Origin of the sequence: Pseudomonas sp. zfem003, from assembly GCF_032621675.1 — a bacterium.
In the GTDB taxonomy this organism is placed as follows: Bacteria; Pseudomonadota; Gammaproteobacteria; order Pseudomonadales; family Pseudomonadaceae; genus Metapseudomonas; species Metapseudomonas otitidis.
This window is the reverse complement of sequence record NZ_JAVYJG010000008.1, coordinates 1-57,405: the sequence shown is the minus strand read 5'-3', so window position 1 is coordinate 57,405 and position 57,405 is coordinate 1. Positions and strand designations below refer to the sequence as shown.

The following is a 57,405-nucleotide window of genomic DNA, read 5'->3' as shown; positions in this document are numbered from 1 at the left end:
CTGCTCAACCTGGCCAACAACGTGCCCCGCCAGGACGTACTGACCCTCGGCCCGGTGGCCACCCTGGTGGCCGGCGAAGGCTTCCACCCCTCGCTGACGCCGCTGATCCTCGAAGCCGCCCGCGAGGTGATGCAGAACGGCAGCCTGCTGGACCCGTCCGGCACCTATCCGAAGGAGCAGCCGATGACCCTCGCCGCCCTGGACGAGGCCAGCTACTACTACCGCAACGGCTTGCCGATCCTGCAGCGCTACCTGCCCTTCCGCATCGCCTCCCTGGCGGACCGCTACATCATCCTGCTGATCCCGCTGCTGGTGGTGATGTTCCCGCTGTTCAAGGCCGTGGGCCCGGTGTACCGCTGGCGCGTCCGCGCGCGCATCTACCGCTGGTACAAGCACCTGCGGGAGATCGATCGCAAGCTGCAGCACGGCACCGCCTTCCCGGCCCTGGACGAGGAAATACGCGGGCTGGAAGCCCTGGAGGCACAGCTGGACCGGGTCGACGTACCGCTCTCCTACACCCACGAGCTGTACGACCTGCACATGCACCTGCGCTACGTCATCGAACGCCTCAAGGCCCTGCGCGCCCAGCGCCAGGCCGACGCACAGGGCATGCGGGACTGAACGCAAGCGGGCCGGGTCACCCCGGCCCGCAACGCCCGATTCAACGACCTACGCCAACTGCAACCAGCGCCACAGTGCCGCCCAGCTCGGGGTCAGCGGGCCGAAGGCCAGGCGCCGCGCCAGGCCATGGCGCAGGCGCCGGTAGTACGGGTGATTGCCGGCACTGCGGGCGAAGGTGCGCGCCTCACCGAACAGGGCCTGGGCGGCCCGCGCATCGCCTTGCTCCCAGGCCTTGGCGGCGCCTTCGGCCAGTTGCTTCATGCACAGGTAGAAGCCTCGCAGCTGCACGCCGTCGAGCCGGGCCAGCCACTCCGCCACCGCTTCACGGTCGCCGGCCAGGGCGGCGTCGCCCACCAGCCAGGCCATGGCGTCGTGGTTGTTAGGGTCGCGCTGCAGGGACAGGCGCGACACCTCCGCCGCCTCGGCATCGCGCTTGAGGGCGCGCAGCGCCAGGGACAGGTTGTCCAGCGCCCAGGCGGGCAGGTCGTCGCGCTCGCGCCAGTCGCCCATCCAGTGGAGCATCGCCGAGTAGCGTTCCTGGCTGCTCAGCGCGTAGCTGGCCATGCCCCAGGTCACGGGGTTCTCGCGGATGGCCGGGGCGCACGCTTCCAGGGTGCGCGTGAGCAGCCCGCTGGCGTTCTTGCGCTCAGCCAGCAGGTCGAGCATGCCGTGGCGGGCGGCGTGACTTTCATCCTGGGGCAGCACGCGCTGGAAGGCCTTCCACAGGGTGCCTGGCAGCCAGCGGGCATCCTCCATGGCGAACCAGTGACGGTATGCGATGCGGTGCAGCTCACCGCTCGGGGCGAACTGTTCGATCACGTCGCGCCAGAGGCGGTCGTCCGCCGGAGCGCCGAGCACCTCGACGACCCCGTCCCAGGCGTCCAGCCCCGCGGCGGTGGTGCAGACCCGCTCCAGGGCCTGGCGCTTCAGTTCGCGGTCGTTGACCATCCCGGCCGCCCGCACGCCGCGCACCAGCGCGGAGGGGCTGGCCTCGCCGGCCAGCAGGCGGCGCACCACGTCGGCCGACTCGGCGTGCCGGCCGTTTTCGGCCAGCAGGTCGAAGGCATGCAGCCCAGCGAAGCTGTAGTCGCGGTCCAGCTCGAAGGCCTTGAGGAAGGCCGGCAGTGCATCGGCCTTGCGTTCGGCCATCAGCAGGGCATGGCCACGGAAGCCATGGGAGACGGCCTTGCGCGGTTCCAGGCGGACCATCTGGTCGGCGGCGGCCAGGTAGGCCTCGGCGTTGCCGCCGTTGTCGTGCAGGTCGGCCAGCTCGCGCCAGCCGTCGTAGGCATCCGGGTGCACCCGCAGCAGCGCGTCGAGTTCGGCCTGGGCGCCCTCGCGGTCGTCGTTGCGCAGGCGCACGCGGGGGCCGTAGAGCGCCAGTTCCACCGGTGGCGCGCCGCCCCAGCAGGGCGCCTGGAGCAAGGCATCCAGCTCGTCCTGGCGGCCGCCTTCCAGCAGCAGGCGGGCCAGCTGGTCGTTGGCGCCCCGGTGCCGGGGGGTGAGCTGCAGGGCGCGGCGCAGGGCCTGTTCGCGGGCTTCGTCAGCGCTTTCCTGCTCGGCCAGGGCCAGCCAGGCGTCGCTGTCGCCGGCGCGCCGCTCCACCAGGCTGCGGGCCAGGGCCAGGGGCCGCTCGGGCTGGTCCAGCGCGGCGCTGTAGCGGCGCAGCTGGTTCCAGGCCCAGCCGTTGCCGGGCTCGTCGAGCAGGACGCGCTCGGCCTCGTCGGCACCGGCGGCCATCTCGCCGCGCTCGCCCAGCACGTAGCCGAGCCAGGCGCGCAGGTCGGTGTTGTCGGGGGTGCGCTGGAGCACGCCGCGCAGCATGGCTTCAGCCTCGTCGAGGCCGGTGCCCTCCTCCACCAGGGTTTCCACGTAGAGGCGCACGCTCTGGGTCCACAGCGGGTTGATCCGCAGGCTGTCGCGCAGGGTCTCGCGGCACTCGGCGTAGCGGCCCTGGTCACGCAGCAGCAGGGCGCGCTCCAGGCCCAGGCGCGGCATCTGGCTGAAGCGTTCCTGGGCACGGGCCAGCAGGGCGTCGGCCTCGTCGGTGCGTTCGAGGAAGGCCAGTTGGCGGGCGGTGACCACCCACAGCTGCCAGGTGTCCGGCTGGCGCTCCAGGGCGGCCTGGAGCTGCTCCAGCAGCGCGGCGTCGTCCAGCAGGGCGCGGGCCTGGTAGGCGTAGGTGAGCCAGCCGTCGCCGAAGTTCACCTGCTGCACCAGTTGGGTGTGGATGTAGGCCAGGGCTTCGTCCAGTTCCTCGCGGCTGGCGCAGCTGTCCAGCAGCATGCTCAGGGCGTAGTCGTTGTCGATGCTGCGGGCCAGCGCCAGGCGGAAGGCCTCGCGGGCAGCCTCGCGGCGGCCGGCCTGCAGGTGCACGAAGCCGAGGGTGGACTGGGCGCTGGTGGCGCCGTGCTCCACCTGGATGGCCCGCTCGCAGGTCTCCAGGGCTTCGTCGTCGCGCCCGAGGCGGGCCAGGGTCACGGCCAGTTCGCGGATCGCCCAGGCGTGCTCGGGGTGGCTGGCCAGCAGGCGCAGCAGGGCGGTCTCGGTGTCTTCCAGGGAGCGCCGCTTGGCCCGCTCCACGGCCAGGTCGGCAATGCCCCGGTGATGGGGGAAGCGCGCCACCAGGGCTTCGACGTAGGCGTCCACGGCCTCTTCGCCGGCGCTCTGCAGCAGCAGGTCCACCTGCAGGCGGTGCACGCGCATGTTCAGCGGGTCCAGTTCGGCGGCTTCGCGGCACCAGGCCTGGGCCTGTTCGAGGTCACCGCCGGCGCGCTGGCTGTGCAGCACGGCGGCGCGCAGCCAGTTGCCGCGCCGGCTGACCGGTTCGGCGCGTTCGAGCAGGGCCTGGTTCAGCTCCAGTTCGCCGATGCGCCCGTAGAAGTCGGCCAGGCTGAGCAGCAGCGCGGGGTCGCGCGGGCGCTGTTCGACGGCCTGCTCCAGGACCTCGCGGCACTCGCGGGAGAAGTCCAGCTCCTCCAGGCATTCGGCGAGGGTCAGGCTCGGGCCGGCGTCCAGGCTGCCCAGGCGTGCCTGCCGGCGACGCAGGAAGGCCAGGCCCTCCTCCTGGCGGCCAAGGAAGCGCAGGGCGCGGAAGTACTGGACGCTGAAGCCTTCGTTGGTGTCGTGCAGGCAGGCGGCGATGCGGTAGTAGTCGCAGGCCGCCTCGCGCTCGCCGGCGCTCCACAGCTGGCTGGCCAGCTCGTTCCAGGCCAGGGCGTTGGTCGGTGCCTGGCGCAGGACGCGGGCCAGCAGGCGGCGGGCCTCGGGGGCGTCGCGGCCGTCTTCGCCGAGGACGCTGGTGTAGCGCACCAGCAGCACGGGGTCGCACCAGCGTTCCTGGCAGTGCTGGGCGAGCCAGTCGAGGTGGACTTCGCGGCTTTCCAGCTGGGACAGCGAGGTGGCCTTGGAGAGGATCAGGTTGGCGTCTTCGGGGAAGCGCTGCAGCAGCGCTTCGGTGGCTTCCAGCACCTGGCTCTCGCGGCCGTCGTACCAACCGAGGGCGCGCAGGCCCTGGTAGGCCAGGCGGTGCTCGGGCGCGGCTTGGCGCAGGGCCTGGAGGGCGGCCTCGGCCTCTTCGCGGTCGTGCACTTCCAGGGCGCTGACCAGGCGGTAGTAGTGATCCCACACGTCGCTTTCGGGCAGTTCCAGCCCGTCCAGCTGGTGGGCTTCCTCGGGGGGCAGCAGGAGCATGCCGCGCGGGCCGGAGGGGCGCTGGCTCTCCAGCAGGCCGACGGCGAGGGATTCGCCGAAGTGGGCCTGGCCGGGGTCGCGGATCAGCAGGGTGCCACGGGGTTCGTCGTAGCCCACCACGGCCTGCAGGTGGCCGCTGCCGGTGTACTGCAGGGTCAGGGTGAAGGGGATGCCGCGGTCGATCAGGGCGCGGCTGGTGGCCCAGTCCACGGTGAACTCGCGGGCCAGCCAGCCGTTGCGCTCGCCCCAGGCGCGCTCGGCCTGGTGGGAGGTGCCGTCGTAGCAGATCTCTTCGGCCACTTCGAGGTGGCCGACGGGGCGGCCCCAGTAACCGGACAGCGCGGTGAGGGTGGCCGGTACGCAGGTCATGTGGTGCTGGCGGACGAAGCGCACCGGCAGCAGGCAGCGCCGGCCCTGGGGCTCGGCGAGGTGCTCGGCGACCTTGCGGTAGAACGGCGACTCCGACTCCAGGGCCAGGCGATGCCCGGCGGCCAGGTCGCCGCGCAGGCAGGCGATGTCGCACCGGCGGGCGGCGTACCAGCCGCGCATGCCCTTCTCCATCAGCGGCGCCAGCTGTTCGCCATGGGCCAGCCAGTGCTCGGCCTCGTCGAGGGCTTCGCGTTCGATCAGCAGGTCGGTGAGCTGGGCACACAGGCTGGCGCTCTCGCTGCGCGCGCAATCGGCCCGCAGGCGCGCCAGGGCGGCGTCCTCGCGGCCGAGTTGCAGTTCCAGCTGCGCGGCCTGGTGCTGGGCGCCGCGGTAGTCGGGGCGCTCGGCGAGCACGGCTTCGCAGAGGGCCAGGGCTTCTTCGTAGCGGTCCTCCTGCTCCAGGCTGTAGGAGCGCTCCACCGGCAACCACGGGTCGCCGGGCAGCAGGCGCTCAGCTTCGGCGTGGCATTCGGCGCTGCGGTCGAAATCACGCAGCAGCGCGTGCAGGTAACCGAGGAAGGACAGCCATTCAGCGCGCAGCTCGGGCGCCTCGGGCAACCAGCCGTCGAACCCCTGGACGAAGCGCCAGGCGCGGTACTGCCCGCGACGCGAGAGCAGGAAGCGCGCATAGCGCAGGCGTGCCTCGGGGGATTCGGGGTGGCGGCGGTAGGTACGCCAGGCCAGGGCGTCGGCCAGGCGCGGCGCGCCCATGTGGCCGACCAGGCGGCAGGCCAGCGCCAGGGCGGCGGGGTCGCGCCATTGGCGGTAGTCACCCAGGCGGCCGGCCAGGGCATGGGCCTGGAGGAACAGGCCACGGTCGGCCAGCGCCTCGATGGCGTGCAGCAGCTCGGCGCGCTGGTGGGCGGGTAGATCGAGGGCGATGTCGGTCATCGGAACCATCCCTGGTCAGGCGGGGCCGCCACGCTGACGTGGCGCCACGCTCAAGGTGAGAGCGGATTCATCCGCGAAACAGGCTGAAAAGAATAATGCCCGGCACCGGGCAGAACCAGCGCCTGCGGCCGCGTTCTACTGCACGACGACTCATCGGTTCACAGGGGTGTGAACCGGGTAGCAGTCGTCGGGTTCCTTCAGGAGCGAAGAAACGAGATGGCGACAAAAGCGGGTGTCTTCACCAAACGTGTGTTGGGCGTGCTTTTGACCGTGGTGGCGCTGGGGGCGGTGACGGCCCATGCCATGGACGAGGATGTGGATAACGACGGATACCGCGATGCCACCTACGGTGGTACGGACGAGGATCTGGACAATGATGGCCGCCGCGATGCCCGCTTCGGCGGCACGGACGAGGACCTGGACAACGATGGGCGCCGTGATGCCGAGTTCGGTGGCACGGACGAGGACAGCGATAACGACGGGCGGCGCGATGCCCAGTACGGCGGCACCGATGAGGACATCGACAACGACGGCAAGCGTGACGTTCGTTTCGGTGGCACGGATGAAGACCGCGATAACGACGGCTACCGCGAGGAATAGCGCGTCCGGCCCCCGGAAGACGCCCGCACATGCGGGCGTTTTCGCTTCTCCGCCCTCCCGCGAAACGACCACCCGCCGCGCCGTTGCGCCGGGAGCCTGTTAGACTTCCGCCCCTCAGCCGACCCCAGCGGTCGCCCCGTCCACCGTTCCCGGATACGTCCATGCCGATTCGCCATTGCATCGTCCACCTCATCGACAAGAAGCCCGACGGCAGCGCCTCCACCCTGCACGCGCGCGACAGCGAGCTGGCCGAGTCCAAGGCCATCGAGAACCTGCTGGCCGACCTCAACGACAGCTACAACGCCAAGCAGGGCAAGGCCTGGGGCTTCTTCCACGAGGAGTCCGGCGCCTACCCCTTCAGCGGCTGGCTGAAGGCCTACCTGGAGGGCGGCGAGTTCGCGCCCTTCACCCGCCAGGCGGCGGAGCACCTGCAGAAGCTGATGGACGAGTCCAACCTCTCCACCGGCGGCCACGTGCTGTTCGCCCACTACCAGCAGGGCATGACCGACTACCTGGCCATCGCCCTGCTGCACCACAGCGAAGGGGTGACGGTGACCGAATCCCTGGAGCTGGCCCCCGCCCGCCACCTGGACCTGGGCCAGTTGCACCTGGCGGCGCGCATCAACCTCTCGGAATGGCGCAACAACGCCCAGTCCAAGCAGTACATCTCCTTCATCAAGGGCAAGAACGGCAAGAAGGTCTCGGACTACTTCCGCGACTTCATCGGCTGCCAGGAAGGCGTCGACGCCCCGGGCGAGACCCGCACCCTGCTCAAGGCCTTCAGCGACTTCGTCGAGCAGGAGGACCTGGCCGAGGAACAGGCCCGCGAGAAGACCAAGACCCTGGTGGACTACGCCACCACCCAGGCCAAGCTGGGCGAGGCCATCACCCTGGAAGAGCTGTCCGGGCTGATCGACGAGGACCGCCCGCGTGCGTTCTTCGAGCACATCCGCAACAAGGACTACGGTCTGTCTCCGGAGATCCCGCCGGACAAGCGCACCCTCAGCCAGTTCCAGCGCTTCACCGGCCGTGCCGAGGGCCTGTCCATCAGCTTCGAGGCCCACCTGCTGGGTTCGAAGATCGAGTACGACGAGGGCCGCGACATGCTGATCATCCGGCAGGTGCCGACCCAGCTGAAGGATCAGCTCAAGCGCCGCAAGGACAACTGATCGCAGCGCCACCCTGGTGAGGCATGCAGAACGGAAACCCGGCACACGCCGGGTTTTCTCTGGGTACTCGGCAGCCCCCCCAGCCTTCCCGTGATTGCGGAACAGGCACCGGCCCCGATAAGATGCGACGCATTCTCATTTGAGCCCGGATCGCTCCCTTGCCCGCCTCCTCCTCCAGCAAACTGGGCTTCTTCTTCAGCGACCACCATCGCTGGTTGCTGCAGCACGTGCAGCGGCAGTTGCGTAACCGCGCGGATGCCGAGGACACGGCAGCCGAAACCTTCTGCCAGTTGCTCGCTGCGCGGGTCGACCCGGACAGCATCGAACAGCCCCGTGCCTACCTTTCCACCATCGCTCGCCGACTGATCTTCGATCGCCACCGCCGCAAACGCCTGGAGCAGGCCTACCTGGAGCGGCTGATGCTGCTGCCGGAGGAACTGGTGCCCTCCCCGGAAGAAAGCCACCTGCTGCTGGAAGCCCTGCACGCCATCGACCACAGCCTTGCCGGCCTGCCGCTGACGGTAAAGAAGGCCTTTCTCATGAGCCAGCTCGACGGTCTCGGCTACGCGGAGATAGCTCGGCGCCTGGGCGTCTCCGAGCGCACCGTCGGCCGCTACATGACCCAGGCCCTGCGCCAGTGCTACCTGAGCGGGGCCCAGCCGTGAGCCGCGACGCATTGGCTCCGGCCGCCGAAGAGGCCATCGCCTGGATGGTACGCCTGCGCAACGGGCACGCCGACGCACACCAGCAGGCGCTGTTCCAGCAGTGGCTGGAGCAAGCGCCCGCCCATGCGCACGCCTGGGCGCAATTGCAACGCGGCCTGGGCGGCCACTACGACATCGTGAGCCGAGCCCCCCAAGCCCTGCGCGAGAGCCTGCTGCAACACGAACCAGGCCGCCGCGACCTGCTGCGCAGCCTGGTCGGCATCGGCCTGCTCGGTGGCGGGCTCTGGCTCGGCGGCCGCAGCCAGCCAGGCCAGGCGTTGATGGCAGGCCTGCGCACCGGCACCGGCGAACGACGCCATTTCACCCTCGCTGATGGCAGCCAGCTGGACCTGAACGCCGGCAGCGCCGCCGATTTCGCCCCCTCCGCCGAGCATCGCCTGCTGCACCTGTACCAAGGCGCCCTGGTGGTCCAGGTGGCAGCGGACCCGTCGCGCCCCTTCGTTGTGCGCAGCGCTCAAGGTGAGATCCGTGCGCTCGGCACGCGCTTCCTGGTCGAGCAACTGGCGGGGGCCACCCGCGTGGTGGTGCTGGAGCATGCCGTGCGCGCCTCGCTGCCCAACCGCACCACGCTGGACATGACTGAAGGCCAGGCCGCCCTGCTGCACGACCAGCGCATCGAGCCACTGCCTCGCGGCCAGGCCTTCCGGGCTGACTGGGTCGAGGGCCGCCTCAGTGTGCTCGACGAACCCCTGGCGGCGGTGGTCGATGCTTTGCGCCCTTACCGTGCCGGGCTGATCCGTGTCAGCCCGGCAGTACGCGACCTGCGTGTGCAGGGCGTGTTCCCCCTGGACGACAGCGAACGCACCCTTGCCGCACTGGCGGAAACCCTGCCAATCCGCATCGAGCGCTACGGCCCCTGGCTGACGCTGATCGACACCCGCTAAAAGTGCGAGTGAAAAACTTTCGCATTCATGTCCGGTTTTTCGTACTCGTTGCACCTCTCTCCTGACACGCCCACCCTTTCAGGAGAACCCCCGTGCTCAAACCCTGGCCCCTTGCTCTCGCCATAGCCCTGGCTGCCGCGCCCTCGGCCTTTGTCCGAGCCGACGGTTCCGTCCAGCACGCCGTGCAGCGCTTCGACCTGCCGGCTGCCGGCCTGGCGGAGACGCTCAACGCCATCGCCCGTCAGAGCGACCAGGTGATAGCCCTCGACCCGGCGCTGGTAGCCGGCAAATACGCGCCGGCCATACAGGGCGAGATGAGTGCCCTGCAGGCCATGCAGCGTGCCCTGCGAGGCAGTGGCCTGCAGGTGATCGTCACCCGCAGCGGCACCTTCAGCGTGGCACCGGCCGTGGATGCCGGTGGTGCACTCGAATTGAGCGCGACCGACATCAACAGCAGCGGACTGGGCGAAACCACCGAAGGCAGCGGCTCCTACACCACCGGCGCGGTGACCCTCGGCAAGACCGCGCGCTCCCTGCGCGAAACCCCACAATCGGTGACCGTGGTCACGCGCCAGTTGATGGACGACAAGAACCTCGTGTCCCTCGACCAGGTGATGGCCCAGACACCGGGCATCACCCGCGCCAACCGTGGCTACGGCAACCACCACTTCAGTTCCCGGGGCTTCGATCTCACCGACGAGAGCTACATGGTCGACGGCGTGCCCGGACAAGCCTTCGCCTACACCGGCTGGATGCCGCCGGACATGGCGATCTTCGATCGCGTCGAAGTACTGCGTGGCGCCTCCGGGCTTCTGGTGGGAGCCGGCAACCCAGGCGGCGCGGTGAACCTGGTGCGCAAGCGCCCGACCCTGGACCCGCGTTTCACCATCACCACCCGCGCCGGGTCCTGGGACACCTACCGCCTCGACCTGGACGCCAGCGGCCGACTGAACGACGAGGGCACCCTGCGGGGCCGCATGGTCGCTTCCTATGAGGATCGCGGGTCGTTCATTGATGTCACCACGTCCAAGCGCCCGCTGCTCTACGGCATCCTCGAAGCCGACCTGAACAACGCCACCACGGTCGCTTTCGGGCTGCGCCGGCAGACCTCGCGCATCGACGGCTACAGCGTGCTGGGCCTGCCGATGAACCCCGATGGCAGCAACCCGCACCTCAAGCGCTCGACCTTCCTCGGACAGGACTGGGCCAAGCTGCAGAGCCGCATCGACGAAGTGTTCGCCGACCTCGACCATCGCTTCAACGACACCTGGACCGGCAAACTGGCGCTGTCCCACTCCGAAAGCAGCTATAACCGCAGCGCCATCGAATGGAGCGCAGGCGATACGCTGACCTACGGCAGCCCCGGCGGCCCGATGGTCAGCGGCATCGGCTACCACAAGTTCGATGCCACCTCGAATGCCGTCGACGGCCACCTGGACGGGGAGTTCGAAGCCTTCGGCCTGTCCCACCAAGTGACCCTGGGTGCCAATTGGTCCAGGCGCAAGATGAACGACAAGGACGCCACCGTCGCGTTGCCCAGCCCCATCCCCCTCGACGTGTTCAATCCCGACCACGGCAACGTGCCCCGCCTCGCCCGCCAGGCCTGGGACGCCAAGGACGACACCCTCGAAACCCGCTACGGCACCTACCTCAACGCCCGCCTGCACATGACCGAAGCCCTCAGCCTGGTCCTCGGCGGCCGTCTGAGCTGGTACAAGACCGACGCCTGGAACGGTGACCTGCTCTCCACCAACCAGCAGAAGCACGAGTTCACGCCCTTCGTCGGCGCCCTCTACGACCTCGATGAAACCTGGACCCTGTATGCCAGTTACGCCGACATCTTCATGCCCCAGGCCAGCTATCGCACCGTGGGCGGTCGCATGCTGGACCCCTCCATCGGCTCCAACTACGAGACCGGGATAAAGGGCGAGCTGTTCGACAAACGCCTGAATCTGTCCTTCGCGCTGTTCTACATCGAGCAGGAGGACATGGCCGCCCGCGACTACGCCAACGACGGCAAGTGCACGCAGGATGTCGCGGGACGCTGCTGGGTGAACAGCGATGGCATCAGCCGCAGCAAGGGCTTCGAGGCGGAAGCCAGCGGAGAGGTACTGCCAGGGCTGCAGGTAGCGGCCGGCTACACCTTCAACACCACCCGCTCGGAGGATGGCGGGCCCATCTCCGCGCAGACCCCCAAGCACCTGCTGCGTCTCAATACCCTCTACACCTTGCCGGGCGAGTGGAACCGCTTCAGCGTCGGCGGCGGTGTGTCCGCGCAATCCGGCTACGAAGATGCCTACAACGGCACCGACAACAGCGGCCGGGCGATCTTCGACGCGCGGGCGGCCTATAAGGTCGACTCGAACTGGACCGTCGCCCTGGACGTCGAGAACCTGTTCGACCGCACCTACTTCGCCTCTACCGGCTACTGGACGCGAGGCACCACGTACGGCACGCCGCGCAGTTACATGCTCACCCTGCGCGGCGATTTCTGAAGGTAGCGACGCCCGGTGTTGTCAGCGCGCCTCGATGCGGAAACCGACCCGCGGGAAGTGCACGTGGACCACGCCGGCGCGGTCGTCCTCGCGGCGCAGGATGAGGCTTTCCAGGCCGACGAACAGCAGCTCGCCTTCCACCGGGTCGACGCCGTAGTCGGTGGCGGCGATGCTGACCGCCTGGCCGGCCACCAGGCCATTGGCATCGCTGAAGGGCTCGGCCGGCAGCGGGGCCGGTTCGGCGGCGCGGGCGATCTCGATGGCCTCGGCAGCGCTCAGCTCGCTGGAGGCGCCATGGCCGAAGCCGAGCACGCGGCCCAGCCAGGCGGCGACCGCCGGGTAGTCATCCACCAACGGGGCGGTGACCGGGGTGCCCTTGAGGAACCACAGGCAGTGGGCCAGGGAGAAGTCGGCCATGCTCGGCTCGCCGAAGAGGAAGTCGCCGCCGGCGGCCAGTTGCGCCTGGACCCGGGCCATGAAGGTGGGCCAGTTGTGCCGGGCCACCTCCAGCGGCAGGCGGCTGCTGGTGCCGCCGCTGAACAGCGCGGCGCGGTCGGCCATGAAGGCCTTGATCGCTTCCGGCGGCAGGCCGGCGAAGCGCACGGCGGCCGATTCGGGCTGGAACACAAGGGTCACGGCGTGCTGGAAGATCACCGCGTCCACCCAGTGGCAGAAGCTGGCGATGTTGAAGGCGTGGGCATCGGGCAGCAGCGCCGGGACGGCCTTTTCCTGCTCCAGGCGACGGGCGATCAGGGCGGTGTCGCAGTAGATGTCGGCGCCCACCTGCAGCACCGGCGTCTTGCGGTAGCCGCCGGTCAGGGCCATCAGGTCGGGCTTGGGCATCACCCGGGGAATGTGCACCGAGCGCCAGGACAACTGCTTGAAGCCCAGCATCAGGCGGGCCTTCTCGGCGAAGGGCGAGGCGGGATAGTGGTGCAGGATCAGCTCGTGCATGGCGCGCTCCATCGGGTGGCGTGGGAGCCGCAGCTTAACCGGCCAGCGCGCTACGGCCTATCGCCCAGCGGGCATGACAGGCCATCAGCCTCGCTGATGCAGGTCGCCACCAGCGCCTCCTTGGCGCGCTTGCTCAGGGCCTTGATGGCGCGCTCGCGGCGCAGGGCATCGCCCTTGCTGGCGCAGACCTCGACGTAGACCAGCGCCTGGGCCGGGCTGGAATGGAAGAAGCGCGCGCCCTTGCCGCTCTGGTGCTGCTCGAAGCGGCGCAGCGGGTGGTCGCTGATGCCGCAGTACAACGCACCGTTCAACGCACGCACCAGGTAGACGAACCAGGGCCGGGGTGGCGCTGCACTCATGCCCAGGCCACGGCTCGCAATCGCTGGCAGTAGTCCACCAGCACGGGGTATTCCCGCGCCAGGCGGTTGAGCGGGGTCTGCAGGGAGCAGAACACCAGGTTAGCCAGCACGCCGTAGGCGGAGGCGTCGGCGCTGCAGGGGTGGTCGCCGCCGAAGAACGGGGCGTCGCCGAGCAGGTCGGTGAGGGCCTGCAGGTCTTCCCGGGCGAAGGTGAGCAGGTCTTCCCGCTCGTGGCGGGCGAAGCCCTGGGCACTCAGGTCGGCCCTGACGCGACGCTGGATCAGCGGGGTGATCAGCGTCAGCAGTGCCGGGCCGAGGTGGCCGAAGAAGGCCTGGCGGGTCTGCTGCCAGCCCTCCGGCTCCAGCCAGCGGAAGTACACCAGCAGCCAGTAGAGGTGGTCGTCGCACAGGCGGGTGACGGCCACCGCGCGGCCACGGGCCTCGGCGTCGAGGTGCTGGTCGAGTTCCAGGTGCAGGCGCTCGGTGAGCACCCGCTGGATGATGGCGCTGTCGGCGATCAGCTCGCCGTCGAAGTCGATGTAGGGGAGCTTGCCCTTGGGGGCCTTGCGCGGGTCGCGGAGCGCACGCACCTGGTACTGCACGCCGGCCAGGCGCATGAAGGTCTCCAGCTTGAGGCAGAAGGGGCTGACGTTGGGCACGTCGAACCCGGCAGGGAACTGGTAGAGCCTGATCATGAAGAAGTTACCGGTGAACAATCCGCCGGCGAGCTTAGCAGGTTGCCCGGGTAGCATCGCGCCACCCCGGCTCCGGCTGCTCAGTGGTTGGCGCGCCAGGCGGCCAGCCCGTGAGCGGCCTGGCGGCGGATCGCCGCCTGCACCGGCGGCAGCCAGCCCAGCAGCAGGCCCTTGGCGCCGAGGGCCTGGCGGGCCCAGCGCCACAGGTCGAAGCTGTCGCGGTGCTCGACGATCAGGCCGTTCTCGAAGCGGAAGCGCGCCTCGATGCGGTTGACCACGGTGCGCCCGGTCTGGCTGAACAGGTAGGTGGCGACCCAGCGCGCGCGGCCCTCGCGGTCATCGGCCTCAACACCGTCGAAGGTCAGGGAGAAGGCCTGGGCGCGCTGGGTCAGCATGCGCCACATGTCCGCCGCCTCGCTGCCGCGCAGGTCGGTGAACACCGGGTCGGCGAAGCGCACGTCAGCGGCGTAGCAGGCGGCCATGGTCTCGGCGTCCAGGGCCTGGAAGGCGCGGTAGAAGCGTTCGATGAGGGCGGCGTTGGGGTGGCTCATGGGGCGACTCGCGGCAAGTGGGGTGAGGAGAGTATCGACGCCTTTCCGCTGGGCGGCGATTGGCTGTATCGCCATCTTTGTGTCAATAATCGCCACTCTTCCCCACTGTGCCGAGCCTTGTGATGATCCGAATCGCCCTGCTGGTCTGCCCACAGACGGTCTGCTCCAGCCTGGCCATGGCCGACGACGCGTTCCGCCTGGCCAATGCCCTGGCGGGCGAGGCGCTGTTCGAGGTGCTGCGGGTCAGCCGGGATGGCCAGCCGGTGGACCTGGGCATGGCCAGCATCCGCGTGGATGGCGACCTGGGCCTGGCCGAAGGTGCGCGCCTGGTGATGCTGCCGGCCACCGGCAGCGCGGTGGAACGCACCATCGCCGCCAACCCGGAGCTGCTGCGCTGGCTGGCGCAGCGACCCGCCCGGCAGCAGGTGGCCAGCCTGTGCAGCGGCGCTTTCCTGCTGGGCGCCGCCGGGCTGCTGGAAGGCCGGCGCGCCACCACCCACTGGGCCCTGGCCGGCGCCTTTCGCCAACGCTTCCCCGGGGTGCGACTGGAGGCGGATGCGCTGTACACCGAGGACGGCGAGCGCTTCTGCTCCGGCGGCGCCCAGGCCGGGCTGGACCTGTGCCTGCACCTGATCGCCCGGCACGCCGGCGAGTGGCTGGCCCAGCGGGTGGCCAGCGCGCTGGTGGTGGAGCGCGAGCGCGGCGGCCAGAACCGCTTCGCCCCGCTGGTCCCCGAGGCCGGCCTGGACGACCCGCAACTGGGCGCCTTGCTGGCCTGGCTGCAGGCCCACTACGCCGAGCCCATCGACCTGCCGGGCCTGGCGGCGCGGGCCCACTGCTCGACCCGCACCCTGCTGCGGCGCTTCCGCACGGTGACCGGGCTGACCCCGAACGAGTACGTGCAGCGCCTGCGCATCGGCGCCGCCCAGCTCGCCCTGCGCCACCCGGGCCGCTCCCTGGAGCAGGTGGCGGCGCAGGTGGGCTACGGCGACCGGGCGACCTTCGCCAAGCTGTTCAAGCAGGTGTGCGGGGAAACGCCAGGGGCCTTCCGCAGGCGCCTGCGGGAACAGGCGTGATCCGCGTCATGCACCGTGCGGAGTGGCCGGCATTCCCGGACTGAAGCCCGGGCTACTCGTGCCCAGCCGGACCGTAGGCCATTCCCTGTCAATCCGCCTTGGCGACGCGAGGTCGATAGGGCTTCTGACTGCTCATCACGGTAAGGGCGATCCTGCCAGGGCGTAGGGTGGATCACGCTTCACCGGTCCACCCTGTGGTGGTCACGGCGAACGACATTGGTGGATGGAAAAAGCGCCATCCACCCTACGCCCCGACTGGCGACACGCCGGTATGTGGTAGCGGATTCATTCGCGAATCGGTGCACGGATATCGCGGCTGAAGCCGCTCCCACAGGGTGGCCGCCTGTAGCCCGGACTTCAGTCCGGGGCCGGCGGTGGTGCCTGGGATGGGCGTTCGCGAGCAGAGCTCGCTCCTACGGAGTCGGTGCCAGCCGGAGGGATTCCCGGGCTACGGAGCGCTCTGGCTCGGTGGGAGCGAGCTCTGCTCGCGAAGCCTTTCAGCCCAGGAATGGAATAACCGGCGCTCCCGGACTGAAGTCCGGGCTACGGCGGAAACGAAAAAGGGGCCCGAAGGCCCCTTTCCGTGTCGTGCTGACGATCAGTGCAGGATCTGCCCGAGGAACAGCTTGGTGCGCTCGTTCTGCGGGTTGTCGAAGAAGGCGTTGGGTTCGTTCTGTTCGACGATCTCGCCCTTGTCCATGAAGATCACCCGATCCGCCACGGTGCGGGCGAAGCCCATCTCGTGGGTCACGCAGAGCATGGTCATGCCGTCCTGGGCGAGGCCGACCATGGTGTCGAGCACTTCCTTCACCATCTCGGGGTCGAGGGCGGAGGTGGGTTCGTCGAACAGCATGATCTTCGGCTTCATGCACAGGGCGCGGGCGATGGCCACGCGCTGCTGCTGGCCGCCGGAGAGCTGGCCGGGGAACTTGTGGGCCTGCTCGGGAATGCGCACGCGCTCCAGGTAGTGCATGGCGATCTCTTCGGCCTGGCGCTTGGGCATCTTGCGCACCCACATCGGTGCCAGGGTGCAGTTCTGCAGCACGGTGAGGTGCGGGAACAGGTTGAAGTGCTGGAACACCATGCCCACTTCGCGGCGGATGGTCTCGATCTGCTTGAGGTCGTTGGTCAGCTCGGTGCCGTCGACGACGATGCGGCCCTGCTGGTGCTCTTCCAGGCGGTTGATGCAGCGGATGGTGGTGGACTTGCCGGAGCCGGACGGGCCGCACAGCACGATGCGCTCGCCCGGCTTGACGTTCAGGTTGATGTCCTTGAGCACGTGGAACTGGCCGTACCACTTGTTCACGCCCTGCAGCTGGATGATCGGCGCAGCGGCGTCATTGCGGATTGCTTCACTCATTCAGATTCTCCTAACGCTTGTGCCCGGTATGCAGCTTGCGCTCCAGCCTCATGGAGTAGCGCGACATGCTGAAACAGAAGATCCAGTAGACCAGGGCGGCGAATACGTAGCCTTCGGTGGACATGCCCAGCCATTTGGGGTCGGTGGTCGCCTGCTTGATGCTGTTGAGCAGGTCGAACAGGCCGATGATGATCACCAGGCTGGTGTCCTTGAACAGGGCGATGAAGGTGTTGACGATGCCGGGGATGACCAGCTTCAGCGCCTGCGGCAGGATCACCAGCGCGGTGCTGCGCCAGTAGCCCAGGCCGAGGGCGGCGGCGGCTTCGTACTGGCCCTTGGGGATGGCCTGCAGGCCGCCGCGGACCACTTCGGCCACGTAGGCCGCCTCGAAGAAGATCACCATCACCAGGGCGCGCAGCAGCTTGTCGAGGTTCATGCCTTCGGGCAGGAACAGCGGCAGCATCACCGAGGACATGAACAGCACGGTGATCAGCGGCACGCCGCGCCAGAACTCGATGAAGGTCACGCAGATGACCTTGATCGCCGGCAGCTTGGAGCGCCGCCCCAGGGCCAGCAGGATGCCCAGCGGCAGGGCGCCGGCGATGCCGACGTAGCCGATCACCAGGGTCAGCATCAGGCCGCCCCAGCGGCTGGTGGACACTTCCTGCAGACCCAGCCCGCCGTGCAGCAGCCAGAAGGCCAGCAGCGGGTAGACCACCAGGAAACCGATCCCGTACAGGGCCTTGTGGGGCATCTTCTTCAGGAACAGCGGCGCAGCGCCGATGATCGCCAGCCACACGGTGACGTCCACCCGCCAGCGCAGTTCGCTGGGGTAGAAGCCGTACATGAACTGGCCGAAGCGTTGCTGGATGAAGACCCAGCAGGCGCCCTCGCCGGTGCAGTCGGTGCGGGTGGTGCCGCTCCAGGTGGCGTGGATCACCGCCCAGTTCAGCAGCGGCGGGAGGATCAGCCACAACAGGTACAGCGACAGCAGGGTGAGCACGACGTGCAGCGGGCTGGCGAACAGGTTGTGGCGCAGCCAGGCGACCGGCCCCACGACGTTGCTCGGCGGCGGCAGATCGGGCTTGAAGGTATGGGTGTTCATGGCTGTGCCCTCACCGCTCGATCAGCGCGATGCGCTTGTTGTACGCGTTCATCAGCAGCGAAATGCTGATGCTGATGGCCAGGTAGACGCTCATGGTGATGCCCATCACCTCGATGGCCTGGCCGGTCTGGTTGAGCGTGGTGCCGGCGAACAGCGAGACCATGTCGGGGTAGCCGATGCCGGCCGCCAGGGACGAGTTCTTCGCCAGGTTCAGGTACTGGCTGGTGAGCGGCGGGATGATCACCCGCAGGGCCTGGGGCACGATGACCAGGCGCAGGGTCAGGCCGGGGCGCAGGCCCAGGGAGTGGGCGGCCTCGGTCTGGCCGTGGCTGACGGCCTGGATGCCGGCGCGCACGGTCTCGCCGATGAAGGCGGCGGTGTAGATGGACAGCGCCATCATCAATGCCACCAGCTCGGGGATCACCACCCAGCCGCCACGGAAGTTGAAGCCGCTGAGCTGCGGCACCTCCCAGTGGAAGGGGCTGCCGATCAGCAGAGCACTGAGGCCGGGCACCAGCACCAGCAGGGCGATGGCGCTGAGCAGGACGGGGAAGCGCTGGCCGGTCTCGTCCTGGCGCTTGCGGGCCCAGCGCCGCAGGGCATAGATGGCCACCAGGCACAGCAGCACGGCGATGGCGAAGGGCCAGAAGCCATCGGCCACGGTGGGCGAGGGCATGTACACGCCCCGGTTGTTGATGAAGAAGGTGTCGGCCAGGCTGAGGCTCTGCTTCGGCCCGGGCATGGGCAGCATCACCGCGAAGTACCAGAAGAAGATCTGCAGCAGCGGCGGGATGTTGCGGAAGGTCTCGATGTACACGGTGGCCAGCTTGCGCACCAGCCAGTTGGGCGACAGCCGGGCTACGCCCAGGATGAAGCCGAGGATGGTGGCGAGGATGATGCCGATCACCGTCACCAGCAGCGTGTTGAGCAGGCCGATGAAGAAGACGCGCCCGTAGGTGTCGCTTTCCTGGTAGTCGATCAGGTGCTGGGAGATGCCGAAGCCGGCGCTCTGGTCGAGAAAGCCGAAGCCGGAAAGGATCCCGCGCTTCTCGAGGTTGACCTGGGTGTTATGGAAGAGGAACCAGCCGAAGGCCACGACGGCGACCACGGCGATGATCTGGAATAGCCACGCGCGCACCTTGGGATCGGTCAGTGCCGACCCTCGGGCACGCGGGGCTTGGGAAGTGTTGTGCATGACAGCCCTCGACGATTGGAACGGAACGCTGCCGCCCGCCTCCGCAGGCGGCAGCGTGGTCGGTCAGCGCACCGGCGGTGCGTATTGCAGACCGCCCTTGTTCCACAGGGCGTTGAGGCCGCGCTCGATCTTCAGGTCGCTGCCGGCACCGACGTTGCGGTCGAAGATCTCGCCGTAGTTGCCGACCTGCTTGACGATCTGGACGGCCCAGTCCTTCGGCAGCTTGAGGTCCTTGCCGAAATCACCCTCGGCGCCCAGCAGACGGGCAACGTCGGGGTTCTTGGTGGACTTGGCGGTGGCTTCGACGTTCTTCGAGTCGATGCCCAGTTCCTCGGCGTTCAGCTGGGCGAACAGGGTCCAGCGCACGATGTCGAACCACTCTTCGTCACCCTGGCGCACGGCCGGGCCGAGGGGTTCCTTGGAGATGACTTCCGGCAGCACCACGTACTCGTTCGGCGCGGCCAGCTTGATGCGCTGGGCGTAGAGCTGGGACTGGTCGGAGGTCAGCACGTCGCAACGGCCGGATTCGAGGGACTTGGCGCTCTCGTCGGAGGTGTCGTAGGTGATGGGGGTGTACTTCAGGTTGTTGGCGCGGAAGTAGTCGGACAGGTTCAGCTCGGTGGTGGTACCGGCCTGGATGCACACGGTGGCGCCGTCCAGTTCCTTGGCGCTGGAAACGCCCAGCTTCTTGTTCACCAGGAAGCCCTGGCCGTCGTAGTAGGTCACGCCGGTGAAGTTCAGGCCCATCGCCGCGTCGCGGGAGCTGGTCCAGGTGGTGTTGCGGGAGAGGATGTCCACTTCGCCGGATTGCAGCGCGGTGAAGCGCTCCTTGGCGGTCAGGGGGCTGTACTTGACCTTGCTGGCGTCGCCGAAGACTGCAGCGGCAACGGCACGGCAGACGTCCACGTCGATGCCTTTGTATTCGCCCTTGGAATCGGCGTAGGAGAAGCCCGGGAGGCCGTCACTGATGCCGCACTGCACGTAGCCTTTCTTCTTCACTGCGTCCAGGGTGGCGCCGGCCTGCACGAAACCACTGGCGCCGAGCACAGCAGCTGCGGTCAGCACAGCCAGGGTGGATTTCACCATCTTCATCAAAACCTCCAGTTGCTTTTATTTGTGTTGGAGTCTCGGTCCTACCGCCGTACCCTCGTGAGGCAGGTTCAACCGCCTGGGCGGCCAACCGGGGAATCGGACCTAAGGAAAGCGGGGATGCATCGCTCCACTCGTCCCGCGCTTTCCCCGCCCATTGGTCAAATGGGCTGGAGACGGATTTTCGTCCACAGGCTTCGCGGAACCCCGCAGCCAGCGGACGTTTGCAAGGGCACGGCGAACCGTGCCCCAACCCGTTGGGCCGCCGCCCGGAGTGTTACCTCACGGCCGGTGCCAGCAGTCTGCTACGGCCTTAGCAAGGCTCGTACCAGTACCTTTTCCGAAGGACTCTTCCGATAGGTCAATAGGAAAAGTTTTGATGGTGCGACATGTTCTTCACAGATAGACCACAACCCTGCAATGCGCCAGCACCACACTGGTGCGCACGCCCCAAACCGGAGCCCCACATGCGTGAATCCCTGATCCTGGAACCTACACACTCCGTCGATTCGTGCGTCATCTGGTTGCACGGCCTGGGGGCGGACCGTTACGACTTCCAGCCGGTGGCCGAGGCCCTGCAGCAGCAGCTCACCGGCACCCGTTTCATCCTGCCCCAGGCGCCCACCCGCGCCGTGACCATCAACGGTGGCTGGGCGATGCCCTCCTGGTACGACATCCTCGCCATGACCCCGGCCCGGGCCATCGACCAGGACCAGCTGGAAGCCTCGGCGCAGACGGTGATCGACCTGATCGAAGGCCAGCGCGATGCCGGCATCGACCCCGCGCGGATCATCCTCGCCGGCTTCTCCCAGGGCGGCGCGGTGGTGCTGCACACCGCCTTCCTGCGCTGGAACGGCCCCCTGGGCGGAGTGATGGCGCTGTCCACCTACGCGCCCACCTTCCCCGATGCGCTGGAGCTGGCGGATACAAAACTACAACTGCCGACCCTCTGCCTGCATGGCACCTTCGACGACGTGGTGCCGCCGGCCATGGGCCGCGCCGCCCATGACAAGCTCGCCGCTGCCGGCGTGCCGGTGACCTGGCGCGACTACCCCATGGGCCACGAAGTGCTGCCCGAGGAAGTGCGCGACATCGGCGCCTGGCTGGCCGAGCGCCTCGTCCGCTGACCCGAACAATCCACAAGAAGCCGGCCATGACCCAGACGCCCATCACGCCCATCGTCACCCTGCGCGACATCGAAGCGATCGAGCGCACCCCGCTCGAAGAGCGCGGCATGCCCGCCAGCACCTACGAGCTGATCCGCCAGAGCGCCGAGCGCAGCCCCGAAGCCACCGCGATGAGCTTCCTGCTCCAGGGGAGCGCCGAGGAAACGCCCTGGCAGCTCACCTATGCCGAGCTGCTGGCCCAGGTCACCCGCACCGCCAACGCCTTCCACCGCCTGGGCGTGCGCCCGGGCAAGGCGGTGTCGTTCCTGCTGCCGAACCTGCCCCACACCCACTTCACCCTGTGGGGCGGCGAGGCGGCGGGCATCGTCAATGCCATCAACCCGCTGCTGGAGCCCGAGCACATCGCCGAGCTGGTCCGCGCTGCCGACTCCGAGGTGCTGGTGACCCTGGCGCCCTTCCCCGGCACCGACCTGTGGGACAAGGTGGCCGGCCTGCGCGACCACCTCGGCTCGCTCAAGGCCATCGTCACCGTGGACCTGGCCAACTACCTGCCGGAACCCCAGCGCAGCGCCCTCAAGGCCCAGCGCGGCCCGCTGCCGGAGGGCGTGCTGGACTTCGACACGCTGATCGCCGACTGCCCGGCCGACCACCTGGAGAGCGGCCGGGTGATCGCCCCGGACGACATCGCCTCCTACTTCCACACCGGCGGCACCACCGGCACGCCGAAACTGGCGCCGCACACCCACCGCAACGAGGTGGCGATGGCGATGATCCTCGCCTACACCATCCACCTCGGCCCGCAGGACGTGACGCTCTGCGGCCTGCCGCTGTTCCACGTCAACGGCGTGATGGTCACCGGCCTGGCGCCCTTCTTCGTCGGCGCCCAGGTGCTGCTGGCCACGCCCCAGGGCTACCGCAACACCACGCTGATCCAGAACTTCTGGAAGGTCATCGAGCGCTACCGGGTGAGCTTCTTCAGCGGCGTGCCCACCATCTACGCCGGCCTGCTGCAGGTGCCCAGCGAGGGGCATGACCTCTCCAGCCTGCGCTACGCCCTGTGCGGCGCCGCGCCGATGCCGGTGGAGCTGATCCGCCAGTTCGAGGCCAAGACCGGCCTCAAGCTCATCGAGGGCTACGGCCTCACCGAAGGCACCTGCGGCAGCTGCGGCAACCCCAATGCCGGCGAGCGCCGCCCCGGCTCCATCGGCCTGCGCATGCCCTACTGCGAGGTGAGCATCAAGGTGCTGGACGAGGACGGTCGCTACCTGCGCGATGCCGCTGCCAACGAGATCGGCAACGTCTGCCTGCGCGGCGTGACGGTGTTCAAGGGCTACCTGCAGGCCGGCAAGAACGCCGGCATCTGGGTCGATGGGGACTGGTTCAACACCGGCGACCTGGGGCGCATGGATGCCGACGGCTATATATGGCTGACCGGCCGCAGCAAGGACCTGATCATCCGCGGCGGTCACAACATCGACCCGCAGATGATCGAGGAGGCCCTCCACGGCCACCCCGCCGTGGCCATGGCCGCCGCCGTCGGCAAGCCTGACGAGAAGGCCGGCGAACTGCCGGTGGCCTACGTGCAGCTCAAGCCCGGCCAGCAGGCCAGCGAGGACGAACTGCTGGCCCACGCCGCCGCCCACGTGCCGGAGCGCGCCGCCGTGCCCAAGGACGTGTGGATCATCGACGCCCTGCCGGTCACCGCCGTGGGCAAGACCTTCAAGCCGGCCCTGCGCCACGACGCCATCCGTCGCGTGTTCGAAGAGCGCCTGGCCGAGGTCGCCCCCGGCGTACGGGTCGAGGTGCGCAGCGATGACCGCCACGGCCAGCTGGCCCACATCCATGTACCGGGCCTGGACGATGCCCGACGCAGCGCTCTGGAGCAGGGCCTGGCCGGCTTCGCCGTGCGCTACGCGCTGTACCTCGCGGACTGAGATCCACCGCCCCCGGACTACCCGGACGGGGGCCTGCCCACCCTGCAACCGGCCGATGGAATGGCCGGTTTGTGACGCCTTTCGGATTTTCGCCGGCCACCGGTCGGCCCGACTTCCGGCGTGCGTTGAAAGCGCCTCTGCGCAGCAATAATGTCGGGTCATGCAATTCCCGCGATGACACGGACCGTTCTGCAATGTCCCCTTCCGTTGGCCTCCGTGATGGAGGTGATCCATGAAGAACGCCCATTGGCAGGCCGATGTGCAGCAGTTGAAGGATCAACGGCTGTTCCAGAACGTCGCCGCCCACAGCCTCCGGCAGGTCCTGCGCGAATTCACCGCCTACGACCTGGAACAGGGCGAGGTGCTGCTCTCCCCCTTCGACCGCAACCAGTACCTCTACCTGGTGGTGCGCGGTGCCCTGCAGGTCTACCTCGGTTCGCTGGACAACCAACCCATGTCCACCCTGGGCGTGGGTGACTGCGCCGGGGAAATCAGCTTCATCGACCACGAGCACCCGTCTGCCTATGTGGTCGCCGCCGAGCCCAGCACCGTGCTGCGCCTGCACCGGGAGGCGCTGCTGAAGCTGTTCCAGCAGTCCCCGCAGATGATGCAGAACCTGCTGGAGCTGCTCTGCGAGCGGGTGCGCGGCGGCAACCGGGTCATCCTCGACACCGAGCAGAACGCCAACGTCGACACCCTCACCGGCCTCTACAACCGTCGCTGGCTGGAACACGTGTACGCCCGCGAGAGCACCCGCTGCGCCTTCAACGGCCAGCCGCTGTGCCTGCTGATGCTGGATGTGGACCACTTCAAGGCCTACAACGACCGCCACGGGCACCTGGCCGGCGACTACGCGCTGTGCCTGGTGGCCCATACGCTGCGCAACCAACTGCGGCCGAAGGACAGCATGTCACGCTTTGGCGGCGAGGAGTTCGTCATCCTCCTGCCGGACATCGCCCTGGACGAGGCCCGCCGCATCGGCGAGCGCCTGCGCGCCAGCCTGGAGCAGATTTCCTCCTTCTATTCACCGGTCGGCGTGCTGCCGGGGGTGACCGTCTCCATCGGGCTCACCGAGATGGACCCGCGCGACGACCTCAAGTCGTTGATCGCCCGGGCCGACCAGGCCCTCTATGACGCCAAGATGCGGGGACGAAACTGCCTTAGCGGCTGAGCCCCGCTGCATCGGCCCCGACGGCTTGCTAGAGTGCGCCTCCACAACAACAGAAGCGGGATGCTCCCATGCGCAAAGTCCTCATCGCGCTGGCCGTCGTGGCCGTGCTCGGTCTGGCGGTGTTCTTCACCCTGCCCAACCTGCTGGACCGGCGGATGAACACCGTGGCCCAGCCCGGCCCCTACCAGGCCGGCGCCAGTGCCACCGACCTGCACAAGACCCTGTTCGTCGCCGACCTGCACGACGACGCCCTGCTCTGGCAGCGCGACCTGCTGGAGCGCCACGACTACGGCCACAGCGACCTGCCGCGCCTGCTGGAAGGCCACGTCGGCCTGCAGGTGTTCTCCACCGTCACCAAGACGCCGCGCGGCATCAACTACGAGAAGAACGACAGCGACAGCGACAACATCACCCTGCTGGCCATGGCCCAGCGCTGGCCGGCGCGCACCTGGCACAGCCTGCTGGAACGCGCCCTGTACCAGGGCGAGAAGCTGGAGGACGCCGCCCGTCGCAGCGACGGCAAGCTGGTGCTGGTACGCACCCGGGGCGACCTGGAAGGCTTCCTCGCCGCCTGGCAGAAGGACCCGCAGCGGGTCGCCGCGATCCTCGCCACCGAAGGCCTGCACCCGCTGGAGGGCAAGCTGGAGAACGTCGACCGCCTGTATGACGCCGGTTTCCGTATCACCGGCCTGACCCACTTCTTCGACAACGAGATCGGCGGCTCCGCCCACGGCATGGAAAAGGGCGGCCTGACCCGCTTCGGCCGTCGGGTCATCGCCCGCCTCGAAGAGAAGCACATGGTGGTGGACCTGGCCCACGCCTCCCGCGCCCTGATCGATGACGTGCTGAAGATCGCCGAGCGCCCGGTGCTGGTCTCCCACACCGGTGTCGAGGGCACCTGCAAGGGGCCGCGCAACCTCACCGACGACCACATCAAACGGATCGCCGCCACCGGCGGGGTGATCGGCATCGGCTACTGGGACGCCGCCGTCTGCGACACCTCGGTGGACGCCATCGTCAAGGCCATCCGCTACACCGCCGACCGGGCGGGCGTCCAGCACGTCGCCCTGGGCTCGGACTTCGACGGCACCGTGCACACCCCGTTCGACACCAGCGGCCTGGCCCTGCTGACCGAAGGCCTGCAAAAGGCCGGCTTCAGCCAGGACGATATCGCCGCCATCATGGGCGGCAACGTGCGCCGCCTGCTGCTGGCCAACCTGCCCACCGAGTGAGGCTGCAGGCCCCGGAAAGTCCGGGGCCTTCGCCGCGATGGCTTCTTGCTTTACACTGGCGCCCGTTCACTCCTTAACCAATCGACGAGATGACCGTGCTCAAAGCACTCAAAAAGATATTCGGCAAGGGCGAAGCGCCCTTCGCCGGTAGCGCACCCAGCGCACCGGCCACCCCCACCCGCGAAGGTGAAAACAGCCCCGTACCGGCGCAACAGGCGCCACGCGCCGAGAAGCCGGCCCGCGACAACGCCCCCCGTGGCGAGCGCAAGCCGCGCACCGAGAAGACCGCCGACGCCCCCCGCGCCGACAAGCCCAAGACCGACAAGCCCCGCAGCGAGAAGCCCCGCCGCGAGCGCGCACCCAAGCCGGTGGACACCTGGAAGCTGGAAGATTTCGTAGTCGAGCCGATGGAAGGCAAGACCCGCTTCCACGACTTCAAGCTCGCCCCGAGCCTGATGCACGCCATCCACGACCTCGGCTTCCCCTACTGCACCCCGATCCAGGCCGGCGTACTGGGCTTCACCCTCAAGGGCCAGGACGCCATCGGCCGCGCCCAGACCGGCACCGGCAAGACCGCCGCCTTCCTGATCTCGATCATCACCCAGCTGCTGCAGACCCCGCCGCCGAAAGAGCGCTACATGGGCGAGCCCCGTGCGCTGATCATCGCGCCGACCCGCGAGCTGGTGGTGCAGATCGCCAAGGACGCCCTGGCGCTGACCAAGTACACCGGCCTGAACGTGATGAGCTTCGTCGGCGGCATGGACTTCGACAAGCAGCTCAAGCAGCTGGAAAGCCGCTTCTGCGACATCCTCGTGGCCACCCCCGGCCGCCTGCTGGACTTCAACCAGCGCGGCGAAGTCCACCTGGACATGGTCGAAGTCATGGTGCTGGACGAAGCCGACCGCATGCTCGACATGGGCTTCATCCCCCAGGTCCGCCAGATCATCCGCCAGACCCCGCCCAAGGGCGAGCGCCAGACCCTGCTGTTCTCCGCCACCTTCACGGAAGACGTGATGAACCTGGCCAAGCAGTGGACCGTCGACCCCGCCATCGTCGAGATCGAGCCGGAGAACGTCGCCAGCGACACCGTCGAGCAGCACGTCTACGCCGTGGCCAGCAGCGACAAGTACAAGCTGCTCTACAACCTGGTGGCCCAGAACAACTGGGAACGGGTGATGGTCTTCGCCAACCGCAAGGACGAAGTGCGCCGCATCGAGGAACGCCTCACCAAGGACGGCATCAGCGCCGCCCAGATGTCCGGTGACGTGCCCCAGCACAAGCGCATCAAGACCCTGGAAGGCTTCCGCGAAGGCAAGATCCGCGTCCTCGTCGCCACCGACGTGGCCGGTCGCGGCATCCACGTCGACGGCATCAGCCACGTGATCAACTTCACCCTGCCGGAAGACCCGGACGACTACGTGCACCGCATCGGTCGTACCGGCCGCGCCGGCACCAGCGGCACCTCCATCAGCTTCGCCGGCGAGGACGATGCCTTCGCCCTGCCGCCGATCGAAGAGCTGCTGGGCCGCAAGATCAACTGCGAAATGCCGCCGGCCGAACTGCTCAAGTCGGTTCCGCGCAACAAGCACTGATCCGCCGCCAGGCGACAGAAAAAGGCGAAGCCCCCGGGCTTCGCCTTTTTCATTTCAGCCCCCTGCAGCCCGATGTAAAAACCTCACCATTTCCTCGCCCTCCATCGTCCGGCACTTGCTGATCGATACAATAAATTCCACTATAGACAAATTGTTTACAGCGGAGTCCCACCATGTCCAGCGCCCTGCCCCGGGTCATCCCCGCCCACGAAGCCGAACGCCTGCTGCCACGGATCGACGTCCAGGCCGCCCTGCGCGGCATGTTCCTCGACCTCGCCGCCGGGGAGGCCGTGCAGCCCCCCCAGCAACTGGTGCCGTTTCCCGGCGGTGGCGACTTCATCAACTACCTCGGCGTACTGGCCCGCGAGCAGGTCTACGGGGTCAAGACCTCGCCCTACCTGCCCAAACCGCAAGGGGCGGTGGTCACCGCCTGGACCCTGCTGATGTCCATGCAGGACGGCCAGCCGCTGCTGCTCTGCGACGCCGCCACCCTCACCACCGAGCGCACCGCCGCCACCACGGCGCTGGCGGTAGATGCCCTGGCCCCGGCCGATGCCACCGAGCTGGCCGTCATCGGCAGCGGCGCCGTGGCCCGTGCCCACATCCGCCATTGCCTGGCGCTGCGGCCCTGGCAGCGCATCCGCGTGCACTCCCCGCGCCTGCAGGCCGAGGGCGAGCGTGCCGACGCCCTGCGCGCGCTGGACCCGCGCGTGACCCTCTGCACCCAGCAGGACGACGCCGTGGCCGGTGCCGGAGTGATCCTGCTCTGCACCTCCTCCGCCGGGCCGGTGCTGGACCCGCGCAGCCTCGGCCATGCGCCGCTGGTCACCTCCATCAGCACCAATGCCCCGCGCGCCCACGAGGTGCCGCCCGAGGCCCTGGCCGCGATGGACGTGTACTGCGACTACCGCGCCACCACCCCCGCCAGCGCCGGGGAGATGCAACTGGCGGCCGAACACCACGGCTGGTCCGTCGACGCCCTGCGTGGCGACCTGCCCGAGCTGCTGGCCGGTCGTGCGCCCCGCCCGGGCTACCAGCGTCCGGTATTCTTCCGCTCCATCGGCCTGGGCCTCGAAGACGTCGCCCTGGCCCACGCCCTGCACCGGCTCAGCAACGAGGAAACGGCATGACCCAGGCGGACTTCATCATCATCGGCGGCGGCATCGCCGGCGCCTCCACCGGCTATTGGCTGTCGCGCCACGGCCGGGTCGTGCTGCTGGAGCGCGAAGAGCACGCCGGCTACCACGCCACCGGGCGCTCCGCCGCGCTCTACACCGTGGCCTACGGCACACCCCAGGTGCGCGCCCTCACAGCGGCCAGCCGGGCCTTCTTCGATGCACCGCCGGAGGGTTTCTGCGAACACCCGATCCTCACCCCACGGGGCGAGATGGTGGTGGACTTCACCGGCGACCGTGACGAACTGCAGCGCCAGTTCGACAGCGCCCGGGAACAGGTGCCCGACGTGCGCCTGCTCGACGCCGACGAAGCCTGCAGCCTGGTGCCGGTGCTGCGCCGGGAGAAGGTCCACGGCGCCATGCTCGACCCCAGCGCCGCCGACATCGACACCGATGGCCTGCACCAGGGCTACCTGCGCGGCATCCGCCGCAACGGCGGCGAGGTACTGACCGGGGCCGAAGTCGCCACCCTCGAACGCCACGGCGACACCTGGCAGGTGGACAGCCGTGCCGGCCGCTTCAGCGCCCCCGTGGTGGTGAACGCCGCCGGCGCCTGGTGCGACCGCGTCGCCGAGCTGGCCGGGGCCCGCCCCCTGGGCCTGCAGCCCAAGCGCCGGGCGGCGTTCATCTTCGCCCCGCCGGAAGGCATGGACTGCCACGCCTGGCCGGCGCTGGTGAGCCTCGACGAATCCTTCTACTTCAAGCCCGATGCCGGGATGCTGCTGGGCTCCCCGGCCAACGCCGACCCGGTGGAACCCCAGGACGTGCAGCCCGAAGAGCTGGACATCGCACTGGGCATCTACCAGATCGAGGAGCACACCCTGCTGAACATCCGCCGCCCCGCCCGCACCTGGGCCGGCCTGCGCTCGTTCTTCGCCGACGGCGACCTGGTCTCCGGCTACGACCCCCGCCTGCCGGGCTTCTACTGGGTGGCCGGCCAGGGTGGCTACGGCATCCAGACCTCCGCTGCCATGGGCGAGGCCAGCGCCGCGCTGATCCGCCGCCAGCCGCTGCCCGAGCACCTCGCCCGCTTCGGTCTCACCGAGGCGATGCTGGCCCCCGCCCGCCTGGGATGACGGCCCCGGCGCTTTGCGCCACACTCCCCCGCGCCGGCCACCGGGCCGGCGTCGTTTCCCGTCCCTGGAGCCCCGCATGACGCCAAGCCCTGCCCCCGATCTGGACAACTACCGGGCCATCGCCGACGCCATCGCCACGCTGTTCTTCCCCCACGCCGAAGTGGTCGTGCACGACCTGCGCACGCAGGCGATCGACTACATCGCCCACAACCTGTCCAAGCGCTCGGTGGGCGACGATTCGGCCCTGGAAGACATGCTCGAAGAGGGGGTCGAGGAGCGGAACATCGGCCCCTACGAGAAGCTCAACTGGGACGGCCAGAAGATCCGCTCGGTGAGCACCGTGCTGCGCGATGCCGAGGGCAAGCCGGTGGCGGTGCTGTGCATCAACCTGAACATCTCCCTGTTCGAGTCGGCCAAGGCGGCGCTGGACCTGTTCCTCGCCCCCGGCAAGCTGATCCCGCAGCCGGACGCGCTGTTCCGCGACGACTGGCAGGAGCGCATCAATACCTTCCTCCACAGCTGGATGCGCCAGCGCCAGCTCGGCCTCAACCTGCTGACCCGCGAGCACAAGCGCGAGCTGGTCCTGGCCCTGCATGCCGAGGGCGCCTTCAAGGGCAAGAGCGCCGCCAACTACGTGGCCAACGTGCTCAACATGGGCCGCGCCACGGTCTACAAGCACCTGCGCGAACTCAAGGAAGAACCCGAAACGGATAGGTAGGGGCCATTCGTTGCGCCAGCCCCGTAGCCCGGGCTTCAGCCCGGGACATACACACGAACCCCGGACTGAAGTCCGGGCTACAGGAAACCATCCGGGGCCCTGTAGGGGCGACTTCAGTCGCCCGGCTCTTCGCAAGCAGAACTCGCTCCTGCAGCGTTCGTAGCCCGGGCTTCAGCCCGGGACATACACACGAACCCCGGACTGAAGTCCGAGCTACAGGAAACCATCCGGCGCCCTGTAGGGGCGACTTCAGTCGCCCGGTTCTTCGCGAGCAGAGCTCACTCCTACGGCGTTCGTAGCCCCGGGCTTCAGCCCGGGACATACACGCGAACCCCGGACTGAAGTCCGGGCTACAGTAACCATCCGGCGCCCTGTAGGGGCGACTTCAGTCGCCCGGCTCTTCGTGAGCAGAACTCGCTCCTGCATCGCTCGCTTCCGATCAATCCCCGTAGATATCGAAATCGAAGTACTTCGCCTGAATCGTCTGGTAGGTGCCGTTGGCGCGCAGGGCCTTGATGGCGGCGTCCAGCTTGTCACGCAGTGCGGTGTCGCCCTTGCGCACGGCGATGCCGGCGCCTTCGCCGAAGTAGCGAGGGTCGTTCAGCACCGGGCCGACGAAGGCGTAGCCCTTGCCGTTGTCGGTCTTGAGGAACCCCTCGTTGAGCGGGAACACATCGGCCAGCACCGCATCCAGGCGTCCGGAGAGCAGGTCCAGGTAGATCTCGTTCTGGGTGCTGTAGCGCACCACCTTCACGCCCTTGGGCTCCAGCACCTCAGTGGCGAAGCGGTCGGTGGTGGTGGAGCGCTGGGTGCCGACGGTCTTGCCCACCAGGCTGGCGAAGCCGTCGTCGACGCTGCTGCCGGCCTTCATCGCCAGCCGTGCGGGGCTGTAGTAGTACTTGCCGGTGAAATCCACCGACTTGCGGCGTTCCTCGGTGATGGTCATGGACGAGAGGATGGCGTCCACCTTCTTCACCTTCAGCGAGGGGATCAGGCCGTCGAACTCCTGCTCCACCCACTGGCATTGCACCTTCATCTCCGCGCACAGGGCGTTGCCGATGTCGTAGTCGAAGCCGGCGATCTGCCCGTCGGGCGTCTTGTAGGCAAAGGGTGGATAGGCCGCCTCGATGCCGATGCGCAACGGCTTGTCGGCCGCGAACGCAGTGGAGGCCAGGAGGCCGAGGGCAAGGCTGCCAAGGAGGACGAGTTTCTTCATGGTGCGACTCCCGCTGTGCATGTGTGGGCCCGCCCGTTCAGGGGCGAGCCCTGTCGTGGTGGGCGTTGAAGGAGGGCAGTGACCGGTACATGCGGCTGGCGCAGGCAGGCGGTGTGGAGAAGGAAAAGGGGATCGCGCGGCACGGCGACACCTTGTTATTGGAATTTCAGTCCACTCTGGACTTTTATGTACAGATCGTCAATCGGCCGCTCAATGGCCGGCACGGCTGACCCAGGTCATGCCGCGACCCGACGGGGCGTCTAGGCTGCCTACAGGCAACCCAACGGGAGAGGCAGGCCATGGACCACGTACACCTGATGATCACGCTGCTGGTGGCAGGCTTCCTGTTGCTGGGCATCGGCTTCAGCAACCGGGAGAAGGAATGGGGGGTGTGGCTGACGGGGCTGGGCACGGCGTCCATGTTCATGCCCATCGTCTTCAAGATGTACATCGAGCTGGGCTGAGCCTCAGCCCTCGGGGGTATCCCAGCGCTTCGCGGCGGCCTGGTCGCTGCAGCGGCCCTCGACCCAGCGGGGGCCGTCGGGGGTGTCTTCCTTCTTCCAGAACGGCGCGCGGGTCTTGAGGAAGTCCATGACGAAGTTGCACGCGTCGAACGCGGCCTGGCGGTGGGCGCTGGCGGTGCCGACGAAGACGATGGGCTCGCCCGGCTCCAGCCGACCGATGCGGTGGAGGATGTCGATGTTGAGCAGCGGCCAGCGGGCCGAGGCCTCGTCGGCGATCTTCTGCAGCGCCTTCTCGGTCATGCCCGGGTAGTGCTCAAGGAACATCCCGGCCACGTCCTGGCCGTCGTTGAAGTCCCGCACGTAGCCGACGAACCCCACCACCGCACCGACACCGACGTTGGCGGCGTGCAGGGCATTGAGTTCAACGCCCGGGTCGAAGGCAGCGCTCTGCACGCGAATGGCCATGTCAGCCTCCGGTCACGGTGGGGAAGAAGGCCACTTCGTCGCCTTCGGCCAGCGCGTCGTCGAGGCTGCACAGCTCCTGGTTGCGGGCGCACATGAGGTTCTGCTCGTCGAGCACCGCCCACACGCCGCCGCGCGCCGCGAGGTGCTGGCGCAGGTCGTCGAGGCGTGCGAAGGCCGGGTCCCAGGCCAGTTGCTCGCCATCCAGGCCGAGGGCCTCGCGGTAACGGGCGAAGTACTGCACACGGATCATGGTCACGCCTCCGCCTGGTAGTGGCCGCTCTTGCCGCCGAGCTTTTCCAGCAGCCGCACGGACTCGATGGTCATGCCACGGTCCACGGCCTTGCACATGTCGTAGAGGGTCAGCGCGGCGACGCTGGCGGCGGTGAGGGCCTCCATCTCCACGCCGGTCTGCCCGGCCAGCTTGCAGCGGGCGACGATATGCACCACGTCGTCGCCTTCGGCAGCCAGCTCCACCTTGACGCTGGTGAGCATCAGCGGATGGCAGAGGGGGATGAGGTCGGACGTCTTCTTCGCCGCCTGGATGCCGGCGATGCGCGCCACGGCGAACACGTCGCCCTTGGGGTGGCCGCCGGCCTGGATCATCGCCAGGGTTTCCGGGCGCATGCGCACCCGCGCTTCGGCCGTCGCCTCACGGGCGGTCACCGCTTTTTCGGTGACGTCGACCATGTTGGCGCGGCCTTGGGAATCGAGATGGGTCAGCACTGCAAGTCTCCTCGGGCGACCCGGTGGGAGCGGGCCGCAGGAGGCGAATTGTATACAGAAGAGCCGGCGGCGGTCGCGCTTTCGCCGCCGGGCGGGTGAGCGCCCGGCGGCGACGGCAGCTACATGTGGGCTTCGGCGTATTCGGCGAGCACCGAACGCGGGACGCCCTGGAGGGTGATGTGAACGCCGTGGGGGAAGTCCTTGAAGCGTTCGGTCAGGTAGGTCAGGCCCGAGCTGGGCGCCGACAGGTAGGGGGTGTCGATCTGCGCGAGGTTGCCCAGGCAGATCACCTTCGAGCCGGTGCCGGCGCGGGTGATGATGGTCTTCATCTGGTGCGGGGTGAGGTTCTGGCACTCGTCGATGATGATCAGGCTCTGCTGGAAGCTGCGCCCGCGGATGTAGTTCAGCGATTTGAACTGCAGCGGCACCTTGCTGAGGATGTAGTCCACGCTGCCGTGGGTGCTCTCGTCATCCATGTGCAGGGCTTCGAGGTTGTCGGTGATGGCGCCCAGCCAGGGCTCCATCTTCTCGGCCTCGGTGCCGGGCAGGAAGCCGATCTCCTGGTCCAGCCCCTGCACGCTGCGGGTGGCGATGATGCGCCGGTAGCGCTTGGTCACCATGGTCTGCTCGATGGCTGCGGCCAGCGCCAGGATGGTCTTGCCCGAGCCGGCGGCGCCGGACAGGTTGACCAGGTGGATGTCCGGGTCGAGCAGCGCGTACAGCGCCAGCGCCTGGTACACGTCACGCGGGCGCAGGCCCCAGGCTTCCTGGTGCAGCAACGGCTCCTGGTGCAGGTCGAGGATGGTCAGCTCGGTGCCCTGGATGCCCTTGATCCAGCCGACGAAGCCCTGCTCGTCGACGATGAACTCGTTGACGTGCACCGCCGGCAGGTTGTCGGTGAGCTGAACCCGGTGCCAGGTGCGGCCGTGGTCCTGGCGGGTCTCCACCTTGCTGACGCGCTCCCAGAAGGAACCGGGCATGTCGTGATAACCACGGGACAGCAGGGACACGTCGTCCACCAACTGGTCGGTGTGGTAGTCCTCGGCATCGATGCCACAGGCGCGCGCCTTCAGGCGCATGTTGATGTCCTTGGTGACCAGCACCACGGACAGGCCGGGCCGGCGGGTCTTCAGCTCCACCAGCTGGTTGATGATGCGGTTGTCGTTGAGGTTGTCCGGCAGCCAGGTGATGGGGGCTGCGCTCTTGCTCATGAGGATCGAGAGGAAGCCGCAGGGGCCGCTCTTCTCGCGCTGGATCGGTACGCCGTGCTCCACCTCCTCGGGGGTCGCGCCACCGAGGATCTTGTCGATGAGGCGGATGGCCTGCCGGCATTCGGCGGCCACGCCCTGCTTGCCACTCTTGAGCTTGTCCAGTTCCTCCAGCACCGTCATGGGGATGGCCACATGGTGTTCTTCGAAGTTGAGGAGGGCGTTGGGATCGTGGATCAGAACGTTGGTATCGAGGGCGTAGAGGGTTGGAGCGGTGGAGCGGGCGCGTCCGTGGTCATCCATACTCGGTCACCTTCTTGTCGGTCCGGGCGACGGAATGCCGGTACGGCGCTCCGCCGAGGAAGGACTGCCGCCCTGCCTGCCCGGGTCATGCCGGGAGCCAGGGACTCCATGAGGAGGATGAGGGCCTGGGGCCGCCACCCTGTCCTCAGGATTCGGCGGTCTGATTCGTTAATAACCCAAGAGAGATGACAGAAAAAAGAACTTTTTGGTCCGCAAAAACCTTTTTTTATCCCTCGACGAATAACCCTTGGCGCCGGACAGGGGCGCCGCTAAAGTCCGAAGTCCCCCCTGCCCTCGCCGCTCCGCTGCCCTCAGCGGTAGGTGTTGCACGGCATCCAGTCCACTCCCGCCAGGGCCGTCCGGTCCTTGAGCCACGGCACCGCCGCCAGCGCCTTCGGGTGGATGTCATGGAACAGCACCACGCCCCGGCGCCACAGCAGCATCAGGTTCAGCACCCGCTGCGCCGCTTCGTCGCCGCTGATGCGCGCGTTCCAGTCCTGCGAATCGATGTTCCACAGCGCCACCGTCAGCCCCTGGGCGGCGAAGAACGCCCCGCTGTCGGCACGACGCTGGCCATAGGGCGGGCGGAACAGCGGCACGGCGTTGTCCGGCAGCGTGCGGGCCACCAGATCACGCACCCGCACCACCGAGTCCTGCCACTGGTCCCAGCTGCTGTGGGACTTGTGCTCCCAGCCATGCAGCCCGACGCACTGGCCGGCGTAGAGCTGGCGCATCGCCTCCGGCGAGGACTTGCCCAGGCGGGTCTGGAACCCCTGCCCCAGCACGTAGAAGGTCGCGCTCATGTGCTGCTCGCGCAGCCAGGTGGTGAGGCGATCACTGAGGCCGTCACGGGGCGTCGGACCATCGTCGAAGGTGAGCAGGAACTGCCGGTCCTTCAGCTCATCGCCGTTGCGCTCCTGCTCGGAGAACAGGCCGATCTCGCTGCTGATGCGCGGGAACAACGCCGCCAGGCGCATCTGCTCGTCCAGGTAGCGCAGGTGGAAGCCCCGGCTGGCCTCGGACCAGGCGAAGAACGGCGAATCCGGCGTCACCTCGAAGCGCCGGGCGCGCTCGCGCAGCGCCGCCTCGTCAGCCGCCGGCTCGCAGAACGGCCGCGTGGCGTCACAGCCCTGGCTGGCCAGCCGGTAGTTCTCCGCCAGGCGCGCCCAGAAGCGCTTGCGCACCGTGGCGATGCCGTCCAGGTCCACCGCCTTCAGGCCCAGGCGTTGCTGCCAGGCGGCGGCGTCCAGCCCCTCGCTCTGCAGCAGGGTCTGGGCGAAGACCAGGATCTCGCCCCGGGAGGCGTCATCGAAGGCCGCCGGCGAATCCAGCGCAGCGGGCCAGGTGGAGCGGTCGATCAGGGCGATGCGGCTGGGGCCGGCGGCCTGGGCGAAGGTGGCGCCGAGCAGTGCGGCACCGAAAGCGAGGGTACGGAACATGGCGTTCTCCGTTCACGGCAGCGGAAACGAACGCGCCCCCGAAGGGGCGCGCTGTCAGCAGGGAGGGATCAGTGGCGGTCCTGAACCCGTTGGATCGCCTTGTCGTACACCGGGTTCGCCTTCTGTTCCTTGGCCAGGTGGTAGTGGCGCAGGGCATCGTCGTACTGCTCGGCCGCCTCGTAGATGCGGGCGATGTTGTAGTAGGAGCTGGCACGCACGGTGGCCGCGTTGGCACCCGTGGCCAGGGCGATGGCCTTGCGGTTGGCCCAGATGGCCTCGGCGGTGCGGTTGGCCTTCTGGTAGGCCAGGCCGAGGTTGCTGTAGGCCTGGCCGTAGTTGGCATCCAGCTCGATGGCCTGGCGGTAGAAGTCGATGGCCAGATCCAGCTTGCCTTCGTGGTAGGCCGCCTCGCCCTTGCGGTTCAGCGCCTTGGCATCGCCCTGTGCAACCTGGGAAGCCGCCTGCGCGGCCACGCTGCGGCCCTCGTTGAGCAGCGGCTCGATGTCGCCCAGCACGTAGGCCGCATCCTTCGCCTGGCTGCCCTCCAGGGTGTTGATGTCCTGGAAGTCACCGGATGCGGTGATGCGGAACACCTTCCACAGGTTGCCGCGCTGTTCCTTGGGCACGTAGTAGGTGCGCACCAGGGACTGGCCGACGTAGACGAACACCTTCGCCTGGCTGCCCGCCAGTGCCTTGGAGGACGGGTTGTCCCGGTTGGTGAAGTCATGCACCGCGTAGACGTAGGTCTCGCCGTAGCGCTTCTTGTGCAGGGTGATGGTCTCCGGGCCGTAGCTGTCGGTGTCGTCCACGTCCAGGTCGGCGTCGGTGCCTTCCTTCTCGGCGAAGTAGATGTGGTTGCCCGGGTAGGCGATGTGGGAGTCCAGGTCCTCCGGCTTCTCGCCCCAGCTCAGCACGATGCGCAAGCCGTCCAGGTCCTTCATCACCGGGCTGATGGCATAGGTCATGCCGGTGCACGGGCACTTGGCAACGAGGTTGGAGTAGCCGTCCTTCTTCACGATCACCAGGCTTTCCGGGTCATCGGCAAAGCTGCTGTCCAGGGTCACGCGGCCCTGGGCATCGGTACGGCCGGTCACGGTCTGGGCACCGTTCTTCTGCAGCAGCACCTCGGCGCCGGCAATCTTCTCGTCCTTCACCACGGCGCTCAGCACCTCGATGGAGACCGGCGCGGCCTGGGCCACCACGGCACCGGAAGCGAACAGCAGGGAAAGTGCGATACGCGAGAGGGTCTTCACAACGACCTCCTTGTCAGTCGGGGAATGGGCGGCCAGGGCCGCAGGGGAGCGCACTATAGCGCAGCCTCCCGGCCCGGTGTGTGACGCGGGGCATGGCCCCTGCCGGCTCAATCGGGGCGATAGGTGGAGCCTGCACGGGCAAGTCCCTACAATCGCGCCATTGCCGAAGGAGACAAGCCGATGCTGATGGTGATTTCGCCCGCCAAGACCCTGGACTACGAAACCCCACCGGTCACCGACCGCTACACCCAACCCCGCCACCTGGACCACGCCCAGGAGCTGATCCAGCAACTGCGCACCCTGGCCCCGGCCGACATCGCCGAGCTGATGCACCTGTCCGACAAGCTCGCCGGCCTCAACGCCGCGCGCTACGGCAGCTGGCACCCCGACTTCACCCCGGAGAACGCCAAGCAGGCCCTGCTGGCCTTCAAGGGCGACGTCTACACCGGCCTCGACGCCGAAAGCTTCGCCGAAGCCGACTTCGACTTCGCCCAGCGCCACCTGCGCATGCTCTCCGGCCTCTACGGCCTGCTGCGCCCGCTGGACCTGATGCAGCCCTATCGCCTGGAAATGGGCACCAAGCTGGCCAACGCCCGGGGCAAGGACCTCTACGCCTTCTGGGGCGAGCGCATCAGCACCTGGCTCAACGAAGCCCTGGCCGAACAGGGCGACAACGTCCTGCTCAACCTGGCCTCCAACGAGTACTTCAGCGCCGTGAAGCGCAAGGTGCTGGACGCCCGCATCATCGACACCGAATTCAAGGACCTGAAGAACGGCCAGTACAAGATCATCAGCTTCTACGCCAAGAAGGCCCGCGGCCTGATGGCCCGCTACGTGATCAAGGAGCGCCTCACCGACCCGCAGGGCCTGAAGGACTTCGACTACCAGGGCTACCGCTTCGCCGCCGAAGCCTCCAGCGAGAACAAGCTGGTGTTCCTGCGCGACACCCCGCAGGACTGACCCGCCCCCTCGCCCCTCCTCCCCGGAGGGGCACGTGCCTCCCCCCGCTTATGCCCCCGACCCGATGAAGGGTCTTATAACCATCCCGCCCAACGCACTTCCCACTTCACCGCTTGCCGGCAGACTTTGATATCACCGTGCAATAACGGTAGCGGCCTACCAGCGAATACTTTTCCAACTTCCTCCGCGCCCTCTAGCACGCGCCCTACAGCGCAAACCCGCGCCACGCCTGGCGTTTGAAAGTTTGAACTTTTTCGCAAGTTAGAAGTAAGCAAACTTTGCCATCATTGTGATGCCAAACTTACCGCTCATCGAAAAAGTGAAACGCCGCAAAATATTGACGAATGGCCGGAACTATCCAAACAGCCCCACACTCATAAACCGCGACACATAATTCTTCATATTTCCGTTTCTTACTGACTATGAAAACTGCCCCCGCTATCGGAGCACTCCGAGGGGGTAGTTATGCGTAACGGAAAGTTCCACTTGAACAAGGAGTGCAACGCCATTTTCGACGAGTGACATAAAAACCAAGGGCCAGAGCCGTTGAGGTGATCAGTCCAGGACTCTCTGGAGCCAGCGTCATTACAGGCTCCGCTTCAGGTACCCGCAGTTTCGGTGCCCGGTATCCGTCATGCCTGCACGCAGTAGAAAGTTGCTGTTTGGTGACAACTGCAGAAACGGCCGTGGCTAATAAGCCACTTATTAACACGTACTAAATGGAATGAGGTGATAGCGATGCGTATCAGCATCTTTGGTTTGGGCTACGTCGGTGCAGTATGTGCCGGTTGCCTGTCCGCTCGTGGTCATGAAGTTGTCGGCGTGGATGTTTCCAGCACCAAGATCGACCTGATCAACAAAGGCAAATCCCCCATCGTCGAACCGGGCCTGGAAGAGCTGCTGCAGCAGGGCCTGAAGACCAACCGCCTGCGCGGCACCACCGACGTCGCCGCCGCCGTACGCGATACCGACATGTCCTTCATCTGCGTCGGCACCCCGAGCAAGAAGAACGGCGACCTGGGCCTGGAATACATCGAAGGCGTCTGCCGCGAGATCGGCTTCGCCCTGCGCGACAAGGCCGAGCGCCACACCGTGGTGGTCCGCAGCACCGTCCTGCCGGGCACCGTGAAGAACGTGGTGATCCCGATCATCGAAGACTGCTCCGGCAAGCAGGCCGGCGTCGACTTCGGCGTCGCGGTGAACCCCGAGTTCCTGCGCGAAAGCACCGCCATCAAGGACTACGACTTCCCGCCCATGACCGTCATCGGCGAGCTGGACAAGACGTCCGGCGACCTGCTGGAAACCCTCTACCGCGAACTGGACGCCCCGATCATCCGCAAGGACATCGAGGTCGCCGAGATGATCAAGTACACCTGCAACGTCTGGCACGCCGCCAAGGTCACCTTCGCCAACGAGATCGGCAACATCGCCAAGGCCGTCGGCGTCGATGGCCGCGAAGTGATGGACGTGGTCTGCCAGGACCACAAGCTCAACCTCTCCAAGTACTACATGCGCCCCGGCTTCGCCTTCGGCGGCTCCTGCCTGCCCAAGGACGTGCGCGCCCTCAGCTACCGCGCCAGCTCCCTGGACGTCGAAGCCCCGCTGATCGGCTCGCTGATGCGCAGCAACTCGGCCCAGGTGCAGAAGGCCTTCGACATCATCGCCGCCCAGGACAAGCGCAAGGTTGCCCTGCTCGGCCTGTCGTTCAAGGCCGGCACCGACGACCTGCGCGAGAGCCCCCTGGTGGAGCTGGCCGAGATGCTCATCGGCAAGGGCTTCGACCTGCGCATCTACGACCGCAACGTCGAATACGCCCGCGTCCACGGCGCCAACAAGGACTACATCGAATCGAAGATCCCCCACGTCTCGTCCCTGCTCGACAGTGACTTCGACGGCGTCGTCGACAACGCCGACGTGATCGTCCTGGGCAACCGCGACGAACTCTTCGCCCCCCTTGCCCAGCGCGCCCCCGAAGGCAAGCACGTGATCGACCTGGTGGGCTTCATGCCCAAGGCCAGCCACGGCAACGCCGAAGGCATCTGCTGGTAACCGCGACCGCTTCAGCGCAACGCGATGACGCACCTTGGGCGAGCGAAACAATGACAAGCAGCGCCCACGCCCGAGGTCCGTCCAGCGTTCACGAAGGAATGGATGAATCAATGGACAAGCTCAAGCGAAGCCTCACCGAGGCAGCCGGCTGGCTGTTCTTCCTGACGGGCCTGATGCTGCTCGCGCTGGCGCTGCCCCGCTCGGTGTTCGATCCCGAGTCCAAGCACTTCCTGCTGCTCATCGGCGTGGTCGGTATCTGGCGCTATTCCATGGGCGCCCTGCACTTCCTGCGCGGCACCCTGTTCCTCTACGTCGTCTACCCCTGGCAGCGCCGCCAGGTGCGCAAGCTCGGCGCAGCGGCCGACCCGTCCCACGTCTACCTGCTGGTCACCAGCTTCCGCATCGACGCCCTGACCACCGCCATGGTCTACCGCTCGGTGATCCAGGAAGCCATCGACTGCGGCTACCCCACCACGGTGGTCTGCTCCATCGTCGAACTCTCCGACGAGCTGCTGATCAAGAACCAGTGGAACCGCCTGGCCCCGCCGGAGCGCGTCAAGCTGGACTTCGTACGCATCCCCGGCACCGGCAAGCGCGACGGCCTGGCCTACGGCTTCCGCGCCATCTCCCGGCAACTGCCCGACGACGACGCCGTGGTCGCCGTGGTGGACGGCGACACCGTGCTCACCCAGGGCGTGGTGAAGAAGACCGTGCCCTGGTTCAAGTACTTCCCCAACGTCGGCGGCCTCACCACCAACGAGTTCTGCGAAGTGCGCGGCAGCTACCTGATGAGCGAATGGCACAAGCTGCGCTTCGCCCAGCGCCACATCAACATGTGCTCCATGGCGCTCTCCAAGCGCGTGCTGACCATGACCGGGCGCATGTCGGTGTTCCGCGCCAAGGTGGTCACCGACCCCGGCTTCATCGCCGACGTGGAGAGCGACCACCTCGACCACTGGCGCCTGGGCCGCTTCCAGTTCCTCACCGGTGACGACAAGTCCAGCTGGTACAGCCTGATGCGCCTGGGCTACGACACCTTCTACGTGCCAGACGCCGCCATCAACACCGTCGAGCACCCGCCGGAGAAGAGCTTCATCAAGGCCAGCCGCAAGCTGATGTTCCGCTGGTACGGCAACAACCTGCGGCAGAACACCCGCGCCCTGGCCCTCGGCCCGCGCCGCCTCGGCTGGTTCACCACCCTGGTGCTCAGCGACCAGCGCGTGTCCATGTGGACCTGCCTGCTGGGCCTGGCCGTCGCGGTGATCGCCAGCCTCAAGTACAGCATCGCCTACCTCCTGGTGTACCTGCTGTGGATCGGCCTCACCCGCTTCATCCTCACCCTGCTGCTGAGCGTTTCAGGGCACCCCATAGGACCGGCCTACCCGCTGATCCTCTATTACAACCAGATCGTCGGCGCGCTGGTGAAGATCTACGTCTTCTTCCGCCTGGACCAGCAGTCCTGGACGCGCCAGAACACCAAGCTCAACCGGGACCTGGCCAGCTTCACCCGCTGGTTCAACACCTGGTCTTCCCGTGCCATGACCTTCACCGCCACCAGCGTCTTCGTAGCCACGCTGATGGCGTTCGTGTGACCGAACCCGATAGGAAATCCAGACCATGAATACAGCCGTCAACGTCAATGTGGTGCACGAATCCGAAGCCCAGCGCCAGCACGCCCGGGTCAAGCTCCCGGCCAAGGTGCGCTACCTGGTGGGCAAGGAGCGCGTCGAGCACCGCCTGCTCGACCTCTCCGCCGGCGGGTTCGCCTTCCAGGTGGAACCGGGGCAGAAGGTGCAGGTGGGCGACTACCACCAGGGCCGCATGCAGTTCCAGGTGGACAACCTCAGCCTCGGCCTGGACGTCGAGTTCCAGGTGCGCTTCCTCGACCCCCAGCAGGAGCGCGCCGGCTGCCAGTTCCACAACCTCAAGCCGCGTGACATCGCCACCCTGCGCTACCTGATCAGCGCCCACCTCTCGGGCGAAGTGGTCAGCGCCGGCGACATCCTCAACACCCTGCAGCGCGAGAACTTCACCAAACCGCGCAAGAACGGCAGCGGCGGCGGCATGGGCATGTTCGGCCGCCTGCGCGCCGTCACCTTCAGCGCCGGCCTGTTCCTCGTCGGCCTGGCCGCCTTCGGCTTCATCTTCAAATCGCTCTACGGCCTGTACTTCGTCACCCACGCCGAATCCGGCATGGTCGCCGTGCCCGCCATGCAGGTCACCATGCCCCGCGAAGGCACCGTGCAGAGCCTGATCGGCGGCGAAGGCGCCGTGGTGCAGAAGGGCGCCCCGATCGCCTCCTTCTCCGCCACCATGCTGGAGATGCTCAAGGGCCACCTGACCGACGACCAGCTCGCCCCCGCCAACGTCGAGGAACTCTTCGGCAAGCAGATGAAGGGCACCCTCACCAGCCCCTGCAACTGCAAGGTCGCCCGCCAGCTGGTGGCCGACGGCCAGTTCGCCGGCAAGGGCGACGTCATCTTCGAACTGGTGCCCCAGGACTTCGAAGCCACCGTCAGCGCCCGCTTCCCCTACCGCAACTTCGCCCAGGCCAAGCCCGGCGCCAGCGTCACCTTCCAGGTGGCCGGCGAAGACACCCCGCGCCACGGCAAGATCATCAGCTCCAGCCTGATCGACAGCGGCCTGTCCTCCGACATCCGCGTCGTCATCCAGCCCGACCAGGTACTGGACAGCAAGCTCGCCGGGCAGCCCGTCGAAGTCAGCATCGACCGCGGTCCCTCCTTCGACTGGATGATCAACCGCGCCCTGGCGGCCGGCTTCTGAGGAGGACACCCGTGGCGACCCTTCCCTCCCGCACCCTGCTGCTCGGCGTCGCCGTCGCGCTGGCCGGCTGCGCCGGCCTGCCCGACCAGCGGCTGGCCAGCGAAGCACTCAAGCGCGGCGACACCGCCACTGCCGAGCGCAACTTCCGCCAGCTCGCCGAGCTCGGCTACGTCAACGCCCAGGTCGGCCTCGCCGACCTGCAGGTGGACAGTGGCGACCCGGAGCAGATGCGCCAGGCCGAGCAGACCTACCGCCAGGCCATGGACCAGTCGCCGCGCGCCAAGGCCCGCCTCGGCAAGCTGCTGGCGCGCAAGCCCGACGGCACCCCGGCCGAACGCCAGGAAGCCGCCCAGCTGCTGGAAGACGCCTACAAGGCCGGCGAGCCCAACAGCCTGCTGCCCCTGGTGATGCTCTACCTCACCTTCCCCCAGGACTTCCCCGGCGTGAACGTGCAGCAGCGCATCGCCCAGTGGCGCGCCGACGGCCAGCCCCAGGCCGAGCTGGCGCAGATCCTCTACTACCGGACCCAGGGCACCTACGACCAGCACCTGGCCGAGATCGAGGACATCTGCACCCGCAACCTGCAGCAGGCCGACGCCTGCTACGTCGAACTGGCCACCGTCTACAGCAAGCAGGGCAAGGGCGACGAGCGCCAGGCCCTGGTGGAGCAGGTCATGGCCCGCTACGCCGCCGGCACCCTGCCCGCCCAGCGCGTCGACTCGGTGGCCCAGGTGCTGGCCGACGCCGAGCTGGGCAAGCCTGACGAAGGCAAGTCCCAGGACATGCTCGAACGCATCGCCCCGGCCTACCCGCCGGCCTGGGTCAGCCTCGCCAAGCTGCTCTACGAGTACCCGGGCCTGGGCGACATCGACAAGATGATGGAGTACCTCGACCACGGCCGCGAAGCCGCCCAACCGCGCGCCGAACTGCTGCTCGGCCGCCTCTACTACGAAGGCAAGCTGGTCCCCCTGGACCCGGTGAAAGCCGAGCGCCACCTGCTCAAGGCCTCCGCCACCGAACCCACCGCCAACTACCTGCTGGGGCAGATCTACATCCGTGGCTACCTCGGCGACATCGACCCGGACAAGGCCCTGGACTACCTGCTGAGCGCCGCCCGCAACGGCCAGATCAACGCCGACTACGCCCTCGGCCAACTGTTCGCCCAGGGCAAGGGCATCCGCCCCGACCTCGTCAACGCCTACGTCTTCAGCCAACTGGCGCTGCCCAAGAACACCCCGCAGGCCATCGAACTGGCGCAGACCGTGGAACAGCAGCTGAGCCCCGCCGACCGCGCCCGCGCCGAACAGCGCCTGCGCGAGGAACGCCAGTTCCGCGGCGTCGCCCTGCAGGACACCACGCAGATGCAGGCCATGCAGACCCCTTGAAGGAACCGACATGAAATTCAACCTCTGGACGACCGCCAGCCTCGGCCTGGGCCTCACGCTTCTTTCCACCAGCAGCGCCTTCGCCGTGCAGATGAGCGACAAGAACTTCGGCCTCGACATCAAGATCACCGCCCAGTCCGAGGACGACCGCGACCTCGGCACCCAGAAGGGTGGCGACGTCAGCGGCGTGGGTATCGACCTGCGCCCCTGGGTCTACGCCGAACGGGGTGACTGGAGCGCCTTCGCCATGGGCCAGGCCGTCAGCGCCACCGACATCGTCGAGACCGACACCCTGCAATCCAGCGACACCGACGGCGAACAGGGCGCGCGCGACGACGGCCGCCAGCCGGACAAGAGCTACCTCGCCCTGCGCGAATTCTGGGTCGACTACGGCGGCCTCACCGCCTACCCCGGCGAACACCTGCGCTTCGGCCGCCAGCGCGTACGCAGCGCCGAAGGCACCTGGTGGGACACCAACATCGAAGCCCTGCGCTGGAGCTTCGACACCACTCTGCTGACCGCCCACGTCGGCGTCGCCGAACGCTTCAGCGAATACCGCACCGACCTCGACGAACTGGCCCCCGAAGACAAGGACCGCCAGCACGTCTTCGGCGACATCGCCACCCAGTGGGCCCCGGGCCACTGGGTCGGCCTCAAGGTCCACCACAGCCGCGACAACGGCAGCCTGCCCGACGCCGGCGAGGTGGTGGAGCCCCTGGACAAGCGCTACACCGGCGACCTCACCTGGGTCGGCATCGACGCCGACGGCGGCTTCTTCGACCGGCGCTCCACCGCCCCGCTGAACTACTGGGCCCAGGCCACCTGGCTCACCGGCGACACCGACGAACTGACCCAGAGCGTGGTCGGCGACGAGCGCCTCGCCAGCGGCTCGCGCAACGTCGACGTCAACGCCTGGGGCGTCGACCTCGGCCTGCGCTGGAACCTCTCCGAGCAATGGAAGGTCGGCGGTGCCTACGCCCGTGGCAGCGGCGGCGGTGACGACGACAGCTCCCGCCAGTTCCGCCAGACCGGCATGGAGAGCAACCGCTCCAACTTCACCGGCACCGAAGCCCGCATGCACCGCTTCGGCGAAGCCTTCCGCGGCGAGCTGAGCAACCTGCAGGTGGCCACCGCCTTCGCCTCCTGGCAGCTGCACGACGACTACGACGCCAGCCTCGTCTACCACCGCTTCTGGCGCGTGGACGACAACCAGGACGTCGGCCAGGCCGGCATCACCGCCCCGCTGGAGGACGGCGAGAAGGACATCGGCCAGGAAGTCGACCTGGTGGTGACCCGCTACTTCCGCCAGGGCCTGCTGCCCGCCGGGATGGCCGAGCACCTGGACGACGCCTCCGCCCTGGTGCGCTTCCGTGGCGGCGTGTTCAAGCCGGGCGATGCCTACGGCAGCGGCACCGACTCGCTCATGCACCGCGCCTTCGTCGACTTCATCTGGCGCTTCTGATGCCAGCGAGCCCAGGGAGAACAGCCATGCCCAACCTCCTCGCAACCCCCCGGCCGCTCAGCGGCCTGGTGCTCGGCGCGCTGCTGGCCAGCGCCCCGTGGGTGCACGCGGCCGAGCCGGCCAAGGGCCTCAAGGAAACCAAGAACTACACCGTCACCAGCGCCCCGGTGGACCAGCTCCACCTGGACCCGCCCGAGCTGCCCGACCTCTCCGGCTACACCCGCCAGGCCATCGAGGCCAAGGTGGACCGCCGCACCACCGGCAAGGTGGTGGTCCGGCGCATGCTCCAACAGGACGCCCTGAAGGACTTCATCGGCGGCAACGAGCGCATGCGCGAATGGGTCAGCCGCCAGCGCGGCATGCCCCAGGCGATCTTCATCGAAGGCGGCTTCGTCACCCCGGCCGACCTGGCCAAGGCCCTGCCCGAGAGCCAGTTCGCCGAAACCGAACCGGGCGTCTACATCGCCCGCCTGCCGGTGGTGGTGGCCCAGGGCGCCAGCCTGCGCATCGGCGAAGAGACGCGTGACTTCCGCCTGTCCCAGGAGCGCGGCGCGTTCCTGGTCAACGACGGCAAGCTGTTCATCACCGGCACCAAGCTGACGGCCTGGCGCGAGCAGGACGACACCCCGGCCTGGTTCCGCAAGCCCTCGGAGTTCCGCCCGTTCCTGGTCTCCTGGGGCGGCAGCGAGCTGTACATCGCCGACAGCACCGTCACCAGCCTCGGCTACGACAACTCCAAGTCCTACGGCGTCTCCATCACCCAGTACACCCCCGGCATGCACGAGCGCCTCAAGCGCCCGGAACCCACCGGCTGGCTGGTGAACTCGGAGTTCGTCGACCACTGGTACGGCTTCTACTGCTACGAAGCCCGCGACGTGGTCATCAAGGGCAACACCTACCGCGACAACATCGTCTACGGCATCGACCCCCACGACCGTTCCCACGGCCTGGTCATCGCCGAGAACACCGTCCACGGCACCAGGAAGAAGCACGGCATCATCATCTCCCGCGAGGTGGACGACAGCTGGATCATCAACAACAAGACCTACGACAACAAACTGTCGGGCATCGTCATCGACCGCAACTCGGTGAACAACCTGGTGGCCTACAACGAGGTCTACCAGAACCATTCCGACGGCATCACCCTCTACGAGAGCTCCAACAACCTGCTGTGGGGCAACAAGATCGTCGGCAACCAGCGCCACGGCATCCGCCTGCGCAACAGCGTCAACATCCGCCTGTACGAGAACCTGTCCATGGCCAACGGCCTGACCGGCGTCTACGGGCACATCAAGGACCTGTCCAACACCGACCGCGACATCGAGCTGGACCCCTTCGACACCAAGGTCTCGATGATCGTGGTCGGCGGCAAGCTCGCCGGTAACGGCTCCTCGCCCCTGTCCATCGACTCCCCCCTCTCCGTGGAGTTGTACCGCGTGGAAATGCTCGCCCCGAGCAAATCCACCGGCATCAGCTTCGCCGGCGTACTGGGCGAGAAACAGGAGGAAATCCTCGACCTGATGGTGCGCCGCAACAAAGCGGTGCTCATCGACCCCGTCGAAAGCCAGGCCGAACTCCAGGATTGAGGCACACACCACCATGCACAGACACCCCATGAAATGGCTCGCCCCCTCCACCCTCGCCGCCGCCCTGCTGGCCGCGTCCCAGGGGGCCTGGGCCGCGCCCGAGTACAGCGTGCAGCGCACCGGTCCCCTGTGCGCCGTCGCCCAGGACCCGAGCGTGTACAACACCAAGTACCTGAGCTTCTTCACCGCCCTGGTCCAGGGCCGTGGCGACTGGCTGTTCCGCACCCGCTACGACCTGCGCACCGACTTCGGCACCAGCGCCTTCGGCTACAGCGAGTTCAAGCGCCTGCGCGACGCGCTCAAGGCCAAGGGCGTCGAGCTGATGGTGGTCTACCAGCCGACCCGTGGCCTGGTGAACCGCGAACAGCTCACCGAAGCGGAAAAGGCCCGCTTCGACTACGACCTGGCGAAGAAGAACTACCTCAAGGCCGTGGACGACTTCCGCAAGACCGGCATCTGGGTCACCGACCTCTCGCCGCTGTTCGACGAGAAGGGCGTGGACACCGACTACTACTTCAAGGCCGACCACCACTGGACCCCGGCCGGCGCCAACCGCACCGCCAAGCTGGTGGCCGAGACGCTGAAGCAGATGCCCGGCTTCGACGAGATCCCCAAGAAGACCTTCGACAGCAAGGTCGTCGGCCTGCTGCCCAAGGCCGGCACCCTGCACAAGACCGCCGGCCAGCTCTGCGGCACCACCTACGCCACCCAGTACGTCGACCGCTACGAGACCGAAGCCTCGGGCGACGGCGCCGCCGGCGATGCCCTGTTCGGCGACGAATCCAACCCGCAGATCGTCCTGGTGGGCACCAGCAACAGCGGCCCGGCCTACAACTTCGCCGGCTTCCTGCAGCAGCACAGCGGCGCCGAGGTGCTCAACATGGCGGTCAGCGGCGGCGGCTTCGACAGCGCCCTGCTGCAGTACATGAGCAGCCCGGAATTCCACGAGCACCCGCCCAAGATCATCATCTGGGAGTTCGCCACCCACTACGACATGGCGCAGAAGAGCTTCTACCGCCAGGCCCTGCCGCTGGTGAACAACGGCTGCGAGGGCCAGCCGGCGGTGATGCACCGCAAGGTGCGCATGAAGCCCGGCGCCAACGAAGTCTTCGTCAACGGCCAGAACCAGCCGATCAAGGACATCCGTGGCGGCGACTACCAGGTGGACCTGACCTTCAGCGACCCGACCGTTCACGAGTCCAAGGCCACCGTCTGGTACCTCAACGGCCGCCGCGAGAACTTCAAGATCGAACAGAGCGACCGCGTCGACACCGGCGGCCGCTACACCTTCGAACTGCGCAACGACCCCGACTGGCGGGACCTCAACGTCCTCGCCCTGGAAATCCACAGCCCCGAAGAGATGCCTGAGAACCTCAGCGTCGACGTGACCCTGTGCAAGCGCCCAGGCCACTCGGGTGAACACCTCGCGGCCAAGGCCGAGTGAGGAAGGAGGTCATCATGAAACCCCGACTCCGGTTGCTCGCCCCCTGCCTGTTCAGCGGCGCCCTGCTCGGCCCGCTCGCCCACGCCGGCGACCTGGTCCCGCCCTCGGGCTACTACGCCCCGGTGGAGGTCGACGAGCACAAGGCCGACAGCTGCGAAGCCCCGCCGCCGCCCTACACCGGCAAGCTGGAGTTCCGCAGCAAGTACGAGGGCTCCAACCAGGCCCGCGCCACCCTCAATCTCACGGCGGAACGGGCCTTCCGCGACAGCACCGCCGACATCACCCGCATGGAGCGCGGGGTCAACAAGATGGTCATGGCGTACATGCGCGACGGCCAGCGGGCGCAACTGGAGTGCGCCCTGCAGTGGATGGGCAGCTGGGCCCAGGCCAACGCCCTGCAGAGCACCGAGTACAACCACACCGGCAAGTCCATCCGCAAATGGGCGCTGGGCAGCCTGTCCTCGGCCTACCTGCGGCTGAAGTTCTCCAACTCCCACCCGCTGGCCGGCTACACCCAGCAGAGCCAGCAGATCGAGTCCTGGTTCTCGCGCCTGGCCGACCAGACGGTGCACGACTGGAGCGGCCTGCCGCTGAAGAAGATCAACAACCACTCCTACTGGGCCGCCTGGTCGGTGATGGCCACCGCCGTCGCCACCAACCGCCGCGACCTCTTCGACTGGTCCGTCGCCCAGTTCCGCGTCGCCGCCAGCCAGGTGGACAAAGACGGCTTCCTGCCCAACGAACTCAAGCGCGAGCAGCGTGCCCTGGCCTACCACAACTACAGCCTGCCGCCGCTGGCCATGATCGCCGCCTTCGCCCAGGCCAACGGCGTGGACCTGCGCAACGAGAACGACGGCGCCCTGCGCCGTCTCGGCGAAAAGGTCATCGCCGGGGTGGATGACCAGGAACCCTTCGACGACAGGACCGGCAAGGACCAGGACATGGAGGACCTGGAGAAGCGCGCCAAGTTCGCCTGGCTCGAACCCTGGTGCGCGCTCTACGGCTGCAAGCCCGAGACCCTGCGCTGGAAGGACTCCATGGCCCCCTACAAGACCTTCCGCCTGGGAGGCGACATCACCCAGGTGTTCCACCCGAAGAAGGAGGGCGGCAGCGGCAGCTGACCCGGTGCCCTCCCCCACCGGGGGAGCCACCTGACGCAACGAACCGACCGCGCGGCAGACGCGGCGGCGCAAGGATTTGAACGCCACACCCTGGGGAGGGAATGGCGGGTCGCACACCGGGCTGGAACGTCCGGCGGCGGCCCAGAAAGTTACGTACAAGTGGAGAGACTCGGATGGTCTTTTCTTCAAACGTGTTCCTGTTCCTGTTCCTGCCGATCTTCCTCGGCTTGTACTACCTGGTCGGGACACGCTATCGAAACCTGCTCCTGCTCATCGCCAGCTACGTGTTCTACGCCTGGTGGCGGATCGACTTCCTCGCCCTGTTCGCCGCCGTCACGGTGTTCAACTACTGGATCGGCCTGCGCATCGGCGCCGCCGGGGTGCGCACCAAGCCCGCGCAGCGCTGGCTGCTGCTCGGCGTCGCGGTGGACCTGTGCGTGCTGGGCTACTTCAAGTACGCCAACTTCGGCGTGGAGACCTTCAACGCGATCTTCACCCAGTTCGGCATGGAGCCCTTCGTCATCACCCACATCCTGTTGCCGATCGGGATCTCGTTCTACATCTTCGAGTCCATCAGCTACATCATCGACGTGTACCGGGGCGACACCCCGGCCACCCGCAACCTGGTGGACTTCGCCGCCTTCGTGGCGATCTTCCCGCACCTGATCGCCGGCCCCGTGCTGCGCTTCCGCGACCTGGTGGACCAGTTCAACCACCGCACCCACACCGTCGACAAGTTCGCCGAAGGCTGCACCCGGTTCATGCAGGGCTTCATCAAGAAGGTCTTCATCGCCGACAGCATCGCGCCCATCGCCGACCACTGCTTCGCCCTTTCCGACCCGACCACGGGCGACGCCTGGCTCGGCGCCCTGGCCTACACCGCCCAGCTGTACTTCGACTTCTCCGGCTACAGCGACATGGCCATCGGCCTCGGCCTGATGATGGGCTTCCGCTTCATGGAGAACTTCAACCAGCCCTACATCAGCCAGTCCATCACCGAGTTCTGGCGGCGCTGGCACATCAGCCTCTCCACCTGGCTGCGGGACTACCTGTACATCAGCCTGGGCGGCAACCGCGGCACCACCTTCCAGACCTACCGCAACCTGTTCCTCACCATGCTGCTGGGCGGCCTGTGGCACGGCGCCAACTTCACCTACATCATCTGGGGCGCCTGGCACGGCGCCTGGCTGGCGGTCGAACGCGCCCTGGGCGTGGACGCCGCGCCGAAGGTCATCAACCCGCTGCGCTGGGCCTTCACCTTCCTGCTGGTGGTGATCGGCTGGGTGATCTTCCGCGCCGAGAACCTCGACGTCGCCTGGCGCATGTACGCCGCCATGTTCAGCTTCGGTGACTTGGGCCTCTCCGAACTCAACCGCGCCCAGCTCACCAGCCTGCAGATCGCCACCCTGGTACTGGCCTACGTGGTGCTGGCCTGGTTCGGCATCCGCCAGTTCCACGCCAAGCCGCTGACCGGCGCGCCCAAGGCCCGTGCCGACGAACACGTCGACGCCAACGGCCCGGCCACCGCCCAGCCGCGCAGCCCGCAGGCCGCCGCTGACGACCCGGCCGCCATCGCCTACTCCCCCAGCGGCGCCCTGGTCTGGCAACAGACCTGGATGACCCAGCTGCCGGTGCTGGCCACCCGTGTCGCCCTGCTGCTGCTGTTCGCCGCGTCGATCCTGAAGCTCTCGGCGCAGAGCTTCTCCCCCTTCCTCTACTTCCAGTTCTGAAGGGAGCGCACACATGAGCAGAACTGCAAACACCCTCTACATCGTGGCCTTCGCCGGCATGCTGCTGGCCCTGAGCCTGTGGTCCATGCGCGGCATCGTCGGCTTCAGCGTCGCCAAGGAAACCACCGTGCTCAACGGCAAGCTGGCCCACGCCTTCGAGAAGCACTACGACGATGAATTCCCCATCAAGCAGATCGGCACCAACCTCTGGGCCCTGGTGGACTACGGCCTGTTCGGCGAAGGCCGCCAGGGCGTGGTGATCGGCCAGGACGGCTGGCTGTTCTCCGACGAGGAGTTCGACCCGGTGGCCGAAGGCGAGCGCCACCTGCAGGAAAACCTGGCGCTGATCCAGGGCGTGCGCGACGAACTGGACAGCCGGGGCATCAAGCTGGTGCTGGCCATCGTCCCGTCCAAGTCGCGGCTGTACCCCGAGCACGTCGGCGAGGCCCGCCCCACCGCCCTGCGCCAGGACCTCTACGCTCACTTCCGTGGCGCCGTGCGCAAGGCCGGGATCATCGCCCCGGACCTGCTCGGCCCGCTGGAACAGGCCAAGAACAACGGCCAGGTGTTCCTGCGCACCGACACCCACTGGACGCCCCAGGGCGCCGAAGTGGTGGCCCAGCGCCTGGGCCAGGTGGTGCGCGAGCGCGTCAGCCTCTCCGGCAGCGACCAGGCCTTCGTCACCGAAGCGGTGAAGAACGAGGACTACAAGGGCGACCTGACCCGCTTCCTGCCGCTCGACCCGCTGTTCGCCGACCTGATGCCCGCCCCGGACACCCTGCAGAAGCGCGAGACCCGCGCCGCAGGCGAGGAGGAATCCGGCGACCTGTTCGGCGACAGCAGCGTGCCGGTGGCCCTGGTGGGCACCAGCTACAGCGCCAACCCCAACTGGAACTTCGCCGGCGCCCTGCGCCAGTCCCTGCAGCGCGACCTGGTGAACCACGCCGAGGACGGCCACGGCCCGATCCTGCCGATGCTCAAGTACCTCAAGAGCGACGAGCTGAAGGACGCCGCCCCCGAGCTGGTGATCTGGGAATTCCCCGAGCGCTACCTGCCCATGCCCAACGACCTGAGCGAGTTCGACCCACAGTGGATCGCCCAGCTGCGCAAGGGCGCCCCCGGCGAGCGCGTCGCCGCCACCCATTAACGAACGGGCCTTCGGGTCCCAAGCGCCATGCGCATTGCACCAAAGGAGGAAACACCATGAACCGACAGAAGCAACGCACCTGGACGTCGTACGCCTGCGCCCTGGCCCTGGGCGTCAGCGCCTTCTCCGCCCTGGCCGATGAAGGCGGCCTCTACGGCCCGCAGGCGCCGAAGGGTTCGGCCTTCGTCCGCGCCTACAACGCCGGCGCCAGCGAACTGGACGTCAGCGTCGGCAACACCGCCCTGAACGACGTCGCCCCGCTGGGCTCCAGCGACTTCAAGTTCCTGCCCGCCGGCAACTACAACGCCCAGGTGGGCAGCGCCAGCGTCCCGGTGAAACTGGAGTCCGACCGCTACTACACCCTGGTCAGCCAGCCGGGCGCCGAGCCCAAGCTGGTGGAAGAGCCAGCCTTCAAGAACAAGCAGAAGGCCCTGCTGCGGGTGCAGAACCTCTCCGACGCCAAGCTCACCCTGAAGACCGCCGACGGCAAGACCGCCGTGGTCGAGGACGTCGCGCCCCAGGGCCGTGGCGAGCGCGAGATCAACCCGGTGAAGGTGGGCCTGGCCCTGTTCGACGGCAACCGCAAGGTCAGCGACCTCAAGCCGGTCTCCCTGCAGCGCGGCGAGGTGGTCTGCCTCTACGTCACCGGCAGCGGCGGCAAGCTCTCCCCGGTCTGGGTCAAGCGCCCGGCCGAGTCCTGATCCGCCCCGCCCGGGGCCGACGCCCCGGGCCACGCTTCGTACCCGCCGCACGAGACAGTGGGACTACAAGACAGAGGTTTGAACATGCTCAAGGCCTAGCGAGCTAGAGGGATGCAAGGCGAAAGCTTTCGAGGACGCGCAGTTTACGAGCTGTAAATGAGCATTCCGAGTGAGCTTTCAACGCAGCAGACCCGACGCGCAGCAGGTCTTGGGCATGTTCTCAGTGATCGATGTGATGAGCAGCAACTACTCACAAACAGACAAGCTTCTTAGGAGAAACACCATGATCCCTGTAATCCTTTCTGGCGGTAGCGGCTCCCGGCTCTGGCCCCTTTCGCGCAAGCAGTACCCCAAGCAGTTCCTCGCCCTGACCGGTGAGAAGACCCTGTTCCAGCAGACCCTGCAGCGCCTGGCCTTCGACGGCATGCAGGCGCCGGTGCTGGTGGCCAACAAGGACCACCGCTTCATCGTCCAGGAGCAGCTCGACAGCATCGGCGTCACCCCGCAGGCGATGCTGCTCGAACCCTTCGGCCGCAACACCGCGCCCGCCGTCGCCATCGCCGCCATGCAGCTGCTGGCCGAGGGCCGCGACGAGCTGATGCTGGTGATGCCAGCCGACCACGTGCTGGAAGACCAGCGCGCCTTCCAGCAGGCCCTGGCACTGGCCACCATCGCCGCCGAGAAGGGCGAGATGGTGCTGTTCGGCGTGCCGGCCCTGCGCCCCGAGACCGGCTACGGCTACATCCGTGGCCAGGCCAGCGGCGAGCTGCCCGAGGGCATCAGCCGGGTCGCCCAGTTCGTCGAGAAACCCGACGCCGAGCGCGCCCAGCAGTACGTCGAGGCCGGTGACTACTTCTGGAACAGCGGCATGTTCCTGTTCCGCGCCAGCCGCTTCCTCGACGAGCTCAAGCACCACGACGTGGACATCTACGACACCTGCCTGCTGGCCCTGGAACGCAGCCAGCGCGAAGGCACCACCGTCACCATCGACGCCGCCACCTTCGCCTGCTGCCCGGACAACTCCATCGACTACGCGGTGATGGAGAAGACCGCCCGCGCCTGCGTGGTGCCGCTCTCCGCCGGCTGGAACGACGTCGGCAGCTGGAGCTCCATCTGGGAAGTCCACGACAAGGACCCCCAGGGCAACGTCACCAAGGGCGACGTGGTGGTGCACGACAGCCGCAACTGCCTGGTGCACGGCAACGGCAAGCTGGTGTCGGTGATCGGCCTGGACGACATCGTCGTGGTCGAGACCAAGGACGCCATGATGATCGCCCACCGCGACCGCGTGCAGGACGTCAAGAAGCTGGTCAACGACCTCGACGCCCAGGGCCGCGCGGAAACCCAGAACCACTGCGCCGTGTACCGCCCCTGGGGCTCGTACGACTCGGTGGACATGGGCGGCCGCTTCCAGGTCAAGCACATCACCGTCAAGCCCGGCGCCCAGCTCTCGCTGCAGATGCACCACCACCGCGCCGAGCACTGGATCGTCGTCTCCGGCACCGCCGAGGTGACCTGTGACGACAAGACCTTCCTGCTCACCGAAAACCAGTCGACCTACATCCCCATGACGTCGGTGCACCGCCTGACCAACCCCGGCAAGATCCCCCTGGAGATCATCGAGGTGCAGTCCGGCAGCTACCTGGGCGAGGACGACATCGAACGCCTGGAAGACGTCTACGGCCGCAGTGACAGCGGCGTGCGCGTCAGCCAGGTGTCCACCGCGCGCTGAGGGGCCACGCCCCGGAGCCTCCCTCCCCCATCGGGAGGCTCCCGGCGCCTGTGCCAGCGGGTGCCGCCGCGCGCACCGCCTCACGGGGCCCGGGCCAGGAACGGCCAACGGCCCCGTGCCTTTTACCCCTGCCTGATCACGGATTGCGCTAGCATTGCAGCCTTTCCGTCATGGGCCCTCCTCATGCTCCTCGGCGCCATCCTCCTCTTCGCCTGGCTGATCCTGGTCATCCGCCACCCGACCAAGGCGCTGCCCATCTCCCTGGCTGCGGTGCTGGTCATCGGGCTCATGGCCGCCTGGGTGCTGTGGGAAGAGCGCCTGGTGAACGAACAGCTGGCCCGCCTCGACGTCCGCCTCGCCTACCAGCCCGACCAGTGCCCCGCCGACCGCCCGCTGAAGATCAGCGTGCACAACGGCAGCAGCACCACCCTGCTGGACCTCGCCTGGATCGTGCAGGCCTACCGCCCGGGCGACGACCTCAACCTCGCCGAATCCCCCTACGAGGCCGAGCGCAGCCTCGGCCCGCCGCGCCTGCAGGCCGGTGCCGACTGGCAGGACTGCCTGCCGCTGCCGCCGCTGCGCCGTGGCTATCGAGCCGACACGCTGGAGTTCCGCGCCGAACGATTGCATGGCAGATTCGCCGACTGATCGACTTCCACCACAACAAGACCAACAAGGAAATTCGCAATGAGCCAACCCGTTGCCCTCATCACCGGCTGCTCCAGCGGCATCGGCAGGGCCCTGGCCGACGCCTTCAAGGCCGCCGGCTACAGCGTCTGGGCTTGCGCCCGCAAGGCCAACGACGTGGACGCGCTGAACGTCGCCGGCTTCACCGGCGTGCAGCTGGACGTCAACGACGAAGCCGCCGTGGCGCGCCTGGGTGAGCGCCTGCAGCAGGAAACGGGTCGGCTCGACGTGCTCATCAACAACGCCGGCTACGGCGCCATGGGCCCGCTGCTGGACGGCGGCACCGAGGGCCTGCGCCGGCAGTTCGAGACCAACGTGTTCTCCCTGGTCGGCCTCACCCGCGCCTGCTTCCCCGTGCTGCGCGCCAGCCGTGGCCTGGTGGTCAACATCGGCAGCGTCTCCGGCGTGCTGGTCACCCCCTTCGCCGGCGCCTACTGCGCCTCCAAGGCCGCCGTGCACGCCCTCTCCGACGCCCTGCGCCTGGAACTGGCGCCCTTCGGCATCGAGGTCATGGAAGTGCAGCCCGGCGCCATCGCCTCCAGCTTCGGCGCCAACGCCAGCCGCGAAGCCGAATCGCTGATCGCCGAAGGCTCGCCCTGGTGGCCCCTGCGCGACGGCATCCGCGCCCGGGCCCGCGCCTCCCAGGACAACCCCACCCCCGCCACCGAATTCGCCCGCGACCTGTTCAACGCCATCCAGCACCACCCGCGCCCGCGCCTGCTGCGCCTGGGCAACGGCAGCCGCGCCCTGCCGCTGCTGGCCAGCCTGGTGCCCAAGGGGCTGCTGGAAGCGGTGCTGAAGAAACGCTTCGGCCTCAACGTGGCCCTGGAGCGCTCGTGAACGCGCCCCGCCCGCTGGCCCTGCGCTACGTGGTGATCGGCGGCGTGGCCCTGGCCATGCTGCTCAACCTCGCCCTGCGCAGCCTGGTGCACCTCGGCGGGCTGCTGGCCACCCTGGTGATCGCCGGCGCCACGGCCCTGCTCATCGCCCTCGCCTTCCGCCTGCTGTACAAGCGCCCGCCGACCCGGGGCGAAGCCTGGCGCATCGTCCTCGGCTACGGCGCCCTGCTCGGCGTGCTCTACCTCGGCCTGCTGGGCATGATGACCCTGCAGAACGCCCCCGGCCCCATGGCCATCGCCCTGTTCGTGCTGCACTACCTCTGCTACCCCGTCCTCGCCGGCCTCGTGCTCCTGCACCGCCGCTGACCCGCGTTGCGCCTCGCTCGGTCCTCATCACCGCGATGCGGTTCGCCGAGCTCACCGCATCCTACGGCCCCGCTCCGTCCGTAGGATGGGCTGAGCTGTGCGAAGCCCATCGTGACGCGCTCATGGGCCGCTGGGGTCTCATGCATCCCGATCGGCGATGCGGTTCGCCGAGCTCACCGCATCCTACGGTCCCGCTCCGTCTGTAGGATGGGCTGAGCTGTGCGAAGCCCATCGTGACGCGCTCATGGGCCGCTGGGGTCTCATGCATCCCCGCCAGAGATGCGGTTCGCCGAGCTCACCGCATCCTACGGCCCCGCTCCATCCGTAGGATGGGCTGAGCTGTGCGAAGCCCATCGTGACGGGCTCATGGGCCGCTGGGGTCTCATGCATCCCGGTCGTCCGTCTGTAGGATGGGCTGAGCTGTG

Annotated in this window: 49 protein-coding genes (1 of these 49 only partly in view); 33 read left to right on the top strand and 16 right to left on the bottom strand. The window is 67.7% G+C overall.

Annotation, left to right across the window (positions count from 1 at the left end):
• Positions 1-621, top strand: partial view of a TAXI family TRAP transporter solute-binding subunit gene (locus RTK35_RS19720; RefSeq protein ID WP_316908793.1) — the 3' end only. The gene continues 720 nt to the left of window position 1, outside the view; 621 of the gene's 1,341 nt are visible here — the last part of the coding sequence; its start codon lies off the left edge, out of view; it ends in the stop codon at positions 619-621.
• Between the two features lie 48 nt (positions 622-669).
• On the opposite strand, the gene RTK35_RS19715 is transcribed toward RTK35_RS19720, so the two are convergent.
• Positions 670-5,634, bottom strand: a complete 4,965-nt coding sequence (locus RTK35_RS19715; RefSeq protein WP_316908792.1) for a C39 family peptidase — start codon at positions 5,632-5,634, stop codon at positions 670-672.
• A 216-nt stretch (positions 5,635-5,850) separates the two neighbouring features.
• On the opposite strand from RTK35_RS19715, the gene RTK35_RS19710 reads away from it, so the two are divergent.
• The 5 genes from RTK35_RS19710 to RTK35_RS19690 all read left to right on the top strand — a co-directional run bounded on the left by RTK35_RS19710 (position 5,851) and on the right by RTK35_RS19690 (position 11,507).
• Entirely contained in the window at positions 5,851-6,234 is a 384-nt protein-coding gene (locus RTK35_RS19710) for a hypothetical protein (RefSeq protein ID WP_107329303.1), read from the top strand.
• 161 nt (positions 6,235-6,395) lie between these two features.
• On the top strand, positions 6,396-7,403 hold the full coding sequence (gene yejK, locus RTK35_RS19705; RefSeq protein WP_074970821.1) for a nucleoid-associated protein YejK: 1,008 nt from the start codon (positions 6,396-6,398) through the stop codon (positions 7,401-7,403).
• 158 nt (positions 7,404-7,561) lie between these two features.
• On the top strand, positions 7,562-8,068 hold the full coding sequence (locus RTK35_RS19700) for a sigma-70 family RNA polymerase sigma factor (protein WP_253123702.1): 507 nt from the start codon (positions 7,562-7,564) through the stop codon (positions 8,066-8,068).
• Positions 8,065-9,012 (top strand): FecR family protein, encoded by a 948-nt coding sequence (locus RTK35_RS19695; RefSeq protein WP_316908791.1) that lies wholly within the window; start codon positions 8,065-8,067, stop codon positions 9,010-9,012. Before RTK35_RS19700 ends, RTK35_RS19695 begins: the two co-directional genes overlap by 4 nt.
• Before the next feature lie 92 nt (positions 9,013-9,104).
• On the top strand, positions 9,105-11,507 hold the full coding sequence (locus RTK35_RS19690; protein ID WP_316908790.1) for a TonB-dependent siderophore receptor: 2,403 nt from the start codon (positions 9,105-9,107) through the stop codon (positions 11,505-11,507).
• A gap of 21 nt (positions 11,508-11,528) precedes the next feature.
• Here the strand turns inward: RTK35_RS19690 and RTK35_RS19685 are convergent, their stop codons facing one another.
• From RTK35_RS19685 to RTK35_RS19670, 4 genes are all read right to left on the bottom strand, one after another.
• A complete protein-coding gene (locus RTK35_RS19685; RefSeq protein WP_316908789.1) occupies positions 11,529-12,461 on the bottom strand; it encodes a glutathione S-transferase family protein in 933 nt (310 codons plus the stop codon).
• Positions 12,462-12,511: 50 nt separating this feature from the next.
• Positions 12,512-12,820 carry a GIY-YIG nuclease family protein gene (locus RTK35_RS19680; RefSeq protein WP_074970810.1) on the bottom strand — a complete coding sequence of 103 codons (309 nt, stop codon included), beginning with the start codon at positions 12,818-12,820 and terminating at the stop codon, positions 12,512-12,514.
• Positions 12,817-13,515, bottom strand: coding sequence for a glutathione S-transferase family protein (locus RTK35_RS19675; protein WP_044411694.1), 699 nt, complete (start codon positions 13,513-13,515; stop codon positions 12,817-12,819). Before RTK35_RS19675 ends, RTK35_RS19680 begins: the two co-directional genes overlap by 4 nt.
• A gap of 80 nt (positions 13,516-13,595) precedes the next feature.
• Positions 13,596-14,066: a nuclear transport factor 2 family protein gene (locus RTK35_RS19670; protein WP_074970808.1), complete on the bottom strand. Its 471-nt coding sequence runs from the start codon at positions 14,064-14,066 to the stop codon at positions 13,596-13,598.
• A gap of 122 nt (positions 14,067-14,188) precedes the next feature.
• On the opposite strand from RTK35_RS19670, the gene RTK35_RS19665 reads away from it, so the two are divergent.
• The gene (locus tag RTK35_RS19665) at positions 14,189-15,142 is read left to right on the top strand and encodes a GlxA family transcriptional regulator (protein WP_044411700.1); all 954 of its coding nucleotides are present in this window, start codon (positions 14,189-14,191) and stop codon (positions 15,140-15,142) included.
• A gap of 598 nt (positions 15,143-15,740) precedes the next feature.
• Here the strand turns inward: RTK35_RS19665 and RTK35_RS19660 are convergent.
• The 4 genes from RTK35_RS19660 to RTK35_RS19645 form a co-directional block, all read right to left on the bottom strand.
• Entirely contained in the window at positions 15,741-16,502 is a 762-nt protein-coding gene (locus tag RTK35_RS19660; RefSeq protein ID WP_107329307.1) for an amino acid ABC transporter ATP-binding protein, read from the bottom strand.
• Between the two features lie 10 nt (positions 16,503-16,512).
• Positions 16,513-17,607 (bottom strand): amino acid ABC transporter permease, encoded by a 1,095-nt coding sequence (locus RTK35_RS19655; protein ID WP_074970804.1) that lies wholly within the window; start codon positions 17,605-17,607, stop codon positions 16,513-16,515.
• Between the two features lie 10 nt (positions 17,608-17,617).
• Positions 17,618-18,802 carry an amino acid ABC transporter permease gene (locus tag RTK35_RS19650; protein WP_074970802.1) on the bottom strand — a complete coding sequence of 395 codons (1,185 nt, stop codon included), beginning with the start codon at positions 18,800-18,802 and terminating at the stop codon, positions 17,618-17,620.
• 63 nt (positions 18,803-18,865) lie between these two features.
• Entirely contained in the window at positions 18,866-19,894 is a 1,029-nt protein-coding gene (locus RTK35_RS19645; protein ID WP_074970800.1) for an amino acid ABC transporter substrate-binding protein, read from the bottom strand.
• Between the two features lie 464 nt (positions 19,895-20,358).
• Here RTK35_RS19645 and RTK35_RS19640 point away from each other — a divergent pair, with 464 nt between their 5' ends.
• The 8 genes from RTK35_RS19640 (at position 20,359) to RTK35_RS19605 (ending at position 29,916) form a co-directional block, all read left to right on the top strand.
• Entirely contained in the window at positions 20,359-21,018 is a 660-nt protein-coding gene (locus tag RTK35_RS19640) for an alpha/beta hydrolase (RefSeq protein ID WP_316908788.1), read from the top strand.
• A gap of 26 nt (positions 21,019-21,044) precedes the next feature.
• The gene (locus RTK35_RS19635; RefSeq protein ID WP_316908787.1) at positions 21,045-22,952 is read left to right on the top strand and encodes an acyl-CoA synthetase; all 1,908 of its coding nucleotides are present in this window, start codon (positions 21,045-21,047) and stop codon (positions 22,950-22,952) included.
• Between the two features lie 232 nt (positions 22,953-23,184).
• Entirely contained in the window at positions 23,185-24,123 is a 939-nt protein-coding gene (locus RTK35_RS19630) for a GGDEF domain-containing protein (protein ID WP_044411717.1), read from the top strand.
• Positions 24,124-24,191: 68 nt separating this feature from the next.
• Positions 24,192-25,355, top strand: a complete 1,164-nt coding sequence (locus RTK35_RS19625) for a dipeptidase (protein ID WP_044411720.1) — start codon at positions 24,192-24,194, stop codon at positions 25,353-25,355.
• Between the two features lie 95 nt (positions 25,356-25,450).
• Complete coding sequence (gene rhlB / locus RTK35_RS19620; RefSeq protein ID WP_316908786.1) at positions 25,451-26,947, top strand: ATP-dependent RNA helicase RhlB; 1,497 nt, start codon at positions 25,451-25,453, stop codon at positions 26,945-26,947.
• A gap of 173 nt (positions 26,948-27,120) precedes the next feature.
• Positions 27,121-28,077: an ornithine cyclodeaminase family protein gene (locus RTK35_RS19615; protein WP_316908785.1), complete on the top strand. Its 957-nt coding sequence runs from the start codon at positions 27,121-27,123 to the stop codon at positions 28,075-28,077.
• Positions 28,074-29,198, top strand: coding sequence for an FAD-binding oxidoreductase (locus RTK35_RS19610; RefSeq protein ID WP_316908784.1), 1,125 nt, complete (start codon positions 28,074-28,076; stop codon positions 29,196-29,198). Before RTK35_RS19615 ends, RTK35_RS19610 begins: the two co-directional genes overlap by 4 nt.
• Positions 29,199-29,274: 76 nt before the next feature.
• Entirely contained in the window at positions 29,275-29,916 is a 642-nt protein-coding gene (locus RTK35_RS19605) for a transcriptional regulator (protein WP_044411726.1), read from the top strand.
• Between the two features lie 439 nt (positions 29,917-30,355).
• Here the strand turns inward: RTK35_RS19605 and RTK35_RS19600 are convergent, their stop codons facing one another.
• Positions 30,356-31,132, bottom strand: a complete 777-nt coding sequence (locus RTK35_RS19600; RefSeq protein WP_074970788.1) for an ABC transporter substrate-binding protein — start codon at positions 31,130-31,132, stop codon at positions 30,356-30,358.
• 89 nt (positions 31,133-31,221) lie between these two features.
• Between RTK35_RS19600 and RTK35_RS19595 the strand changes: the two genes are divergently transcribed.
• Both RTK35_RS19595 and RTK35_RS19590 read left to right on the top strand, forming a co-directional pair.
• Positions 31,222-31,362, top strand: coding sequence for a hypothetical protein (locus tag RTK35_RS19595; protein WP_222900201.1), 141 nt, complete (start codon positions 31,222-31,224; stop codon positions 31,360-31,362).
• A 69-nt stretch (positions 31,363-31,431) separates the two neighbouring features.
• Positions 31,432-31,596: a hypothetical protein gene (locus RTK35_RS19590; RefSeq protein WP_164707481.1), complete on the top strand. Its 165-nt coding sequence runs from the start codon at positions 31,432-31,434 to the stop codon at positions 31,594-31,596.
• A 3-nt stretch (positions 31,597-31,599) separates the two neighbouring features.
• Here the strand turns inward: RTK35_RS19590 and moaE are convergent, their stop codons facing one another.
• From moaE to RTK35_RS19560, 6 genes are all read right to left on the bottom strand, one after another.
• Entirely contained in the window at positions 31,600-32,061 is a 462-nt protein-coding gene (gene moaE / locus RTK35_RS19585; RefSeq protein WP_044411731.1) for a molybdopterin synthase catalytic subunit MoaE, read from the bottom strand.
• A gap of 1 nt (position 32,062) precedes the next feature.
• A complete protein-coding gene (locus tag RTK35_RS19580) occupies positions 32,063-32,311 on the bottom strand; it encodes a MoaD/ThiS family protein (RefSeq protein WP_316908783.1) in 249 nt (82 codons plus the stop codon).
• Positions 32,312-32,313: 2 nt separating this feature from the next.
• Positions 32,314-32,784 carry a cyclic pyranopterin monophosphate synthase MoaC gene (gene moaC / locus RTK35_RS19575; RefSeq protein WP_044411737.1) on the bottom strand — a complete coding sequence of 157 codons (471 nt, stop codon included), beginning with the start codon at positions 32,782-32,784 and terminating at the stop codon, positions 32,314-32,316.
• Between the two features lie 119 nt (positions 32,785-32,903).
• Positions 32,904-34,295, bottom strand: a complete 1,392-nt coding sequence (locus tag RTK35_RS19570) for a PhoH family protein (RefSeq protein WP_044411740.1) — start codon at positions 34,293-34,295, stop codon at positions 32,904-32,906.
• Between the two features lie 311 nt (positions 34,296-34,606).
• Positions 34,607-35,734 carry a polysaccharide deacetylase family protein gene (locus RTK35_RS19565; RefSeq protein WP_074970786.1) on the bottom strand — a complete coding sequence of 376 codons (1,128 nt, stop codon included), beginning with the start codon at positions 35,732-35,734 and terminating at the stop codon, positions 34,607-34,609.
• 68 nt (positions 35,735-35,802) lie between these two features.
• On the bottom strand, positions 35,803-36,987 hold the full coding sequence (locus RTK35_RS19560; protein ID WP_316908782.1) for a tetratricopeptide repeat protein: 1,185 nt from the start codon (positions 36,985-36,987) through the stop codon (positions 35,803-35,805).
• 180 nt (positions 36,988-37,167) lie between these two features.
• Here RTK35_RS19560 and yaaA point away from each other — a divergent pair, with 180 nt between their 5' ends.
• The 16 genes from yaaA to RTK35_RS19480 all read left to right on the top strand — a co-directional run bounded on the left by yaaA (position 37,168) and on the right by RTK35_RS19480 (position 56,980).
• Positions 37,168-37,947: a peroxide stress protein YaaA gene (gene yaaA, locus RTK35_RS19555; protein ID WP_044411746.1), complete on the top strand. Its 780-nt coding sequence runs from the start codon at positions 37,168-37,170 to the stop codon at positions 37,945-37,947.
• Positions 37,948-38,685: 738 nt separating this feature from the next.
• Positions 38,686-39,996 (top strand): GDP-mannose 6-dehydrogenase, encoded by a 1,311-nt coding sequence (algD, locus tag RTK35_RS19550; protein ID WP_044411749.1) that lies wholly within the window; start codon positions 38,686-38,688, stop codon positions 39,994-39,996.
• Between the two features lie 110 nt (positions 39,997-40,106).
• Positions 40,107-41,588: a mannuronan synthase gene (gene alg8, locus RTK35_RS19545; protein ID WP_044411752.1), complete on the top strand. Its 1,482-nt coding sequence runs from the start codon at positions 40,107-40,109 to the stop codon at positions 41,586-41,588.
• Positions 41,589-41,613: 25 nt separating this feature from the next.
• Positions 41,614-42,780 carry an alginate biosynthesis protein Alg44 gene (locus RTK35_RS19540; RefSeq protein WP_044411755.1) on the top strand — a complete coding sequence of 389 codons (1,167 nt, stop codon included), beginning with the start codon at positions 41,614-41,616 and terminating at the stop codon, positions 42,778-42,780.
• 11 nt (positions 42,781-42,791) lie between these two features.
• Complete coding sequence (algK, locus tag RTK35_RS19535; RefSeq protein WP_074970784.1) at positions 42,792-44,165, top strand: alginate biosynthesis TPR repeat lipoprotein AlgK; 1,374 nt, start codon at positions 42,792-42,794, stop codon at positions 44,163-44,165.
• A 10-nt stretch (positions 44,166-44,175) separates the two neighbouring features.
• The gene (locus RTK35_RS19530; RefSeq protein WP_282887697.1) at positions 44,176-45,627 is read left to right on the top strand and encodes an alginate export family protein; all 1,452 of its coding nucleotides are present in this window, start codon (positions 44,176-44,178) and stop codon (positions 45,625-45,627) included.
• Between the two features lie 26 nt (positions 45,628-45,653).
• Positions 45,654-47,213 (top strand): mannuronan 5-epimerase AlgG, encoded by a 1,560-nt coding sequence (gene algG / locus RTK35_RS19525; protein ID WP_316908781.1) that lies wholly within the window; start codon positions 45,654-45,656, stop codon positions 47,211-47,213.
• A gap of 13 nt (positions 47,214-47,226) precedes the next feature.
• Positions 47,227-48,657, top strand: coding sequence for an alginate O-acetyltransferase (locus RTK35_RS19520; protein WP_410478695.1), 1,431 nt, complete (start codon positions 47,227-47,229; stop codon positions 48,655-48,657).
• Between the two features lie 14 nt (positions 48,658-48,671).
• Complete coding sequence (locus tag RTK35_RS19515) at positions 48,672-49,778, top strand: mannuronate-specific alginate lyase (RefSeq protein ID WP_107330908.1); 1,107 nt, start codon at positions 48,672-48,674, stop codon at positions 49,776-49,778.
• A 173-nt stretch (positions 49,779-49,951) separates the two neighbouring features.
• A complete protein-coding gene (locus tag RTK35_RS19510; RefSeq protein ID WP_316908779.1) occupies positions 49,952-51,508 on the top strand; it encodes an MBOAT family protein in 1,557 nt (518 codons plus the stop codon).
• Positions 51,509-51,521: 13 nt separating this feature from the next.
• Positions 51,522-52,655 carry an alginate O-acetyltransferase gene (locus RTK35_RS19505; protein WP_160482969.1) on the top strand — a complete coding sequence of 378 codons (1,134 nt, stop codon included), beginning with the start codon at positions 51,522-51,524 and terminating at the stop codon, positions 52,653-52,655.
• Between the two features lie 56 nt (positions 52,656-52,711).
• Positions 52,712-53,356, top strand: a complete 645-nt coding sequence (locus RTK35_RS19500; RefSeq protein ID WP_142014789.1) for an alginate O-acetyltransferase AlgF — start codon at positions 52,712-52,714, stop codon at positions 53,354-53,356.
• 283 nt (positions 53,357-53,639) lie between these two features.
• Positions 53,640-55,088, top strand: coding sequence for a mannose-1-phosphate guanylyltransferase/mannose-6-phosphate isomerase (locus RTK35_RS19495; RefSeq protein ID WP_316908778.1), 1,449 nt, complete (start codon positions 53,640-53,642; stop codon positions 55,086-55,088).
• A 183-nt stretch (positions 55,089-55,271) separates the two neighbouring features.
• Positions 55,272-55,736 (top strand): multidrug transporter, encoded by a 465-nt coding sequence (locus RTK35_RS19490; RefSeq protein ID WP_044411784.1) that lies wholly within the window; start codon positions 55,272-55,274, stop codon positions 55,734-55,736.
• A gap of 39 nt (positions 55,737-55,775) precedes the next feature.
• Entirely contained in the window at positions 55,776-56,615 is an 840-nt protein-coding gene (locus RTK35_RS19485) for an SDR family oxidoreductase (protein WP_074970770.1), read from the top strand.
• Positions 56,612-56,980 carry a hypothetical protein gene (locus tag RTK35_RS19480; RefSeq protein WP_044411790.1) on the top strand — a complete coding sequence of 123 codons (369 nt, stop codon included), beginning with the start codon at positions 56,612-56,614 and terminating at the stop codon, positions 56,978-56,980. The genes RTK35_RS19485 and RTK35_RS19480 overlap by 4 nt, the downstream gene beginning before the upstream one ends.
• Positions 56,981-57,405 lie beyond the last annotated feature (425 nt).

Excerpts from the sequence above, each read along its gene's own strand:
- RTK35_RS19540 (WP_044411755.1), top strand. The coding sequence starts at position 41,614 with ATGAATACAGCCGTCAACGTCAATGTGGTGCACGAATCCGAAGCCCAG.
- RTK35_RS19615 (WP_316908785.1), top strand. The coding sequence starts at position 27,121 with ATGTCCAGCGCCCTGCCCCGGGTCATCCCCGCCCACGAAGCCGAACGC.
- RTK35_RS19530 (WP_282887697.1), top strand. The coding sequence starts at position 44,176 with ATGAAATTCAACCTCTGGACGACCGCCAGCCTCGGCCTGGGCCTCACG.
- RTK35_RS19610 (WP_316908784.1), top strand. The coding sequence starts at position 28,074 with ATGACCCAGGCGGACTTCATCATCATCGGCGGCGGCATCGCCGGCGCC.
- RTK35_RS19685 (WP_316908789.1), bottom strand. The coding sequence starts at position 12,461 with ATGCACGAGCTGATCCTGCACCACTATCCCGCCTCGCCCTTCGCCGAG.
- RTK35_RS19570 (WP_044411740.1), bottom strand. The coding sequence starts at position 34,295 with ATGGATGACCACGGACGCGCCCGCTCCACCGCTCCAACCCTCTACGCC.
- RTK35_RS19605 (WP_044411726.1), top strand. The coding sequence starts at position 29,275 with ATGACGCCAAGCCCTGCCCCCGATCTGGACAACTACCGGGCCATCGCC.
- RTK35_RS19495 (WP_316908778.1), top strand. The coding sequence starts at position 53,640 with ATGATCCCTGTAATCCTTTCTGGCGGTAGCGGCTCCCGGCTCTGGCCC.
- RTK35_RS19505 (WP_160482969.1), top strand. The coding sequence starts at position 51,522 with ATGAGCAGAACTGCAAACACCCTCTACATCGTGGCCTTCGCCGGCATG.
- RTK35_RS19635 (WP_316908787.1), top strand. The coding sequence starts at position 21,045 with ATGACCCAGACGCCCATCACGCCCATCGTCACCCTGCGCGACATCGAA.
- RTK35_RS19590 (WP_164707481.1), top strand. The coding sequence starts at position 31,432 with ATGGACCACGTACACCTGATGATCACGCTGCTGGTGGCAGGCTTCCTG.
- RTK35_RS19715 (WP_316908792.1), bottom strand. The coding sequence starts at position 5,634 with ATGACCGACATCGCCCTCGATCTACCCGCCCACCAGCGCGCCGAGCTG.
- RTK35_RS19500 (WP_142014789.1), top strand. The coding sequence starts at position 52,712 with ATGAACCGACAGAAGCAACGCACCTGGACGTCGTACGCCTGCGCCCTG.
- RTK35_RS19625 (WP_044411720.1), top strand. The coding sequence starts at position 24,192 with ATGCGCAAAGTCCTCATCGCGCTGGCCGTCGTGGCCGTGCTCGGTCTG.
- RTK35_RS19710 (WP_107329303.1), top strand. The coding sequence starts at position 5,851 with ATGGCGACAAAAGCGGGTGTCTTCACCAAACGTGTGTTGGGCGTGCTT.
- RTK35_RS19630 (WP_044411717.1), top strand. The coding sequence starts at position 23,185 with ATGAAGAACGCCCATTGGCAGGCCGATGTGCAGCAGTTGAAGGATCAA.
- RTK35_RS19600 (WP_074970788.1), bottom strand. The coding sequence starts at position 31,132 with ATGAAGAAACTCGTCCTCCTTGGCAGCCTTGCCCTCGGCCTCCTGGCC.
- RTK35_RS19675 (WP_044411694.1), bottom strand. The coding sequence starts at position 13,515 with ATGATCAGGCTCTACCAGTTCCCTGCCGGGTTCGACGTGCCCAACGTC.
- algG (WP_316908781.1), top strand. The coding sequence starts at position 45,654 with ATGCCCAACCTCCTCGCAACCCCCCGGCCGCTCAGCGGCCTGGTGCTC.
- RTK35_RS19640 (WP_316908788.1), top strand. The coding sequence starts at position 20,359 with ATGCGTGAATCCCTGATCCTGGAACCTACACACTCCGTCGATTCGTGC.
- RTK35_RS19645 (WP_074970800.1), bottom strand. The coding sequence starts at position 19,894 with ATGAAGATGGTGAAATCCACCCTGGCTGTGCTGACCGCAGCTGCTGTG.
- RTK35_RS19580 (WP_316908783.1), bottom strand. The coding sequence starts at position 32,311 with ATGATCCGTGTGCAGTACTTCGCCCGTTACCGCGAGGCCCTCGGCCTG.
- RTK35_RS19510 (WP_316908779.1), top strand. The coding sequence starts at position 49,952 with ATGGTCTTTTCTTCAAACGTGTTCCTGTTCCTGTTCCTGCCGATCTTC.
- RTK35_RS19670 (WP_074970808.1), bottom strand. The coding sequence starts at position 14,066 with ATGAGCCACCCCAACGCCGCCCTCATCGAACGCTTCTACCGCGCCTTC.
- RTK35_RS19565 (WP_074970786.1), bottom strand. The coding sequence starts at position 35,734 with ATGTTCCGTACCCTCGCTTTCGGTGCCGCACTGCTCGGCGCCACCTTC.
- alg8 (WP_044411752.1), top strand. The coding sequence starts at position 40,107 with ATGGACAAGCTCAAGCGAAGCCTCACCGAGGCAGCCGGCTGGCTGTTC.
- RTK35_RS19650 (WP_074970802.1), bottom strand. The coding sequence starts at position 18,802 with ATGCACAACACTTCCCAAGCCCCGCGTGCCCGAGGGTCGGCACTGACC.
- RTK35_RS19490 (WP_044411784.1), top strand. The coding sequence starts at position 55,272 with ATGCTCCTCGGCGCCATCCTCCTCTTCGCCTGGCTGATCCTGGTCATC.
- RTK35_RS19680 (WP_074970810.1), bottom strand. The coding sequence starts at position 12,820 with ATGAGTGCAGCGCCACCCCGGCCCTGGTTCGTCTACCTGGTGCGTGCG.
- RTK35_RS19655 (WP_074970804.1), bottom strand. The coding sequence starts at position 17,607 with ATGAACACCCATACCTTCAAGCCCGATCTGCCGCCGCCGAGCAACGTC.
- RTK35_RS19665 (WP_044411700.1), top strand. The coding sequence starts at position 14,189 with ATGATCCGAATCGCCCTGCTGGTCTGCCCACAGACGGTCTGCTCCAGC.
- yaaA (WP_044411746.1), top strand. The coding sequence starts at position 37,168 with ATGCTGATGGTGATTTCGCCCGCCAAGACCCTGGACTACGAAACCCCA.
- RTK35_RS19515 (WP_107330908.1), top strand. The coding sequence starts at position 48,672 with ATGAAACCCCGACTCCGGTTGCTCGCCCCCTGCCTGTTCAGCGGCGCC.
- algD (WP_044411749.1), top strand. The coding sequence starts at position 38,686 with ATGCGTATCAGCATCTTTGGTTTGGGCTACGTCGGTGCAGTATGTGCC.
- RTK35_RS19660 (WP_107329307.1), bottom strand. The coding sequence starts at position 16,502 with ATGAGTGAAGCAATCCGCAATGACGCCGCTGCGCCGATCATCCAGCTG.
- moaE (WP_044411731.1), bottom strand. The coding sequence starts at position 32,061 with ATGGCCATTCGCGTGCAGAGCGCTGCCTTCGACCCGGGCGTTGAACTC.
- RTK35_RS19595 (WP_222900201.1), top strand. The coding sequence starts at position 31,222 with ATGCGGCTGGCGCAGGCAGGCGGTGTGGAGAAGGAAAAGGGGATCGCG.
- RTK35_RS19520 (WP_410478695.1), top strand. The coding sequence starts at position 47,227 with ATGCACAGACACCCCATGAAATGGCTCGCCCCCTCCACCCTCGCCGCC.
- RTK35_RS19485 (WP_074970770.1), top strand. The coding sequence starts at position 55,776 with ATGAGCCAACCCGTTGCCCTCATCACCGGCTGCTCCAGCGGCATCGGC.
- yejK (WP_074970821.1), top strand. The coding sequence starts at position 6,396 with ATGCCGATTCGCCATTGCATCGTCCACCTCATCGACAAGAAGCCCGAC.